At 66.7% G+C, this 54,432-nt stretch carries 53 protein-coding genes and 1 tRNA gene (2 of these 54 only partly in view); 30 read left to right on the top strand and 24 right to left on the bottom strand.

Going from position 1 to position 54,432, the window contains the following annotated elements:
* The 3 genes in view from ACJ7C5_RS03980 to ACJ7C5_RS03970 are tightly spaced (at most 14 nt apart) and all read right to left on the bottom strand, a layout consistent with a single transcriptional unit that may run on beyond the window.
* On the bottom strand, window positions 1–1,259 hold the start of the coding sequence (locus ACJ7C5_RS03980; protein WP_412703113.1) for a TonB-dependent receptor plug domain-containing protein. It extends 1,528 nt beyond the left edge of the window; 1,259 of the gene's 2,787 nt are visible here — the first part of the coding sequence; its start codon is at window positions 1,257–1,259; its stop codon lies off the left edge, out of view.
* Between the two features lie 14 nt (window positions 1,260–1,273).
* Window positions 1,274–2,242 (bottom strand): FecR family protein, encoded by a 969-nt coding sequence (locus ACJ7C5_RS03975; protein WP_412703112.1) that lies wholly within the window; start codon window positions 2,240–2,242, stop codon window positions 1,274–1,276.
* Complete coding sequence (locus ACJ7C5_RS03970; RefSeq protein WP_080354881.1) at window positions 2,239–2,766, bottom strand: RNA polymerase sigma factor; 528 nt, start codon at window positions 2,764–2,766, stop codon at window positions 2,239–2,241. Before ACJ7C5_RS03970 ends, ACJ7C5_RS03975 begins: the two co-directional genes overlap by 4 nt.
* Before the next feature lie 238 nt (window positions 2,767–3,004).
* On the opposite strand from ACJ7C5_RS03970, the gene ACJ7C5_RS03965 reads away from it, so the two are divergent.
* The 4 genes from ACJ7C5_RS03965 (at window position 3,005) to ACJ7C5_RS03950 (ending at window position 7,735) form a co-directional block, all read left to right on the top strand.
* Window positions 3,005–5,878 carry an autotransporter outer membrane beta-barrel domain-containing protein gene (locus tag ACJ7C5_RS03965; RefSeq protein ID WP_412703111.1) on the top strand — a complete coding sequence of 958 codons (2,874 nt, stop codon included), beginning with the start codon at window positions 3,005–3,007 and terminating at the stop codon, window positions 5,876–5,878.
* 98 nt (window positions 5,879–5,976) lie between these two features.
* Window positions 5,977–6,981 carry a 2-hydroxyacid dehydrogenase gene (locus ACJ7C5_RS03960; protein WP_412703110.1) on the top strand — a complete coding sequence of 335 codons (1,005 nt, stop codon included), beginning with the start codon at window positions 5,977–5,979 and terminating at the stop codon, window positions 6,979–6,981.
* 50 nt (window positions 6,982–7,031) lie between these two features.
* Window positions 7,032–7,107, top strand: a tRNA-Thr gene (locus ACJ7C5_RS03955).
* A 193-nt stretch (window positions 7,108–7,300) separates the two neighbouring features.
* On the top strand, window positions 7,301–7,735 hold the full coding sequence (locus ACJ7C5_RS03950; protein ID WP_412703109.1) for a putative periplasmic lipoprotein: 435 nt from the start codon (window positions 7,301–7,303) through the stop codon (window positions 7,733–7,735).
* A gap of 118 nt (window positions 7,736–7,853) precedes the next feature.
* Here the strand turns inward: ACJ7C5_RS03950 and ACJ7C5_RS03945 are convergent, their stop codons facing one another.
* Together ACJ7C5_RS03945 and ACJ7C5_RS03940 are read right to left on the bottom strand one after the other, a co-directional pair.
* Window positions 7,854–8,189, bottom strand: a complete 336-nt coding sequence (locus tag ACJ7C5_RS03945) for a hypothetical protein (RefSeq protein WP_094000278.1) — start codon at window positions 8,187–8,189, stop codon at window positions 7,854–7,856.
* A 13-nt stretch (window positions 8,190–8,202) separates the two neighbouring features.
* Window positions 8,203–8,838: a GyrI-like domain-containing protein gene (locus ACJ7C5_RS03940; RefSeq protein ID WP_412703108.1), complete on the bottom strand. Its 636-nt coding sequence runs from the start codon at window positions 8,836–8,838 to the stop codon at window positions 8,203–8,205.
* 352 nt (window positions 8,839–9,190) lie between these two features.
* Between ACJ7C5_RS03940 and cyoA the strand changes: the two genes are divergently transcribed.
* The 4 genes from cyoA to cyoD are packed head-to-tail and all read left to right on the top strand — an operon-like array spanning window position 9,191 to window position 13,222.
* Complete coding sequence (cyoA, locus tag ACJ7C5_RS03935) at window positions 9,191–10,246, top strand: ubiquinol oxidase subunit II (protein ID WP_100439258.1); 1,056 nt, start codon at window positions 9,191–9,193, stop codon at window positions 10,244–10,246.
* A gap of 2 nt (window positions 10,247–10,248) precedes the next feature.
* The gene (gene cyoB / locus ACJ7C5_RS03930) at window positions 10,249–12,246 is read left to right on the top strand and encodes a cytochrome o ubiquinol oxidase subunit I (RefSeq protein ID WP_412703107.1); all 1,998 of its coding nucleotides are present in this window, start codon (window positions 10,249–10,251) and stop codon (window positions 12,244–12,246) included.
* On the top strand, window positions 12,243–12,881 hold the full coding sequence (gene cyoC, locus ACJ7C5_RS03925; RefSeq protein WP_110711620.1) for a cytochrome o ubiquinol oxidase subunit III: 639 nt from the start codon (window positions 12,243–12,245) through the stop codon (window positions 12,879–12,881). Before cyoB ends, cyoC begins: the two co-directional genes overlap by 4 nt.
* Entirely contained in the window at window positions 12,881–13,222 is a 342-nt protein-coding gene (cyoD, locus tag ACJ7C5_RS03920) for a cytochrome o ubiquinol oxidase subunit IV (protein ID WP_014036396.1), read from the top strand. Before cyoC ends, cyoD begins: the two co-directional genes overlap by 1 nt.
* 188 nt (window positions 13,223–13,410) lie before the next feature.
* Here cyoD and ACJ7C5_RS03915 read toward each other — a convergent pair whose 3' ends face one another.
* Window positions 13,411–15,468 carry a putative bifunctional diguanylate cyclase/phosphodiesterase gene (locus tag ACJ7C5_RS03915; RefSeq protein ID WP_412703106.1) on the bottom strand — a complete coding sequence of 686 codons (2,058 nt, stop codon included), beginning with the start codon at window positions 15,466–15,468 and terminating at the stop codon, window positions 13,411–13,413.
* A gap of 149 nt (window positions 15,469–15,617) precedes the next feature.
* Here ACJ7C5_RS03915 and radA point away from each other — a divergent pair, with 149 nt between their 5' ends.
* The 4 genes from radA (at window position 15,618) to ACJ7C5_RS03895 (ending at window position 21,999) form a co-directional block, all read left to right on the top strand.
* Window positions 15,618–16,994 (top strand): DNA repair protein RadA, encoded by a 1,377-nt coding sequence (radA, locus tag ACJ7C5_RS03910; RefSeq protein ID WP_412703105.1) that lies wholly within the window; start codon window positions 15,618–15,620, stop codon window positions 16,992–16,994.
* A gap of 156 nt (window positions 16,995–17,150) precedes the next feature.
* Complete coding sequence (locus ACJ7C5_RS03905) at window positions 17,151–19,007, top strand: ATP-binding protein (RefSeq protein ID WP_412703104.1); 1,857 nt, start codon at window positions 17,151–17,153, stop codon at window positions 19,005–19,007.
* A gap of 48 nt (window positions 19,008–19,055) precedes the next feature.
* Window positions 19,056–21,362, top strand: a complete 2,307-nt coding sequence (locus ACJ7C5_RS03900) for a tetratricopeptide repeat protein (RefSeq protein ID WP_412703103.1) — start codon at window positions 19,056–19,058, stop codon at window positions 21,360–21,362.
* Between the two features lie 169 nt (window positions 21,363–21,531).
* Window positions 21,532–21,999 carry a hypothetical protein gene (locus tag ACJ7C5_RS03895; protein WP_075675020.1) on the top strand — a complete coding sequence of 156 codons (468 nt, stop codon included), beginning with the start codon at window positions 21,532–21,534 and terminating at the stop codon, window positions 21,997–21,999.
* A gap of 133 nt (window positions 22,000–22,132) precedes the next feature.
* On the opposite strand, the gene ACJ7C5_RS03890 is transcribed toward ACJ7C5_RS03895, so the two are convergent.
* Window positions 22,133–22,927, bottom strand: coding sequence for a cytochrome C assembly family protein (locus ACJ7C5_RS03890; protein WP_099552435.1), 795 nt, complete (start codon window positions 22,925–22,927; stop codon window positions 22,133–22,135).
* Between the two features lie 122 nt (window positions 22,928–23,049).
* Here ACJ7C5_RS03890 and ffh point away from each other — a divergent pair, with 122 nt between their 5' ends.
* The 10 genes from ffh to ACJ7C5_RS03840 all read left to right on the top strand — a co-directional run bounded on the left by ffh (window position 23,050) and on the right by ACJ7C5_RS03840 (window position 30,123).
* Window positions 23,050–24,426, top strand: a complete 1,377-nt coding sequence (gene ffh / locus ACJ7C5_RS03885) for a signal recognition particle protein (RefSeq protein WP_005408591.1) — start codon at window positions 23,050–23,052, stop codon at window positions 24,424–24,426.
* 145 nt (window positions 24,427–24,571) lie between these two features.
* On the top strand, window positions 24,572–25,648 hold the full coding sequence (locus ACJ7C5_RS03880; protein ID WP_094000270.1) for an NAD(P)H-dependent flavin oxidoreductase: 1,077 nt from the start codon (window positions 24,572–24,574) through the stop codon (window positions 25,646–25,648).
* Window positions 25,645–26,457 (top strand): aminotransferase class IV family protein, encoded by an 813-nt coding sequence (locus ACJ7C5_RS03875; RefSeq protein WP_412703102.1) that lies wholly within the window; start codon window positions 25,645–25,647, stop codon window positions 26,455–26,457. Before ACJ7C5_RS03880 ends, ACJ7C5_RS03875 begins: the two co-directional genes overlap by 4 nt.
* Before the next feature lie 99 nt (window positions 26,458–26,556).
* Entirely contained in the window at window positions 26,557–26,817 is a 261-nt protein-coding gene (gene rpsP, locus ACJ7C5_RS03870) for a 30S ribosomal protein S16 (protein WP_005415733.1), read from the top strand.
* A 44-nt stretch (window positions 26,818–26,861) separates the two neighbouring features.
* Window positions 26,862–27,374: a ribosome maturation factor RimM gene (gene rimM / locus ACJ7C5_RS03865; RefSeq protein WP_010483256.1), complete on the top strand. Its 513-nt coding sequence runs from the start codon at window positions 26,862–26,864 to the stop codon at window positions 27,372–27,374.
* An 8-nt stretch (window positions 27,375–27,382) separates the two neighbouring features.
* Window positions 27,383–28,141, top strand: coding sequence for a tRNA (guanosine(37)-N1)-methyltransferase TrmD (gene trmD, locus ACJ7C5_RS03860; RefSeq protein ID WP_088025178.1), 759 nt, complete (start codon window positions 27,383–27,385; stop codon window positions 28,139–28,141).
* Window positions 28,142–28,295: 154 nt separating this feature from the next.
* On the top strand, window positions 28,296–28,697 hold the full coding sequence (gene rplS / locus ACJ7C5_RS03855; protein ID WP_005408597.1) for a 50S ribosomal protein L19: 402 nt from the start codon (window positions 28,296–28,298) through the stop codon (window positions 28,695–28,697).
* Window positions 28,698–28,779: 82 nt separating this feature from the next.
* Window positions 28,780–29,160, top strand: a complete 381-nt coding sequence (locus ACJ7C5_RS03850) for a DUF6404 family protein (RefSeq protein WP_075675013.1) — start codon at window positions 28,780–28,782, stop codon at window positions 29,158–29,160.
* Between the two features lie 79 nt (window positions 29,161–29,239).
* The gene (locus ACJ7C5_RS03845) at window positions 29,240–29,674 is read left to right on the top strand and encodes a DUF1801 domain-containing protein (protein WP_412703101.1); all 435 of its coding nucleotides are present in this window, start codon (window positions 29,240–29,242) and stop codon (window positions 29,672–29,674) included.
* A gap of 38 nt (window positions 29,675–29,712) precedes the next feature.
* Window positions 29,713–30,123 carry a DUF1801 domain-containing protein gene (locus ACJ7C5_RS03840; protein WP_088025182.1) on the top strand — a complete coding sequence of 137 codons (411 nt, stop codon included), beginning with the start codon at window positions 29,713–29,715 and terminating at the stop codon, window positions 30,121–30,123.
* A gap of 188 nt (window positions 30,124–30,311) precedes the next feature.
* Here ACJ7C5_RS03840 and ACJ7C5_RS03835 read toward each other — a convergent pair whose 3' ends face one another.
* Complete coding sequence (locus tag ACJ7C5_RS03835; protein WP_412703100.1) at window positions 30,312–31,784, bottom strand: MATE family efflux transporter; 1,473 nt, start codon at window positions 31,782–31,784, stop codon at window positions 30,312–30,314.
* A gap of 62 nt (window positions 31,785–31,846) precedes the next feature.
* Here ACJ7C5_RS03835 and ACJ7C5_RS03830 point away from each other — a divergent pair, with 62 nt between their 5' ends.
* Both ACJ7C5_RS03830 and ACJ7C5_RS03825 read left to right on the top strand, forming a co-directional pair.
* Window positions 31,847–32,086 carry a hypothetical protein gene (locus ACJ7C5_RS03830; RefSeq protein ID WP_094000263.1) on the top strand — a complete coding sequence of 80 codons (240 nt, stop codon included), beginning with the start codon at window positions 31,847–31,849 and terminating at the stop codon, window positions 32,084–32,086.
* Between the two features lie 9 nt (window positions 32,087–32,095).
* Window positions 32,096–32,503: an RNA-binding S4 domain-containing protein gene (locus ACJ7C5_RS03825; protein ID WP_004149153.1), complete on the top strand. Its 408-nt coding sequence runs from the start codon at window positions 32,096–32,098 to the stop codon at window positions 32,501–32,503.
* A gap of 38 nt (window positions 32,504–32,541) precedes the next feature.
* Here the strand turns inward: ACJ7C5_RS03825 and ACJ7C5_RS03820 are convergent, their stop codons facing one another.
* From ACJ7C5_RS03820 to ACJ7C5_RS03805, 4 genes are all read right to left on the bottom strand, one after another.
* Window positions 32,542–33,144: a DUF937 domain-containing protein gene (locus ACJ7C5_RS03820; protein ID WP_412703099.1), complete on the bottom strand. Its 603-nt coding sequence runs from the start codon at window positions 33,142–33,144 to the stop codon at window positions 32,542–32,544.
* A 108-nt stretch (window positions 33,145–33,252) separates the two neighbouring features.
* Complete coding sequence (locus ACJ7C5_RS03815) at window positions 33,253–34,764, bottom strand: catalase (protein WP_217899746.1); 1,512 nt, start codon at window positions 34,762–34,764, stop codon at window positions 33,253–33,255.
* A gap of 327 nt (window positions 34,765–35,091) precedes the next feature.
* Window positions 35,092–37,683, bottom strand: coding sequence for a DNA mismatch repair protein MutS (mutS, locus tag ACJ7C5_RS03810; protein ID WP_412703098.1), 2,592 nt, complete (start codon window positions 37,681–37,683; stop codon window positions 35,092–35,094).
* Window positions 37,684–37,808: 125 nt separating this feature from the next.
* Window positions 37,809–38,201 carry a barstar family protein gene (locus ACJ7C5_RS03805; protein ID WP_094000260.1) on the bottom strand — a complete coding sequence of 131 codons (393 nt, stop codon included), beginning with the start codon at window positions 38,199–38,201 and terminating at the stop codon, window positions 37,809–37,811.
* 308 nt (window positions 38,202–38,509) lie between these two features.
* Between ACJ7C5_RS03805 and ACJ7C5_RS03800 the strand changes: the two genes are divergently transcribed.
* From ACJ7C5_RS03800 to ACJ7C5_RS03780, 5 genes are all read left to right on the top strand, one after another.
* Window positions 38,510–38,785, top strand: a complete 276-nt coding sequence (locus ACJ7C5_RS03800) for a DUF596 domain-containing protein (RefSeq protein WP_412703097.1) — start codon at window positions 38,510–38,512, stop codon at window positions 38,783–38,785.
* The gene (locus tag ACJ7C5_RS03795) at window positions 38,782–38,955 is read left to right on the top strand and encodes a hypothetical protein (protein ID WP_412703096.1); all 174 of its coding nucleotides are present in this window, start codon (window positions 38,782–38,784) and stop codon (window positions 38,953–38,955) included. Before ACJ7C5_RS03800 ends, ACJ7C5_RS03795 begins: the two co-directional genes overlap by 4 nt.
* The gene (locus tag ACJ7C5_RS03790; RefSeq protein ID WP_412703095.1) at window positions 38,952–39,515 is read left to right on the top strand and encodes a hypothetical protein; all 564 of its coding nucleotides are present in this window, start codon (window positions 38,952–38,954) and stop codon (window positions 39,513–39,515) included. Before ACJ7C5_RS03795 ends, ACJ7C5_RS03790 begins: the two co-directional genes overlap by 4 nt.
* 191 nt (window positions 39,516–39,706) lie before the next feature.
* The gene (locus ACJ7C5_RS03785; protein WP_412703094.1) at window positions 39,707–41,929 is read left to right on the top strand and encodes a methyl-accepting chemotaxis protein; all 2,223 of its coding nucleotides are present in this window, start codon (window positions 39,707–39,709) and stop codon (window positions 41,927–41,929) included.
* Window positions 41,930–42,101: 172 nt separating this feature from the next.
* A complete protein-coding gene (locus ACJ7C5_RS03780) occupies window positions 42,102–42,464 on the top strand; it encodes a glycine zipper 2TM domain-containing protein (RefSeq protein WP_012510448.1) in 363 nt (120 codons plus the stop codon).
* Window positions 42,465–42,583: 119 nt separating this feature from the next.
* On the opposite strand, the gene ACJ7C5_RS03775 is transcribed toward ACJ7C5_RS03780, so the two are convergent.
* The 5 genes from ACJ7C5_RS03775 to ACJ7C5_RS03755 form a co-directional block, all read right to left on the bottom strand.
* A complete protein-coding gene (locus ACJ7C5_RS03775) occupies window positions 42,584–43,711 on the bottom strand; it encodes an ABC transporter permease (protein WP_197585011.1) in 1,128 nt (375 codons plus the stop codon).
* Window positions 43,708–44,895 (bottom strand): ABC transporter permease, encoded by a 1,188-nt coding sequence (locus tag ACJ7C5_RS03770; protein WP_412703093.1) that lies wholly within the window; start codon window positions 44,893–44,895, stop codon window positions 43,708–43,710. The genes ACJ7C5_RS03775 and ACJ7C5_RS03770 overlap by 4 nt, the downstream gene beginning before the upstream one ends.
* Window positions 44,880–45,893 carry an HlyD family secretion protein gene (locus ACJ7C5_RS03765; RefSeq protein WP_014036426.1) on the bottom strand — a complete coding sequence of 338 codons (1,014 nt, stop codon included), beginning with the start codon at window positions 45,891–45,893 and terminating at the stop codon, window positions 44,880–44,882. Before ACJ7C5_RS03765 ends, ACJ7C5_RS03770 begins: the two co-directional genes overlap by 16 nt.
* Window positions 45,886–47,259, bottom strand: a complete 1,374-nt coding sequence (locus ACJ7C5_RS03760) for a TolC family protein (protein WP_412703092.1) — start codon at window positions 47,257–47,259, stop codon at window positions 45,886–45,888. Before ACJ7C5_RS03760 ends, ACJ7C5_RS03765 begins: the two co-directional genes overlap by 8 nt.
* A 105-nt stretch (window positions 47,260–47,364) precedes the next feature.
* Window positions 47,365–48,258 (bottom strand): LysR family transcriptional regulator ArgP, encoded by an 894-nt coding sequence (locus ACJ7C5_RS03755; RefSeq protein WP_071228490.1) that lies wholly within the window; start codon window positions 48,256–48,258, stop codon window positions 47,365–47,367.
* A 106-nt stretch (window positions 48,259–48,364) separates the two neighbouring features.
* On the opposite strand from ACJ7C5_RS03755, the gene ACJ7C5_RS03750 reads away from it, so the two are divergent.
* Window positions 48,365–48,979: a LysE/ArgO family amino acid transporter gene (locus ACJ7C5_RS03750; protein ID WP_412703091.1), complete on the top strand. Its 615-nt coding sequence runs from the start codon at window positions 48,365–48,367 to the stop codon at window positions 48,977–48,979.
* Here ACJ7C5_RS03750 and map read toward each other — a convergent pair.
* The 7 genes from map to ACJ7C5_RS03715 form a co-directional block, all read right to left on the bottom strand.
* Window positions 48,976–49,764: a type I methionyl aminopeptidase gene (gene map, locus ACJ7C5_RS03745; RefSeq protein WP_412703090.1), complete on the bottom strand. Its 789-nt coding sequence runs from the start codon at window positions 49,762–49,764 to the stop codon at window positions 48,976–48,978. The two genes, ACJ7C5_RS03750 and map, sit on opposite strands and share 4 nt — an antisense overlap.
* Before the next feature lie 4 nt (window positions 49,765–49,768).
* On the bottom strand, window positions 49,769–49,981 hold the full coding sequence (locus ACJ7C5_RS03740; protein ID WP_005415768.1) for a ParD-like family protein: 213 nt from the start codon (window positions 49,979–49,981) through the stop codon (window positions 49,769–49,771).
* A gap of 68 nt (window positions 49,982–50,049) precedes the next feature.
* Window positions 50,050–50,409, bottom strand: coding sequence for a bleomycin resistance protein (locus tag ACJ7C5_RS03735; RefSeq protein ID WP_071228487.1), 360 nt, complete (start codon window positions 50,407–50,409; stop codon window positions 50,050–50,052).
* 157 nt (window positions 50,410–50,566) lie between these two features.
* A complete protein-coding gene (locus ACJ7C5_RS03730; RefSeq protein ID WP_412703089.1) occupies window positions 50,567–51,451 on the bottom strand; it encodes an arginase family protein in 885 nt (294 codons plus the stop codon).
* Between the two features lie 3 nt (window positions 51,452–51,454).
* Window positions 51,455–52,519, bottom strand: a complete 1,065-nt coding sequence (locus tag ACJ7C5_RS03725; RefSeq protein WP_412703088.1) for a GNAT family N-acetyltransferase — start codon at window positions 52,517–52,519, stop codon at window positions 51,455–51,457.
* 28 nt (window positions 52,520–52,547) lie between these two features.
* Window positions 52,548–53,948, bottom strand: coding sequence for an aspartate aminotransferase family protein (locus ACJ7C5_RS03720; RefSeq protein ID WP_006425764.1), 1,401 nt, complete (start codon window positions 53,946–53,948; stop codon window positions 52,548–52,550).
* A gap of 65 nt (window positions 53,949–54,013) precedes the next feature.
* On the bottom strand, window positions 54,014–54,432 hold the 3' portion of the coding sequence (locus ACJ7C5_RS03715) for an MtnX-like HAD-IB family phosphatase (RefSeq protein WP_412703087.1). 298 nt of this gene lie beyond the right edge of the window; the window shows 419 of its 717 coding nt (coding positions 299–717); the start codon falls outside the window, past its right edge; it ends in the stop codon at window positions 54,014–54,016.

Below are 54,432 nucleotides of genomic sequence, written 5' to 3'. Positions count from 1 at the left end.
CGCTGGCGGTTGTGACTGGCCCGTGCCTCGACATAGGCATAGCGTCCCTCACCATGTTCATGCCGGTAGTGCAGGTAGGCCGACGCAGTATCCGAAGCAGGCTGCAGCGAACGCGGCCGCGCGCTGTCAAACCAGCAGCCATCCTCGCGCCGCTTCAGGGGCGGCTCGCAGCGCCGGGCAGGCACGTACCAGTTGCCGAAGATCGCGCCGATCGGATACAGCGAAGTTTCTGCATGCCAGTCACGCTGGTCACCGGCGACATGCTCGACACGGTGCAGATCGAGGCCGGCAAACCAGCGGTCCCCGTTGCCGCGCGCGCCGCCGGTGGCGGCCTGCAGGCGGTACTGGCCGGCATCACCGCGGCTGCTCAGGCCGGTCTGCAGCATGGCTTCGGGCCCATCGGCCTGGTCGCGCAGGATGATGTTGACCACGCCGGACATGGCATCGGCCCCATAGATGGCCGAGGCACCGCCGCGCACCAGTTCGATGCGGTCGACGAAGCTCAGCGGAATGCCGCCGAGGTCGGTGAGCCCGCCTTGTTCCAGCGATACCATCGGATAGCGGGGCAGGCGCCGGCCGTTGACCAGGAACAGGGTGGCACGCGGTCCCATGCCGTCGAAGCTGGTTGTGGCTGCAGCACCGACCGGCAGGTACTGCGAATCACCACTGCGTGCGCTGCTCATTGCGGGCAGGCCATTCATGCCGGGCAGATGCCGCAGCAGGTCGAACAGACTGCCGTAGCCACTGCGCAGGATGTCGGAGCGGTCGATCGTGGTGACCGGCAGCGTGGTCTGTACCGAGGTGCGTGGCAGGCGGCTGCCGGTGACGTGGATCGGTGCCAGTTCCACCTGGCGCGGCGATTCGGGGAGGCTGTGCAGAGGTGCCGGCGCCGCCACCGGGGCGGGTGCTGCAGCGATGGACGCGGTGCGGACACGGCGAACCACGAAACCACCAGACGGCGTGCGCAGGATGGTCACCGGCATGCCGGCAACCAGCTGTTTCAGGGCGCTGGCCGGATCGGTCTGGCCATGCGCGCCGTCGGTGTGAAGTCCTGACAGCTCACGGCCATCAAACATCAGGGCGATACCGCTCTGCCGCGCCCATTGCTGCAATGCCGACGGCAAGGGGCCGGCGCCGATGCGGTAATCGTGGGCGGCAGCGGACTCACCGGCCATGGCCGCAGGCACTGCCCCCAGCAGCAGCGCCACGCACAGCAGCGGCCGGAGCAGCCTCCACTGCAGCGCGCCCGGTCCTGCCATCACCGCAGACCTCCTCAGTACGTGCGGCGCAGTTCCAGCGCGCCATCCGGGCGCGTCTGGCCAGCGACGGACCAGCCCAGTTCCAGCGCGGACAGCAACTCCTGTGCATCGCCTGCGCGGAACGTGCCACTGACCGCCAGATCGGTGATCTCCGGATCAGCGATCACCAGCGGTGTACGGCCATAGCGGTTCATGCGTTCGACCACGATCGACAGCGGCGTGGCATCGAATACCAGTTGCCCATGCAGCCAGCCCTCGGCCGCCGCCGTGGACGACAGCGCCGGGCCGGGCTGGATGCGCCCGGACGGCAGTACCTGCAGTTGCTGGCCGGGTGCCAGCGTGTGCTGGGCCACACCGCTGCTGACCTCCACCGCACCTTCCAGCAGCGCGACTTCGACCAGACCATCCTGCAGGCGTTCGACCTGGAAGGTTGTGCCGATATCGCGGATCGTGCTGCTGCCGGCACGCAGCTGCAGCGCCTTGCGCGACGGCGCGACCTGCAGCTGCAGGCGGCCGCGTTCGAGGTCCAGCTCGCGATGGCGCCAGCCGAAGCGGGCATGCAGCGCGGTGCCGGCATCGAGCGTGACCACGCTGCCATCGGCCAGCGTCAGCTGTTGCGGCAGATGGCCGTCATTGGCATAGCGCTGGGGGGCGGGATTGCCATCCACGGCCACCATCCAGCCCATGCCGATGGCGAGGCAGACGCCGGCGGCGGTGGCGAGCGCAGGCAGCCAGCGGCGTCGGGGCGGTCGCGCCGCGCGTGCCGCTGCGGTGCGCAGCCAGGGATCAGCGGCCAGGCCCTTGCCCTGCTGGAACAGATTCTCGGCCTGCACCCAGGCTTTGACATGGGCAGGATCTTCAGCCAACCAGTCTTCGAACGACTCGCGCTCGGCCGGCGTGCAGTCCGGGGCTTCCAGCCGCGCCACCCAGGTGCTGGCACGCTCGAACAGCGAGGCGTCTTCCCTGTGCCGGTGGCTGTTCATTCCGCATCCCTGTCGTTGTGCAGTGGGTCTGGTCCCAACTCCTGGCGCAGGCCCTGCAGGGCACGGGCGATGTGTTTTTCCACGGTCTTGGCTGTAATTCCACAGTGCCGCGCGATCTGTGTATAGCTCATTCCGGTGATCCGGTTGAGCAGGTACACCTCGCGCGCGCGCTCGGGCAGTTTGAAAAGGGCCTGCCGCAGCAGGGAGAGCATCTGCCCGGACTCGGCCTGGCGCAATGGATCCGGTGACGAACTGGTGGGCTCGTCACTGCCATCGTGCTCGGCCAGTGACAGATGCGGTCGCGATTGCGGCGAGCGGCCGCGATCCGCCAGGCGGTTGCGGGCGATACGATACAGCAGCAGGCGCAGTTCGTCGGGGGCATGCGCACGATAGCGGATCAGCCGCTCCATGCAGTCCTGGGCGATGTCCTCTGCATCCTCCGGCCCGACGCCCCGCGTGCGCAGGAACGCGCACAGCGGCGCACGTTCTTCACGTACGAACGCGATGAAGGCGTCCGCAGGCACGGGCGGCTCCGGCGCGTGATGGATCAGGGGGGACGGGGCGGACAGGGCTGGCCTCGACGGACATTGGCGGATGCGTCATCGAGTTTTACGCGACGATGACCGGATGGGGAAGAGTGTGTAGTACTGCGCTTCCCATTGTGAATGTGTTCATGTTCATCGGCGGGGCATGCTGGGGGAGTTCGCGGTACTCCGACGTTTGACTCTGTACCCGCGTGTTGCGGGTGGAGAGAGAGAACGTATGAAGCATTCGAAGTTGAGCCTGGCCCTGGCCGGGCTGATCGGCGTTGGTGCCATCGCGGCAGCTGATGACGTCATGGCAATGAGTTATCACGTGCAGGGTGACCGCATCTTCCTCAGCGGCGGCGTCACCTATGCCGACGTTGTGTCGCTGCCGGCGTTGCTGGCCAAGGCGCAGGCCGAGGGCCGGCCGATCCGTGAGGTGGTGCTGCGCACGTCCAATGGTGGTGCGTTGATCGCCGGCGAGTGGCTGCAGGGCATCATCCGCACCTCCGGACTGAACACCATCGTGTCCGGCAATTGCATTTCATCCTGCTCGATCATGCAGTCGGGTGGCGTCGAGCGCTATCTGGCCGGCGACCTGCCGATCATCGACTCGGTGCAGATCCACGCGGCCAGCAACGGCGGCAAGGTGATCTACACGCCGTCGCCGCGCATGACCCAGATCTATACCGGCAACTATGGTGGTGGCATGGATGCCGGCCTGCTGCACAAGGCCATGTACGAGGTGGTGCAGCCGAACGGCCTGCTGGTGTTCCGCGATCCGGCTCGCGGCACGGGCCCTTCGGTCACCTTCGATCCCGATGGCAGCGGCAGCAAGCTGGAGTCGTTCCCCGGGCAGGACATCTACAGCAACAAGATCATCACCGCGAGTGGGTACCGCGATCCGGGCGATACGTTGAATGTGAGTGCGAACGTGAGCGGCGACATCAATCCCGGCTACCTGCGCACCGGTCGCCAGCTGCAGACCTTCGTCGACGATGATTTCGCGCGATGGAATACCAACTGGCAGTCCAGCTACATCAACCTGGCGCAGAGTATCTACAACGCCTCCAGTAATGGTCCGCAGGGAATCGGCGCGAATTCGGTACAGGACTACCAGAACGATCCCACCTACAAGGCCCTGCTGCTATCCAAGCTGCGCCTTGGCGACCTGGATGTATCCACGCTGGACAACTCCATGGGCGTGATCCGCGTGACCAACGGCGCCACCTGGCGGACCTCCGTGACCACCGGTGCCGACTTCATGCTGGTCGACAACGGCACCATCGCCCTGGAGGGCGGCGCCCTGCGTGCTTCGGAAGTGCGCGTGATGAGCGCCGGCATGCTGGTTGGCCACGGTGACGTGGCAGGTACCGCGATGGATCTCAGTGCACTGGCCAGCGGCACGCGCCCGTCCTGGCGCGAGGATGGCTTCAACCGCCTGCGTGTCTACGGCACGCTGATGCCGCGTGGTGGCGATCTGGTCACCCACGGCTACGTCAACATCATGCCGGGCGGCAAGGTGTTGTTCGACGTTACCGAAAGCGGCGGCGCTGGTAGTGGCCGCATCCGTGTGGGCAGCTTCTTCGACAGCAAGCAGACCGACGGCGCGCTGGTGATCTCAAAGGGCGCCTTCCTCGAACTGAACGTGGCGCAGGGCTACTACGGCCAGGATTTCCGTCGCGATCTCGTGCAGGGCCCGATCTACCAGGGCGGGTTCGAAGAGGCTGTGCGCCTGGGCGATACCGGCTACAGTGCCAGCATCACTGGCGGTGAGGTGTTCCGTCCGCGCCACAACTCGCTGCTGAGCTTCAACGTGAAGCAGACCGCCGATGGCCTGTGGCTGACCGCCAACCCCGGTTTTGACCAGCTGGGCCTGTTCGCCAACGGCACCTCGGGTGATGGCCTGGGCCGCGCGCTGGCCACGGCATCCGACCGCCAGGACAGCAGCCTGAAGTCGCTGCTGGGCGCGCTGCAGTTCGCCGACCGTGATGTGATCGCGCAGCAGGCCGGTGCCCTGCGCGGTGATGCGCACGCGAGCCTGCGCCTGGCCGACAACGCGTTGGTAGGCAGCATCGGCAACGTGGTGCAACAGCACCAGACGGCGATGCGCAGCGGCGGTGATGCCGACGGCCTGGCCTCGCAGGTGGCGCAGTCGGTCTCCTCCCAGCCGGGCATGCGCCACGGCAGCCTGTTCAACCAGCTGGCGATGCATCTGGTCGAGCCGGCGTCGGGAGGCGTTGCGGGCAGCGGTGATGCGGGACGCAGCCATGGCATCTGGGCGCGCGGTTTTGCCAGCCATGGCCGCATCGATGCTGACGGCGGCGTGGCCGGCCTGAGCCACAATGTCGGTGGCATCGTGATCGGTGCCGACACCCGCGTGGCCGATGACCGCGTCACCCTGGGCGTCAGCGTGGCGGCGGCCGATATGTCGACCAAGGGCAGCGACGGCTCCGATTTCAGCGGTGACGTGCGCGCGCTGGACGTGGGCGGCTATCTGGACGCGACCTATTCGCGAGGCTACCTGTCGGCAGCAGTGCGCTATACCGATCTGCGGCATGACACCCGCCGCAGTGTCAGCGGCATCGATGGCCTGCAGCAGCCATTGCGTGCGAAGTACAGCAACGATGCGATCTCCGCGCGTGTGGAACACGCGTTTTCGTTCACCACCGGCAAGGGTCTGGTGATCCAGCCGTTGCTGCCGGTGGTGGACTACGCGCGTACCTCAGCCACCCGCTTCAACGAAGGGCAGGGCGCAGGTGCACTGGTCGGCCGCAGCGGCAGCCTGGAGAGCATCCGCGTGGGCGCGGGCCTGCAGCTGTTCAAGACCTTCGAGGGTAACAACGGCGAGCGCATCACCCCGCGTGCCCGCGTGGTCTGGCAGAAGGAGCTGGGCGATTCGCAGGCGCGCTACAGCACCGGCTTCGCTGCGGCACCGGATCTGGTGTTCGGCGCCAGCAGCCAGGCGGTGGGCGAGCAGGTGCTGGCCTGGAACGTGGGCGTGACCAGCCGTGCCAGCGAGCGGCTGTCGATCATGGCCGACTACTTGGGCGAGCGCCGCGATGGGCAGATCCAGAACGGCGTGATGCTGGGCCTGGGCTACCGGTTCTAAGCGGCACGTGGCACCGGCGATGCCTGCATCGCCGGTGCCATCCCCAGAGGGTGCGTTGCTGCGGTATGGTCGGCGTGGCATTCCACCCAGGCCCGTCCATGCAGATCGCCGTCTTCAGCGCCCGCCCCTATGATCGTCGTTTCCTTGAGGAGGCCAACCAGCGCGATGCCGCTGGAAAGGGCTTCGCGTTCGTGTACTTCGATGCCGCGCTGGACGTGCATACCGCCGCGCTTGCGCAGGATTGCGCTGCCGTCTGCGTGTTCGTCAACGACCGTCTCGATGCGCCGGTACTGCACGCGCTGCATGCGCTGGGCGTGCGCGCCGTACTGCTGCGCTGCGCCGGCTTCAACAATGTGGACCTGGCCGCCGCAAAAGCGCTGGACCTGTTCGTCGCACGGGTGCCGGCCTATTCGCCGGAGGCGGTGGCCGAGCACGCGTTGGCGCTGGTGATGACCCTCAACCGCCAGACCCATCGTGCCTACAACCGCGTGCGCGAGGGCAACTTCATGCTCGATGGCCTGCTCGGACGCACCTTGTATGGGCGCACCGTCGGCATCGTTGGCACCGGCAAGATCGGGCTGGCTACCGCGCGCATCTTCAAGGGCATGGGCTGCACCGTGCTGGGGCACGACCCGTACCCGTCGCCGGCCTTCGCTGGCGTGGGCGACATGGTTGGACTGGACGAACTGCTGGCGCGCGCCGACATTGTCTCGCTGCATTGCCCGCTGACGCCCGATACCCAGCACCTGATCAATGACGCCTCGCTGGCGCGGATGAAGACCGGCGCGATGCTGGTCAACACCTCGCGCGGCGCACTGGTCGATACCCACGCGGTGATCCGCGCGCTGAAGTCGCGCCGGCTTGGCCATCTGGCCATCGACGTCTACGAACAGGAAAGCGCGCTGTTCTTCCAGGACCTGTCTGGCGAGATCATCGACGACGAGGCCTTCCAGCGCCTGATGACCTTCCCCAACGTACTGGTGACCGGCCACCAGGGCTTCTTCACCGTGGAGGCGCTGCAGGAGATCTCGGCGATCACGCTGGGGAACCTGCAGGATTTCGCCGAGGGGCGGGTGTGTGCGAACCGGGTGGAGGCGGGCTGAGCCGGGTGGATTGACCGCCGGGGCGCCCAGCCCGTAAAATCGCGGGCTCCGCCGGAATAGCTCAGTTGGTAGAGCGGCGCATTCGTAATGCGTAGGTCGCAGGTTCGACTCCTGTTTCCGGCACCAGTTGTATGAAAAGCCCCGGCCTTGGTCGGGGCTTTTTGTTTGGGCTGTGCTGGCGCGGCCCGGCCCTGGCGGAAGCGTCCGATGGAACTGCAGGCATGTACCGGCTCGGTCGGGGTCATTACCATTGCCGTCGTGGATTGCTTGCGGCGCTGGGCTGGACTGGGCAAGTCAGTTTCAATCAACAGGGGATGTCATGAAGAAGATCGTGGTGAGTCTGATTGCGTGCGTCGTTCTCGCCGGCTGTGCGACCCGTCAGATCAGCTCCGAACAGGCGCAGCCGGTGCCTGCCGAGCGGATTTTCGCCTTCAATGGGATGGAGGACAGTGCTTCCGGACAGGTAATCGTTACGCGCGACGTCGGCGTGGTTGGTGGGGCCTGCCCACTTGCACTGTATATCGACGGCACCCTGGCAGCCCATCTGCAGCGGGGCGAGTCTGTCTCGCTGTCTGTGCCTGCCGGGAATCGCATTGTCAGCGCAAGTTTCGCGGGTAAAGGGCTCTGTTCGTGGGGGGATGAATCGGCGCACAGGCGCGAAATTTCCCACGTGGTCACGGCGGGTGGCAGAACCAAGATCCGTCTCGCATTGACCCATGATGGTGTGATTCAAATCGGTCCGACCGCGTTCTAGACGCACTCCACGCAAGACGAGCAGTTACATCAACAGGAAGCCCTGGCCGTTGCCGGGGCTTTCTGTTTGTGCCCGAAGGGAAAGGTCGGTCGGCAAAGTCACCGAAGCAAACACAGCTTCATTGACGTCCAACGATCCCCGCACCCCGAGCCAGCCACCACGCGAGCTGCCGGAGATACCCACCTGCTGCTCCCGCCGATGCGCCGATCAGCAGGCGTGCAAGCACTCTGGTTCCGCGCGCGGCGCGCTCCCGCACCCAAGGCAGTACCGCCACCACCTGCGCACCCAGCAACAACACCAGCACGTCCAGCCCGAGCGCGTCCACCACCGGCAGCAACGGCGACAGCGCCGGATTGCAGGCCAGCACGATCACCAGCGCAGTACCCAGCACGGCCACCAGGCGGCGCCCGGCGGGCAGGGTGGTCCAGTGCAGCAGCCGGTTGATCAGGCGCATGGCGTTCCTTGTGTCACGTGCAGGAGTCCTCATCAGGCTCAATCGGCCGCACCGGCTGCCGCAGCACGGTTTTCAACCGTGCCGCGTCGGTCCTGCGCGGGTCGCTCAGGTAGATCTCATGATGGGGGCCGGCAAAGGTGTATCCCAGTGCGGGCATCAGTTCGTCATGCAGATGCGCCAGGGTGGGGCCTTCGTCGTCGTAGGCGCCCACGTGCAAGGTCTGCAGGCTGGGGCCCTCGGCAAGGATTTCATGGCGAAGGCTGGGCGGAGCCTCTCCCAGCTTGGTGCGCGCCTTGCCGATCGCGGCCTGCCACTGCGCAGGGCCGATGCCCTCGGGCGTGCGGATCATTACGGTCCAGGCCCACTCATCCTTCCGCCGCGCGACGAAGCTGGCCGGATCCTCGGCGCTCCACAGTGCTTCCAGCGGTGGCACCACGTAGTCCTGGCCCATGGCCTTCAGCGCGAACTTCAGTGCATAGCTCACCGAGTACAGCCACTGCACGGCCTGCAGGTAGGCGGGGGCGGTATTCGGATCACCGTGGCCGTCGACCATCACGTAGGGCAGGGCCGGTACGTCCACAGTCACGAACCGGCCCACCGGGGGCTGGTACAACGCGCGATCGCGCTTCCTGAAGTCGATCTTGTCCACGGGCCTTCCTCCTGCGCCGAGCATCCCATGCCAGGCACTCGCCAGCACGCCTGAACATGTTCAGATGACTTTGCCGAACGAGGGCGGACCGCCGGCCAGCACCAGATGCTAGGATGCCGCCCCCGGGCGTCCTGCCCGCCGCGCCTGCGCACTGCGACAACGTGTCGCAGCCTGAAACGGGCCTTTCCTGCGCCCGATCATTGTCAATGCCTTTCTTAAATGGTGGGTGACGGCCTAAAATTGAAAGGCTGACTCGACCCCACCTCCCTGCCTGTCTTCCGGACCGGTGGGACCGGCTTTGGCCGGAACAGGCAGGACGGGGAACGGCATTCCCTCGCAATTGGATCGACCGATGATTCCGTTGAAAACCCTTGGGCGCTGGTTGCGCCCGGGCCTGCTGCTGTCGTTGCTGGTGATGCTCACCGGTTGCGATGCGGTGGCCATCCTCAGTCCGAAGGGCCAGATCGGCCAGGATGAGAAGACCCTGCTGATCACGGCCACCGTGCTCATGCTGCTGGTCGTCATCCCGGTCATCATCATGACCCTGACCTTCGCGTGGAAGTATCGCGCCTCCAACACCAAGGCCCGTTACGAGCCGAAGTGGTCCCACTCGACGGCGATCGAGGTGGTGGTGTGGTCCATTCCCTGCATGATCGTGCTGGTACTGGCGGTCCTGACCTGGCGCTCGTCGCACGCACTGGACCCGTACAAGCCGCTGGATTCGGACGTCAAGCCGGTCACCATCGAGGCGATCTCGCTGGACTGGAAGTGGCTGTTCATCTATCCGGAAGAGAAGGTGGCGGTCGTCAACGAAATCAAGTTCCCGGTCAACACGCCGCTGAACTTCAAGATCACGTCCGATTCGGTGATGAATGCCTTCTTCATCCCGCACCTGGGCAGCATGATCTACTCGATGGCTGCGATGGAGACCAAGCTCCATCTGATCGCCAACGAGACCGGTGAATTCCCGGGCATGTCCTCGCACTACAGCGGCGCGGGCTTCGCCAAGATGCACTTCACCGCCTACTCGGTCACCGATGCCGAATACCGCCAGTGGCTGGACCAGGTCCGTGCCGGCGAGCAGACCCTGGACAAGGCTTCGTTCAAGGCGCTGGGTGAAGCACGCAACGCCGAGTGGTACCCGGTCACCTACTTCGGCAAGACCGAAGAAGGCCTGTTCGACTGGGTCATCGCCAAGCACATGGGTGACAACAAGCATTACGGCATGAAGCACGAGCACAAGGCCCCGGCCGACGGTGCTGCTGCTGAAGGCCACGACGCCCATGCAGGTCACGAGGGCCACGAAGGCCACGCCGACGCTGCTGCCGCTCCGGCCGAACACGCCGGACACACTGCTGACGAGCACGCCGCCGCCGGTCACGCCGGCCACGCGGGCTCGGGAGAATGAACATGTTGGGAAAACTCTCTCTTGAGTCGATCCCCCACGATCCGATCGTCCTGACGACGTTGATCGGCGCGGTTCTTGGTGGCCTGGGCGTCATGGCCCTGATCACCAAGTTCAAGCTGTGGGGCTATCTGTGGAAGGAGTGGTTCACCTCGGTGGACCACAAGAAGATCGGCGTGATGTACCTCATCGTCGCCTTCGTCATGCTGCTGCGTGGTTTCTCCGACGCCATCATGATGCGTACCCAGCAGGCGCTTGCCGTCGGCGGGTCCGAGGGTTACCTGCCGCCGCACCACTACGACCAGATCTTCACCGCCCACGGCGTGATCATGATCTTCTTCGTGGCGATGCCGCTGATCACCGGCCTGATGAACCTGGCCGTGCCGCTGCAGATCGGTGCGCGCGACGTCGCGTTCCCGTTCGTCAACTCGCTCAGCTTCTGGCTGTTCGTGTCCGGCGCGGTGCTGATCATGCTGTCGCTGTGGATCGGTGAGTTCGCTGCCACCGGCTGGCTGGCGTTCCCGCCACTGTCGGGCATCGAATACAGTCCAAGCGTAGGCATGGACTACTACATCTGGGGTCTACAGGTCGCAGGCCTGGGTACCACGCTGAGCGGTATCAACTTCTTCATCACCATCTTGAAGATGCGTACCCCCAGCATGAAGCTGATGCAGATGCCGGTGTTCACCTGGACCGCCCTGGTGACCAACGTGCTGATCGTCGCTGCCTTCCCGGTGCTGACCATCACCCTGGTGCTGCTGACCCTGGACCGTTACCTGGGTACGCACTTCTTCACCAATGACGGTGGCGGCAACGCCATGCTGTACATCAACCTGATCTGGATCTGGGGTCACCCGGAGGTGTACATCCTGGTCCTGCCGGCATTCGGTGTGTTCTCCGAAGTCATCGCGACCTTCTCGCGCAAGGCGCTGTTCGGCTACAAGGGCATGGTCTACGCCACCGCCTGCATCGGCGTGCTGTCGTTCATCGTGTGGCTGCACCACTTCTTCACCATGGGCTCGGGTGCCAACGTCAATGCCTTCTTCGGCATCACGACGATGATCATCTCGATCCCGACCGGCGTGAAGATCTTCAACTGGCTGTTCACCATGTTCCGCGGTCGCGTGCAGTTCACCACGCCCGTGCTGTGGACCATCGGCTTCATGGTCACCTTCACCATCGGCGGCATGACCGGCGTGATGCTGGCGATCCCGGCCATCGACTTCGTGCTGCACAACAGCCTGTTCCTGATCGCCCACTTCCACAACGTCATCATCGGCGGCGTGGTGTTCGGCATGTTCGCCGGCATCACCTACTGGTGGCCGAAGATGTTCGGCTTCCGCCTCAATGAGTTCTGGGGCAAGTGCGCGTTCTGGTGCTGGTTCATCGGCTTCTACGTGACCTTCATGCCGATGTACGTGCTGGGCTTCATGGGCATGACCCGTCGTCTGCAGAGCACCGTCAACCCGGCCTACGAGCCGCTGCTGCTGGTGGCTGCCGCAGGTGCCTTCATCGTGGGTGCCGGCATCCTGTGCCAGATCATCCAGGTGGCCGTGTCGATCCGCGACCGCAAGAAGACCGCCGACCTGACCGGCGACCCGTGGGATGCCCGTACGCTGGAGTGGGAAACCTCTTCGCCGCCGGCCTTCTACAACTTCGGCACGCTGCCGGAAGTCACCGAGCTGGACGATTTCTGGGAGCGCAAGCAGCGTGGTGAAGCCTGGCCGAAGCCGGCCAAGTACACCGACATCCACATGCCGCGCAACACCGGCACGGGCGTTGTCATCGGTGCCTTCAGCCTGGTGTTCGGCTTCGCGATGATCTGGCACATCTGGTGGCTGGCCATCGTCGGCTTCGTCGGCATGATCGCCACGTTCATCTACCGCACCTTCGACCAGGACGTGGACTACTGGGTCCCGGCCGCGGAGGTTGAACGCATCGAGAACGAACACCGCAAGCACCTGGAAAACCAGGGCCTGGTGAAGTCGGAGCTGAAGGCATGAGCACCAATACCTCGACCCTGAGCCACGGGCACGCCGCGCATGCGGCGGCCCATGGCCATGACGACCACGAGCACCACGACACCGGCGGCAACACCGTCTTCGGTTTCTGGGTGTACCTGATGAGCGACTGCCTCATCTTCGCCTCGCTGTTCGCCACCTACGTGGTGCTGTCCGGCGGTACCGATGGTGGTCCCACCGCGAAGGACCTGTTCGAGCTTCCGTTCGTGGCGTGGGAAACCGCGCTGCTGCTGACCTCGTCGCTGACCTTCGGCCTGGGCATGATCGCCATGCACCGCAAGCAGATGGGCCAGATGTACCTGTGGCTGGGCATCACCTGGCTGCTGGGCTTCGGCTTCATGTGCATGGAAGTGTGGGAGTTCCAGCACCTGATCCATCAGGGCTACGGTCCGGACCGCAGTGCCTTCCTGTCGGCGTTCTTCGCCCTGGTCGGTACCCACGGTCTGCACGTCAGCGCCGGCCTGCTGTGGCTGCTGGTGATGTTCGTGCAGCTGAAGAAGTACGGCCTGACCCCGACCAACAAGACCCGCATGGCGTGCCTGAGCCTGTTCTGGCACTTCCTGGACCTGATCTGGATCGGCGTGTTCTCCGTCGTCTATCTCAATGGAGCGCTGTAATGGCACATGACAACCATGCACACGACCACGCCGCCGGCGGCGAGAGCCACGGCAGCGTCAAGTCCTACCTGATCGGCTTCGTGCTGGCGGTGGTGCTGACCGTCATCCCGTTCTGGATGGTGATGTCGGGCGACTTCTCGCGCACCGTCAACGGTGTGGTGATCGCGGTCACCGCGGTGCTGCAGATGCTGGTCCACCTGGTGTTCTTCCTGCACCTGGACCGCTCTTCGGAAAGCCGCTGGAACGTCAACGCTGCAGCCTTCACCGTCGTGGTGATCGGCATCATCGTGATCGGCACCCTGTGGGTCATGCACAACATGAACGTGCACATGATGCACTGACGTCCTCGCGACGTTGCCACGCAGAAAGGCCGCCCTCGGGCGGCCTTTTTGTTTGCCTGCGAATGGGTAGTGCCGGCCGCTGGCCGCCAGCCAGTAGATCCACGCCATGCGTGGATGGGAGCGTGCAGGATCCATCTGGGGTCAGAGCCCTGGCCTGCGGCAAGGGATCCGACCCCGAAACCGGGGCCTCACCCCACCCGGCGCAGGAACTCCTCGGCCTCCATCGGCCGGCCCAGGTGATACCCCTGCAACTGGTCGCAGCCCAGCTCGCTCAGGTATTCGCGCTGTGCCTGGGTCTCGACGCCCTCGGCCACCACCTGCAGCTGCAGGGTGCGGCCCAGCGCGATGATCGACGAGACGATGGCGGCATCCTCGTCGTTGCGTTCCAGGTCATGCACGAACGCACGGTCGATCTTCAGTTCGGTGGCCGGCATCCGCTTCAGGTACAGCAGGCTGGAGTAGCCGGTGCCGAAATCGTCGATGGCGATGTGCACGCCCATCGCGGTCAGGTCGTTGAGGATCGCCAGGCTGGCATCGACGTCCTTCATTGCCGTGGTCTCGGTGATCTCCAGGGTCAGCCGCGCGGGTTCGATCCGGTGCCGCTGCAGCACCTCGCGCACACTGTCCAGCAGCGCCGGCGAGGCGAACTGCAACGGCGACAGGTTCACCGCCATCGACCATTCCGCATGCCCGGCCTGGTGCCATGCACGCAGCTGCGCACAGGCGCGGTCCAATACCCAGTCACCGATCGGCAGGATCAGGCCGCTGCGTTCGGCGATGGGAATGAACACATCCGGCGCCAGCAGGCCCAGCTCCGGGTGCTGCCAGCGCAGCAGCGCTTCGGCGCCGGTGGCCGGTGCGCCGGCGGCCGGGAACTTGGGCTGGTAATGCAGGACCAGTTCATTGCGCGTCACGGCCTTGCGCAGGTCCTGCAGCAGGCGCAGCTGGCGGTTGGCGCTGAGCTGCATCGACGGGGTGAAGAACGTATAGCCGTTCCGGCCGGTTTCCTTGGTGTGGTACATCGCCGCGTCGGCGTGTGCCATCAGCTCGCGCTCGTTGCCGGCGTCATCTGGATACAGCGCGATGCCCAGGCTGGCGCTGACCTGCAGCTCGGCTGCATCCAGCAGGAACGGTTCGCCAGCTGCCGCGATGATCCGCTCGGCGACCACCACCGCATCGTCGGGAATATCGATGGCCAGCACGATCACGAACTCGTCGCCGCCGAGGCGGGCGAAGGTGTCCTGCGGCCGCAGCAGGCCGCCGATACGCTGCGCCACTGCCACCAGCAGGCGATCACCCAGCTGGTGCCCGTAGGCATCGTTGACCGCCTTGAAGCCGTCCAGGTCGCAGAACATCACCGCCACCGCATGGTGGCGCCGCCGCGCCTTCTCGATGGCCTGCTCGATACGGTCCTGCAGCAGCATGCGGTTGGGCAGCTGGGTCAGCGGGTCGTGCAGGGCGGCCTGGATCAGCTTGTTGTTGGCGTGTGCCAGTGAATCGGCCAGCAGCCCGGTGCGCACGCGCATCTGCCGGTCGAACAGCGAGGCCACCAGCGCGATGCCCAGGGTGGCCACGGTGGTGACGATCACCAGTACCGCCAGCCAGCGCGTGTCGATGCCGCCACTGCCGACGGCGCCACAGATACTGCCTTCGGGGAAGCGCGCGGCGGCCATGCCGGTGTAATGCATGCCGACGATGGCCAGGCCCATCACCAGCGAGGCCAATGCGCGCAGACGCAGGGTGTTGCGCTGCTCGGTACGCAGGCGGAAGGCGATCCACAGCGCTGCACCAGCGGCGCCGATGGCTACCGCGATGGAGACGGCAAACCAGCCCGGGTGGTAGTCGATGCCGGGCTGCATGCGCATCGCCGCCATGCCCAGGTAATGCATGGTGGCAATGCCCAGGCCCATCAGCACGGCGCCGGCCAGCAGCCGGCGCCAGGGCAGGCTGGGCCGCGACACCAGCCACAGCGCATAGGCCGAGGCGCCGATCGACACTGCCAGCGAGTACAGGGTGATGCCAAGGTCGTAACCCACCGGAATCGGCAGGTCGAAGGCCAGCATGCCGATGAAGTGCATCGACCAGATGCCCAGGCCCATGGCCGCCGCCCCCCCGGCCAGCCACCAGCGGGCCACGCGGCCTTCCGCCGTGGCCAGACGCCCGGCCATGTCCAGCGCCGTGTACGAAGCAAGAATGGCCACCAGCAGGGAGATGATGACCAGGCTCTGACTGTAACTGCCAGTCATGTTGAATCCAGTGGGGGAGGGAGGGGCGCCCGCAAGGCGCACGCCCGCGACCCCTATCGGCGCGGGTGGGCAGGACTTGAGCGGTCGCAGCACCTGCGACCCGGCTCGGCTATCCTGCCACGCCTGTTCCCGTTGCTGGAAATCATCCGATGGCAAAAGCCCGCACCGCCTACGTCTGCAATGAATGCGGCGCCGAATTCAGCAAGTGGCAGGGCCAGTGCACCGAGTGCAATGCCTGGAACTCGCTGTCGGAAATCGTGCTGGAGAGCGCGGCGGCGGCCAAGGCGCCGGCCTCGCGCCGGGCCGGCTGGGCCGGCAAGATCGACCGGCCGAAGATCACCGCCCTGAAGGACGTGGAGCAGACCGAGCATCGCCGGGTCTCGACCGGCATCGGCGAGTTCGATCGCGTGCTGGGCGGTGGCCTGGTCGAGGGCGCGGTGGTACTGGTCGGTGGTGACCCGGGCATCGGCAAGTCGACCCTGCTGCTGCAGGCGGTGGCGAAGATGGCGGCCGAGCTGCCGGTGCTGTACGTCACGGGCGAGGAGTCGCTGGCACAGGTGGCCGGCCGCGCGCATCGTCTGGAGCTGCCGCTGGATGGCGTCAATGCGCTGGCCGAGACCGGCGTCGAGTCGATCCTGCAGCATGCGTCCAAGGCCGGCCCGCGGCTGATCGTGGCCGACTCGGTGCAGACCCTGTGGACCGAGAGCCTGACCGCCGCGCCCGGCTCGGTCAGCCAGGTGCGCGAGAGCGCGGCGCGGCTGGTGCGTTTCGCCAAGGAGACCGGCACCGCCGTGTTCCTGGTCGGTCACGTGACCAAGGAGGGCGGCATCGCCGGCCCACGCGTGCTTGAGCACATGGTCGATGCGGTGTTGTACTTCGAGGGCGAGAGCGGCAGCCGCTTCCGCCTGCTGCGTGCGTTCAAGAACCGCTTCGGCGCGGTCAACGAACTGGGCGTGTTCGCGATGGGCGACAAGGGCCTGAAGGAGGTCTCCAACCCATCGGCGATCTTCCTTTCCGGCGGCAGCACCCATCAGCCGGGCAGCTGCGTGATGGTCACCCGCGAGGGTACCCGGCCGCTGCTGGTGGAAGTGCAGGCGCTGGTCGATGCGTCGCCGCTGTCGAACCCGCGCCGTGTCGCGGTCGGCCTGGAGCAGAACCGGCTGGCCATGCTGCTGGCGGTGCTGCATCGCCACGGCGGCGTGCTGGTCGGCGATCAGGACGTGTTCGTCAATGTGGTCGGTGGCATCCGCGTGCAGGAGACCGCTGCCGACCTGCCAGTGCTGCTGGCGGTGTTGTCCTCGCTGCAGGACCGGCCGCTGGCGGAGAAGACCATCGCCTTCGGCGAAGTAGGTCTGTCCGGCGAGATCCGCCCGGTGCCCAATGGCGAAGACCGCCTGCGCGAGGCCGCCACCCATGGTTTCAAGCGCGCCATCGTGCCCAAGGCCAACGCCCCCAAGGGCGGTTCGGTGAAAGGCATGGAAGTGATCGCGGTGGAGCGGCTGTCCGAGGCCATCGACGCGGCGTGATGCCTGCCGCGCGCCCGCCGGGCATGGCCCGGCGTTGCCTTCGCGCGTGCGGAATGCGGCGGTGTGCACGGTAACGGTCAGCTTCCCTGTGCTAGTTTTTCCCGCTCGACGAAGGCGCCCTCTGGCGTCTTTCCGTGCCCAGGAGTAAACGATTACATGCAGGACACCGCGCTCACCGCCCCCAACGCCGAAATCCGTCGCGCCGGGGTCGATCTCAATGGACTGATGACGGTGCTGGGCAAGCACCTGTATTCCACCCCGGTGGTGGCGCTGCGTGAGCTGGTGCAGAACGCGCACGACTCGATCATCCGCCGCCGCATCGAACAGCCCGGCATCGAAGTGCCTTCGCGCATCTCGGTGCAGGTCGATGCCGGCGCCGGCGTACTGCGCATCACCGATACCGGTGCTGGCCTGACCCGCCAGGAGATCCACGATTACCTGGCTACCGTCGGCGTCGGCTATACCCGTGGCCTGCGTCAGGGCGGCGAGGACGATGAGGGCCTGATCGGCATGTTCGGCCTCGGCTTCCTGTCGGCCTTCGTACTGGCGCGCCGGGTCAGTGTGCGTACCACCTCGTACCAGACGCCGGATCTTGGCCATCTGTACGTGTCCAGCAACGCCGAGCAGTACACCGTCAGCGAAATGCCGGCGCGCGCGGTCGGCACCGAGGTGGAGCTGGAGCTGCATCCGGACTTCCTGCCGCTGGCCAACGAAGCGCGCCTGCACGAGGTACTGGGCCGTTACTGCGCGCTGCTGTCCGAGCCGATCTTCATCGGTGCCGCGGCCGAGGCGCTCAACCCCGAGCCGCCGCCGTGGCGTGGGCAGGGTGATGTTGCCCTGCATCCGGTGCAGGCGCGCCGCCAGGCGCTGCAGTTCGCCGCGCGTTTCGAACATGATTTCGAGCCGATCGTCACCGTGCCGTTGCGTGCCGATGGCAACAGCGATGCCACCGGCCTGCTGTGGGTGCAGGACGGCGCCACCTACGGCACCAGCGACAACCGCAACCTGTCGGTGTTCGTGCGCGGCATGCTGCTGGACGACGATGCGCGCGACCTGCTGCCGCCGTGGGCGGGTTTCATCGGCGGGGTGATCGAATCCTCCCGGCTCACGCCTACTGCCAGCCGCGAAGACCTGCAGCGCGATGACCAGTACCGCGCCGTGCAGCATGCGCTGCTGGAGGCGCTGATTGATGGTCTGGCCGACGTCGCGCGGCAGCAGCCGGAAGCCTGGCGGCGGGTACTGACCCGCCACAACGAGGCGCTGCTGGGCGCGGCGCTGTGCGATGACCGCCTGTTCGAACTGCTGCTGGAGCATGTTCGCGTGCCGACCTCGCAGGGCGATCTGCCTGCCAGTGCGCTGCCCGCACGCGGTGCCGTGCACGTCATTCTCGACAACGGCGGCGGCTTCGAGGAAATGCTGTTCCGCGCGATGGGCGTGCCGGTCGCGCATGGCCATCGCTATGCCGTGGTGCCGTTCCTGCGGCGCTGGGCCCAGGCCAAGGGCCTGCGCCTGGTTGAACTGGGGACCGAACAGGGTAACCGTGCGCTGTTCCGCAGCGACGACAGCCTCGACGAGGCGCAGCTGGCATGGCTGCGCGAGCAGCTGGGCGATGGCGAGCAGTTGCTGCCGGCACGCTTCAGCCCCGAGTCGCTGCCGGTGGTGGTGGTGCCCGACCGCGAGGCCGAACTGAAGCAGCGCCTGGAAGACGACGAGAACGACAAGCGCGTGTCGATGGCCGCGCTGCGCCTGGCCCGGCAGTTCACCGCACGCATCGAATCGCGCGCACCCTCGCGGCTGTACCTCAACCTCGACAACCCGGCGGTGCAGGCGCTGTTGCGCGCCCAGCGCGAGGGGCATCCACAGGCCGAAGCCGCAGCACGCCTGCTGCGCTCACTGAAGATCATCGTTGCCGCACAGGGCCGTCCGTTGGCCCGCGCGACCGCCACACCGGGCCCGGATCTCAACGGCGCCTTTACCGATATCGCCGGTGCCCTGCAGCAGATGCTGCGCTGAGCACCGCATCCTCTCATCCAGCCTTCGCTAGACAGGAGTACTTACCCCATGGACATCTGGAACTGGGTCGAAAAACTGCAGGGCGACCTGCGACAGGCCGGCCAGGCGCAGAATGCGCACCTGCTGAACCGCCTCGCCGACGAGGTGAGCGAGCTGCGTGTCGACCGCGTCGACGCGCTGCTGCCCGAAGCGCGAGCGCTGGGCAAGGCGCTGGACAACCCGTGGGTCGATGTCTATGTCGGCCACTGGGCGCTGCGCAACCGCGTCGGCAATCGCGTCGAAGGCGAGAGCGCGCTGGGCGAAGCCGTGGCGCTGTTCGAGCGTGCGCATCGTGAGGACACGCTGGAGTGCCCGCAGTCGATCTGCGTGACCCAGGATCTGGCTGCCTGCTACGGCAACATCGATGGCCCGGGCTGGGTTCCCGAGCGCGTCGAGGTGTGTGATGAAACGCTGGCGCGAATCGACCCGAGCTGGGCCTGCTTCCAGTGCCTGAGCTGCGAGAAGGCCGATGCCCTGCTTGACGATGGCCGCGGCCAGGATGCGCTGGACTACCTGCAGGTGCAGTCGGATGCGATCGAGGCCTGTGGCAAGGAAGTGTTCGACAGCTTCCCGGAGATGCAGATCAAGATCCTGCTGGGCATGGGCCGCGCCGAAGAAGCGCTGGTGCTGATCGAGAAGCGCGAGGCCGAAGTGGCCGCGTCCGGCGAGTACGAGCCGGCCAACTGTACGGTGCCGCGCCGCCTGTCCAAGGCGTGGGCGCTGGCCCAGCTGGGCCGCGACGAAGAGGCCGTGCAGCAGCTGGTGCCGTGGAGCGAACTGACGCCTACCTATTGGCGGCTGTGGGCGAACACCGCCGCAGCGCTGTGCCGGCGCGATCCTGCACGCAATACGTGGGATCTGGGCACGCGCTTCAACACCATCATCGAACACTTTGCCGAGGTTGGCTCGCACCGCCTGCTGATCGAAGTCGCCGCGCTGAGCCTGGAGCTGGCCCTGCAGCGTGGCGCGCGCTGGGTGGCACTGCGCCAGCTGGAACTGGCGCGTACCCATCTGGCACAGCTGCGCCAGGACCGCGGTGCGGCAGCGCTGGTGGGCGGCCTGGCGGCACGCATCGATGCATTGCCGGATGTGGCGCCGCTGCCGGTACCAGCCGCTGAACTACTGGTTTGGCTGAACGAGCAGGGAGAGCAGAACCAGTCGCGCGATCCCGAACGTGAGGCGCAGTGGCTGCTGCAGGCACAGGCGCAGTTGCCAGATGACGAGGCGCTGGCCGAGATGGCTGCCTCCGCGCTGAGCGCCTGTGGTGCACAGACCGAAGCGCGCGCATTGCTGTGGCGCTTCGTGCGCGCACACACGCAGGATGATGGTCCGGCCGCCTACACGCTGATGCGCTGGCTGGCCGAGCAGGGTGACGACGACGGCCTGCGCCAGCTGGCCGACCTCTATCGCGGCAGCGTGCCGGTGTTCGCGCACTGGTGCGAGGTGCAGCGCGCCCGCCGCGTGTCGGACTGGCCAGCGCTGGAGCAGGCCGCGCAGGCGCTGCTGGCGGCATCGCCCGGTTCGCACGGTGCGCGCGGCACGCTGGCGCGGATGTACATGGAAACCGGCCGCTTCAGCGAGGCCCAGGCCTGCTATGCGCAGTTGGTGGAGCTGCTGGAAGAACCGAATGCCGCGCACTGGGACCACATGAGCGCGGCCAGCGCGGCACGCGACTGGGATGCGGTGCGCCGCTCGGCGGCCGCGATCGGCATGGAGCTGTCCAGCCAGGACGGCGTGGTCGAGGAGCCGTGGGGCTGGGTGATCATCCGCAGCGAAGAGAACGGCGAGCCGATGGAGTACTACGCGCGCCGCAGTGGCCCGGTCACCGCACGTATCGTCGAGAACGCACCGGCCAACCGCGCGCAGCAGGTGGGCGACTGGGTGGTGTTCGATGCTGCGCTGGTGCACCCGGCGCCGGAGGAAGAAGAGGCACGCGAGCATTTCATCCCGACCTATGCGCAGGTGCATGTGCTGGAGCGCGGCGGCTTCGCCCGCAGCTGGCTGATCGACGGTGCGCATCCCGGCGAGGAGGCGTGGAATGCCTTTGTCGCAGCGGCCGAGGCGCAGGGCTGGCAGGTGTGGTCGCACAGCCGTGCGGACTACACCGTAACCGATCCGGAAGAAGAGGAGGGCACGCTGCCGGGCCTGCTGTTCACCGTCGCCCAGCCGCAGGACCATGCACCGCTGGCACTGCACCGCTTCCTGCAGCAGGAAACCGCGAAGTGGCCGCATCCGCATTGCTGGCTGCGCCTGGCCGAGGCCTGCGACCAGGATCGCCAGCCGCACCTGGATGTGATCGAGCGTTACGGGTTGTAAGCCTGGTATCGGGTAGTGGCGGCCGCGGGGCGGCGGCGCCCGGGTATCCAGAGTTTGCGGCCCGCCGCCGGCACAAACCACAAAGTGGTGGCCCGGCGGCGGGCGCCCCCGGCGGCGGTTTGGGGGGGGGGGGCCGCCCCGCCCCCGGCACTACCTCAAGGAGAAATACATGCGAAAGACAGGGATGTTCGTGATCACCGGGCTGCTGCTGGCCGCCAACGTGCAGGCGGCGCCGGCCTGCCAGGAACCCGCCGCCGTGGCCCGCGCATTCTTCGAGGCGACGTCGGGTGACAACGGCTTTGTGCTGGACGCACCGCAGGCGCTGGTCAGCGACAGCTTTGGCAAAGCCCTGCGTGGCGAGCGCGCCTGCCAGGCGCGCGAGCAGGGCATCTGCAACATCGACTGGGATCCGTGGCTGGACGCGCAGGACGCTGACATCGAGGGCCCGGTGACCTATCAGTGGAAGGGGGCCACGGCTGATACCGGCATGGTCGAGATCCACTACGCAGTGGAGAAGCAGGCGTTCGTGTCGCGCGTGCCGATGGTCCGCCAGGGCAAGGGCTGCTGGCAGGCCGACGACCTGATCTCCAACAACGGCCGCTCGCTGCGCCGGATCCTGGCCCAGCCTGTCCCTTGACGGTGGGGGGGGCGGCTGCGGCATCCACGCATGGCGTGGCCCTGTTGCCGGCCAGCGGCCGGCACTACCAGATTGGGGAGCGACCGTTGGTTGGCAGTACCGGGGTGGGGGCCGACCGTTGGTCGGCACGCCTTTATCGCGTGTGCCCGAACACCAGTTCGATCACGAACTGGCTGCCGAAGAACGCCAGCAGCAGCAACAGCATCGCCGCCAGCGTCCAGTGCACCGCCTTCATGCCGCGCCAGCCGTAGCGGCGACGGCCGATCAGCAGCACGCCGAACACGATCCACGACAGCACGCTCAGCACGGTCTTGTGCACCAGCTTCTGTGCCAGCAGATCGTCGACGAACAGCACGCCGGTGACCAGGGTCAGGGTCAGCAGCGCGAAGCCGACGGTGATCACCCGGAACAGCAGTGATTCCAGGTCGGCCAGCGGCGGCAGCGCGCGCAGCCACGGCCGGAACTCGCGGCGGCGAAGGGCGCGTTCCTGCAGCCACAGCATGATCGCCAGCAGCGCGGCGATGCTCAGCGTAGCGTAGGCCAGCAGCGCCAGCCAGGCGTGGCTGGCCAGGCGCCAGCCCAGCACCTTGCTCGGTTCGTGGCCGTAGCCGTGGTAGGCCAGCAGCAGTACCGCGGCCAGCGGGAACACCACCACGCCCAGTGCCGACATGCGCCCGCGCGCGCCGACCAGCGAGGTCAGCCAGGCCATGCCCAGGCCGACCAGCGACAGCGCGGCGAAGAAGTGCATGTCCGGCCCGCCGTTGGTGCGCATCGCCACCATCACGTGGTAGCCGCCGTGCAGCAGCATCGCCGGCAGGGCGGGCCACAGCCAGGCGGGGGAGCCGGTGCTTTCATCGCGGCCAAGCGCACGCACCAGCAGGGCGCTGGCGGCCAGGTAGAGCAGGGCGGCGATGAGAACGATTAACATCGTTGCAGTTTCGCATACCCCCGTGATGCTGGCGACGGCCCCGTGGTCGCAGTCCGGGGATACAGCCGGACCCGTTATACTGTCTGCCTTATTGTCCCCCGCTTTCAGACAGGTTGCGCCGCATGTTCGAGTCACTGACCCAGCGCCTTTCCGGCACCATCGAGCGCCTGCGTGGCCGCGGCCGCCTGACCGAGGAGAACATCCGCGAGGCCACCCGTGAGGTCCGCATCGCGCTGCTCGAAGCCGACGTCGCGCTGCCGGTGGTGCAGGCCCTGATCGAGCGCATCAAGGTGCGTGCGGTCGGCCAGGAAGTGCTGAAGTCGCTGACCCCGGGCCAGGCCCTGATCAAGGTCGTGCGCGACGAGCTGACCGCGGTGATGGGCGCTGAAGCCAGCGACCTGAACCTCAATGTGCCCGCTCCGGCCATCATCCTGATGGCCGGCCTGCAGGGCGCCGGCAAGACCACCACGGTGGGCAAGCTGGCCAAGCACCTGAAGGAAAAGCGCAAGAAGAAGGTGATGGTGGTCTCGGCCGACGTCTACCGTCCGGCCGCGATCGAGCAGCTGAAGACCCTGGCCGAGCAGGTCGGCGTGCTGTTCTTCCCGTCCAGCGCCGACCAGAAGCCGGAAGCCATCGTCCGCGCCGCCATCGACGATGCACGCAAGTCGTTCGTCGACGTGCTGCTGGTCGATACCGCCGGCCGCCTGGCCATCGACGAAGCGATGATGGCCGAGATCAAGGCCCTGCACGCTGCCGTGAACCCGGCCGAAACCCTGTTCGTGGTCGACGCCATGACGGGCCAGGACGCGGCCAACACCGCCAAGGCCTTCGGTGACGCGCTGCCGCTGACCGGCGTGGTGCTGACCAAGACCGACGGTGACGCCCGTGGCGGTGCCGCGCTGAGCGTGCGCTACATCACCGGCAAGCCGATCAAGTTCGTCGGCGTCAGCGAAAAGCCGGAAGGCCTGGATGTGTTCCATCCGGACCGTATCGCCAGCCGCATCCTCGACATGGGCGACGTGCTGTCGCTGGTCGAGCAGGTTGAGCAGCAGGTCGACAAGGACAAGGCCGCCAAGCTGGCCGAGAAGGTCGCCAAGGGCAAGAAGTTCGACCTGAACGACATGCGCGACCAGCTTGAGCAGATGCAGAACATGGGCGGCATCGGCGGCCTGATGGACAAGCTGCCGGGCCTGGGCAACATCCCCGACCATCTGAAGCAGCAGGTCAGCCAGGGCAAGGAAGTGCCGCGCATGATCGCCATCATCAGCTCGATGACCAAGAAGGAACGGCGCAACCCGAACCTGCTCAACGGCTCGCGCCGCGCGCGCATTGCCAAGGGCTCGGGCGTGACCCCGGCCGACGTCAACAAGCTCATGAAGCAGTACATGCAGATGGAAAAGATGATGAGCAAGATGGCCGGCGGCGGCATGAAGGGCATGTTGCGCAGCATGAAGGGCATGATGGGCGCCATGGGCGGCCGCGGCATGCCGTTCCGTTGATGGCGGCCCCGTCCGCACTCTGATGTAGCGCCCGAGCCCATGCTCGGGCGACGGCCTAGAAGCGCCGCATCCAGCAGCCGAGCAGGCTCGACTCTACCCCCATCCTGCGCGCACCATGGGGGCCTGTCCGAAACGATGGGCCGTCATGCAGAGTTCCGCTGTATCTTCCCGCGTCGAGGCGTTCTGCCGGCGCTTCGGCGTTTCCGTTCCGATCCTGCTGGCACCGATGGCCGGCGCCTGCCCGGTGGCGTTGTCGGCTGTGCTGGCCAATGCCGGCAGCATGGGGGCAATGGGCGCGGTGCTGTCGTCGTCGTCCGATATCGGTCGCTGGATGGACGACTTCCGTGCGACCTCCACTGGCCCGGCGCAGGTGAACCTGTGGGTGCCGGACCCCGCACCGACCCGTGATGTCGCTGCCGAGGCCGCCAGCCGCGCCTTCCTCGCACAGTGGGGCCCGGACGTGCCGGCCAGCGCTGCCGACGCCACGCCCGCCGATTTCGAGGAACAGTTCGCCGCGCTGCTGGCGGCGCGCCCGGCGGTGGCCTCGACCATCATGGGCGTGCTGCTGCCGCGCCACGTGCAGCAGTTGAAGGACGCCGGCGTTGCCTGGATCGCCTGTGCGACCACCTTGTCCGAAGCGCGCGCGGCACAGGATGCCGGTGCCGACGCCGTGGTTGCGCAGGGCGTGGAAGCCGGTGGTCATCGCGGTTCCTTTGATCCGGCAATGGCCGAACGCCAGCTGGTCGGCTTGTTCGCGCTGCTGCCGCGCCTGGCTGACCACCTGCAGATTCCGGTGATCGCCGCCGGCGGCATCGCCGATGGTCGTGGCATCGCTGCCGCACTCACCTTGGGTGCCAGCGCCGTGCAGATCGGCACCGCCTTCCTGCGCACGCCCGAAGCGGCGATTGCTTCGGCGTGGGCTGATGGATTGGCGGCCAGCGAACCCGAAGATACCTGGCCGACCCGTGCCTTCAGCGGCCGCCTGGGTCGTGGTCTGGCGACACCCTATGTGCGCGCCGCCGCTGCAGAGGGCGCACCGGCGCCACGCCCGTACCCGGTGCAGCGCGGCCTGACCGCGCCGATGCGCAAGCAGGCCGTGCAGGAAAATCGTCTGGCGGCGATGCAGGCCTGGGCCGGGCAGTCGGCGTGGATGGCCCCGGCACAGCCGGCCGCCGACGTGTTGCGCGGCATGTGGGAACAGGCGCAGGCGCTGCTGCGATGACCGTGACCTGCAACGGCCAACCGACGCAGGTGGAGGATCTGCTACCTGCGCTGGTCAACTATGGCCACTTCACCTCGCTGCAGGTGCGCGGCCACGCCGTGCAGGGACTGGGCCTGCATCTGGCGCGGCTGTCGCAGGCCACGCACGAACTGTTCGGCAGCGAACTGGATACGACGCAGGTGCGGCGTTGGATGGTGCAGGCCCTGCAGCAGGCCGGGCTGGCCGATGCCTCGCTGCGGGTGACGGTGTTCTCGCGTCGTTTCGATTTCCGCAATCCGCTGGTTGCGGTGCCAGTGGACGTGCTGGTGGCGGTGTCCGCGCCGGTGGCGCTGGTCGCACCGAAGCGGGTGCGCAGCGTGGTGTGGCAGCGCGAGCTGCCGCAGATCAAGCACGTCGGTACGTTTGGACTGTTTGCCGAGCGTCGCGCGGCGATGGCGGAAGGATTCGACGATGTGCTGTTCGTGACCGCCGATGGCGACGTGAGCGAAGGCAGCACCTGGAACCTGGCCGTTCACGATGGTGAGCGGCTGCTCTGGCCGCAGGCACCGGCCCTGCGCGGTACCGCCGAGACGTTGTTGAAGCAGCATTGGCCGGGGGTACAGCTGACGCGGCCGTTGGCACTGGCTGAACTGGATAGCGTGAAGGCCGCTTTTGCCTGCAACGCCAGCGGCCTGTGGGCGCTGGAGGCCATCGACAGGCATGTCCTGCCCGGCTCGCAGGTACTGGCTGAACAGGGCAGGGCGGTGCTGGCGGGCGTGGCTTGGCAGGGACTGGGTTCAGATCCCTTTTGCGCCGCAAAAGGGATCTGAACCCGGGCGAGCGCCCCTGGGGTTGGCTCGGCCGGGCTCTGCCGCTATAATCGCCCGCTTACCTCGCCATCCTGGCGACTGGGCAATAGGAAAAACACCATGGTCAAGATTCGACTGACCCGCGGCGGCGCCAAGAAGCGTCCGTTCTACCACATCATCGTCACCGACGTGCGCAGCGCGCGCGACGGCCGCAACATCGAGCGCGTTGGCTTCTACAACCCGGTCGCCCAGGGCGCCGAGAAGCGCATCGAGCTGGACCTGGCCCGCGTTGACCATTGGGTCAAGAACGGCGCCCAGCCGACCGACAAGGTCCGCAACCTGATCAAGGAAGCGACCAAGTCCCAGGCCGCTGCGGCCTGATCCTGACGGGCCACGCTTCGGCGTGGCCCTCTTGGTTGAAGCAGATGAAAGATATCGAGCGCCGCATCCTGCTGGGCAGGGTTGTCGGCGCTTTTGGTGTGCGCGGCGAGATCAAGCTCGAGTCCTGGACCGAGCCACGTTCCGCCATTTTCCGTTACCAGCCGTGGATCGTGCGCAGCCCGTCCGGCGTGGAAACCACGATTGAAGGTGTGCGTGGCCGCGACAGCGGCAAGCACCTGGTCGCCCGTTTCCCCGGCGTCGAGGACCGCGACACCGTCGAAGCGATGCACGGCACCGAGATCTACGTGGCCCGCAGTGCATTGCCGCCGCCGAAGCCCGACGAGTACTACTGGGTGGACCTGGAAGGCCTGGACGTGAAGACCACCGAGGGCGTTGCCCTGGGCCAGGTCTCGCACCTGTTCAGCACCGGCGCCAACGACGTGGTGGTGGTCCGGGGTGACCGCGAGCGGATGATCCCGTTCGTGCAGCCGGACTTCGTCAAGTCGGTCGACTTCGAGGCCAACCTGGTCGTGGTCGACTGGGATCCCGAGTTCTGAGTGTGAACATGCGTTTCGACGTCATCACCCTGTTCCCCGAGTTCCTCGCCCAGTCCGCTGGACTGGGCGTGGTCGGGCGCGCGCAGGAGAAGGGGTTGTTCAGCCTGCATGGCTGGAACCCCCGTGATTACGCCGAAGGCAACTACCGCCGGGTGGACGACCGTCCGTTCGGCGGTGGCCCGGGCATGGTGATGCTGATCGAGCCGCTGCAGGCCTGCCTGCAGGCGATCCGTGATGCCGATCCGACCCCGGCGCGGGTGATCTACCTCAGCCCGCAGGGGGCGCCGTTGACCCAGGCCAAGGTGCGGGAACTGGCGGCACTGCCGCGCATGGTCCTGCTCTGCGGCCGCTACGAGGGCATCGACGAGCGTTTCCTGGAGGCCAACGTCGACGAGGAAATCTCCCTCGGCGACTACGTACTATCCGGTGGCGAGCTGGGCGCGGCGGTGATCATCGACGCCGTGGCCCGCCTGCAGGACGGTGCCCTGAACGACGCGGAATCGGCGGCGCAGGACAGCTTCGAGGGCGACCTCGGCCTGCTCGACTGCCCGCATTACAGCCAGCCGGCCCAGCATCCGCTGGGTGACGTGCCGGATGTGCTGCGCTCGGGCAACCACGCGGCCATCGCGGCCTGGCGCCGTCAGCAGTCGCTGGTCCGTACCGCCCAGCGGCGCCCGGACCTGCTGGATGAACAGGCGCTGGGCAAGGCCGACCGCAAGCTGCTGGAGCAGGGTCGTCAGGCCCAGAAACACAAGGCCAGCCCCTAGCGCAGGGCTGGCGTTATCGGCTATCATGGCCAATTCCCGTCGGCCCCGGCCGGCGTGCGCAGTACCCAAAACAAACGTGCAGCACAGTCCGGTGACTGCATGAGCCTACGTTGTCGATACGACACGCCCACCCGAACAAGAATCGGTGTAACCCATGAGCAAGCTGAACAAGTCCATCGTCGCGGAATTCGAATCCGCCCAGATCACCCGTGAACTGCCGAAGTTCAGCCAGGGCGACACCGTTGTCGTCAACGTGAAGGTGAAGGAAGGCAGCCGCGAGCGCGTGCAGGCCTACGAAGGCGTTGTCATCGCCACCAAGAACGCCGGCCTGAACTCCTCGTTCACCGTCCGCAAGATCTCGCACGGCTACGGCGTCGAGCGCGTGTTCCAGACCCACAGCGCCATCATCGACTCGGTCGAAGTGAAGCGTCGTGGTAAGGTCCGCGCCGGTAAGCTGTACTACCTGCGTGGCCTGGAAGGCAAGGCTGCCCGCATCAAGGAAGATCTGGCTGCCGCTGCTGCCGCCAAGGCTGCCCGTCTGGCCGAAAAGGCCTGATAAACAACTTCGGTTGTTGCCGCGACGGCCACCTTCGGGTGGCCGTTTGCGTTTCCGGCACCGCATCGGCCACGATCGGGTGATGAACGACATCAACCGGCACTATCCCGCTGTCATCCAGTCGGCGCTGCGCTTCCTCGACGGCAAGGGGCTGGCGCGCGTGCAGTCGGCGCCGCTGCTGCATCGTGTGCTGTGGCGCATGGGCATCGCGCTGCCACCGCCCATCCTGGCCGGCTTCGGCACCAATGCGCTGGTACAGGGCCTGCTGTTCGGGCTGTTCTGGACCGCGCTGATGTGGCTGATGCTGTGGCAGGGCAGCGAGCGCCCGCTGGCCCTGCTGCTGGCGGCCGGACTGTTGGCCGGTGCCCTGTTCGGTGTGGTGATGGCGGCGCTGATGCGCTCGCTGCGCCGCCACCGCAAGCTGCCGGACTGGCGGCAGTTCCGGGCGCGGCAGGCGGACTGATCCGATGGCGCACCGCGCCGTGACCGGCAGGTGCGAGCCGCGCTAGGCTGCGGTTTCATCCTGATGGACGTGCCGTGCGATGCCTGCCAAGCGAACCGCACCTTCCGCCGCGCCCACGCTGCTGTCCGGCGGCAATCCGCAGATTGCCAAGGGCGAGGGCGATGCCCCGGTGCAGGCCTATATCGCGGCGATGCCGGACTGGAAGCGGCCGATCGGAGTACAGCTGGATGCGCTGATCGTGCAGGCGGTGCCTGGCGTGCACAAGGCCGTGAAGTGGAATTCGCCGATGTATGCGGTGGCGCCGGGGGCAGGCTGGTTTCTCAGCTTCCATTGCTTCACCCGCTACATCAAGGTGGCGTTCTTCCGCGGTGCTGCATTGACGCCGGTGCCGCCCGAGCCTTCCCGGAGCGCCGATACGCGCTACCTGCACATTGCACAGGATGGGGTGCTGGATGAAGCACAGTTCCTCGACTGGGTGCGCCAAGCCGCGGCATTACCCGGCGAGCGCATGTAAGCGCACCGTTCCGATCCCCTTGCCAACGAGAGCCGCTGATGGCCACGCACGCACCGAACCCTGCCGATGCCGGAACGCCGGCCGCTGAACTGATCGATGCACGCATCGCCGAGCTGGGCGACTGGCGTGGCGAAGTGCTGGCACGCGTGCGTGCGTTGATCCATGAAGCGCTGCCGGACGTGCAGGAAACCTGGAAGTGGCGCGGTACACCGGTGTGGGAGCACAACGGCATCCTGTGCACCGGCGAAACCTACAAGCAGGCGGTGAAACTGACCTTCGCCAACGGTGCGGCGCTGGCGGACCCGAAGGGTCTGTTCAACGCCAGCCTGGAGGGCAACATGCGGCGCGCGATCGACATCCATGAGGGCGCGATGCCCAATGCCGCTGCATTGAAGGCGCTGCTGCGCGCGGCGGCGGCGTTCAACGCTGCGAAGAAGAAGAAGCGCTGACCGTCTTCTGTAGAGCCGAGCCCATGCTCGGCTGACAGGCCTGTGCGGACCAACGGTCCGCACCTACCACATTCAACGGCCTGTGCGGACCAACGGTCCGCACCTACCACATTCAACGGCCTGTGCGGACCAACGGTCCGCACCTACCACATTCAACGGCCTGTGCGGACCAACGGTCCGCACCCACCTCACCTTGGCGGGGCTGACTCCAGCGCGGCATCCGGGTCGGCCACCGGCGAGGGCGGGCAGGCGGGAATCTCCGAAGGCGTAGCCAGCTCTTCGGCGTGCGAGGGCTTGCCGATCATCTTCGCCTTGCGCCAGCCGCCCCAGCGGTAATACGCCAGCGACAGCAGCATCGACACCAGCGAGCTGACCGGGAAGCTCCACCAGATCGCGTCGGCGCCCCAGTACGGCTGCAGCAGTTCGGCGAATGGTACGCGCACGCCCCACAGTGAGCCGGCCAGGATCAGCAATGGCGGAATCACCGCGCCGGTGGAGCGCACCACGCCGGAGATCACGAAGCTGACGCCGAAGAACAGGAACGAGCCGATCACCACGTGGTTGAGGTGGCGGGCGATGTCCAGCGCCTGGCTGGCCGGTGGCAGGAACAGGGCCAGCAGCTGGCGATCGAACAGCACCAGCGGCAGGATCAGCGCGCCGGTCAGCAGGAAATTGAACAGCACGCCCTGGCGCGCGGTGCCACGCACGCGGTCCCAACGCTGCGCCCCGACGTTCTGCGCGGCCATCGACGAGCACGCCGCGCCGATCGCCATCGCAGGCATCTGCAGGTAGTTCCACAGCTGCAGGGCAGCGCCGTAACCGGCGCCGGTGTCGGTGCCGTACTGGTTGACCATGGTCATCAGCAGGATCACCGACAGCGAGATCAGCACCATCTGCAGGCCCATCGGCACGCCTTTGACCACCAGCGCCTTGAGGATGGTCATGTCGAGCTTGAACAGGCGCATGTCGGCGCGGCCCAGCCACAGGGTGTGGCGCTTGTGCCGCATGTACAGCAGCAGGCCGGCCAGCGACAGCGTCTGCGCGACCAGCGTGGCCCAGGCCGAGCCGGCGATACCCAGCGCGGGGAACGGCCCCATGCCGAAGATCAGGACCGGGTTCAGCACGATGTCCAGCGCCACCGACACCATCAGGAAGCGGAACGGCGTGCGCGAGTCACCGGCACCGCGCAGTGCGGCGGTAAGGAAGGCGAACGCGTACAGCGTGGGCATCGCCAGGAAGATGATCTGCAGGTAGGCCTCGGCCAATGGCAGCGAGGCGGCCGGCGTGCCCATCGCCGCCAGCAGCGGATGGGCCATGAACCAGCCGGCGATGGCGATGATCACCGACAGGCCGATGAAGAAGGTGGCACTGGTGCCGACCACGCGCCGTGCCTGCGCGATGTCGCGCGCGCCGATCGCCTGGCCGATCAGGATGGTCGAGGCCATGCCGAAGCCGAACACCGAGCCGATCAGGAAGAACATGATGTTGTTGGCGTTCGCGGTGGCGGTCAGTGCCGCCTCGCCGAGGAAGCGCCCGACCCAGACCGCATTCACCGAACCGTTCAGCGACTGCGCGATGTTGCCTGCCAGGATCGGCAGTGAAAACAGCAGAAGATTGCGGCCGATCGGGCCGGAGGTCAGGTCAAGCGGCGCTTTGGCCATGGAGTGGTGATCGAATCCCGGGAGGCGCACACTAGCACCAAGCCGGTTTGCAGGATGTGGCAATGCATCAACGACTGCAGGTGAAATGGAGCTTGGCGTTGGCCTTGATCGGCGCCGCACTGGCCGCATGTTCGACAGGTGACCGGCTGGGCGATACCCAGGTGCGGCCGACCGACCGCCCCGAGTGCCTGGTTGGCAGCCAGCGCCAGGACCTGTCCGCTGGTGTACCTACGTTGATCGGGGGCAGCGGCTGCCGTACCGACCCCGACCATCCGCGCCCTCTGAACAAGCCACCGGAGTAGTCCGTACCGATGCCTGAGCTTTCCCCGTTGTCGCCCAGTGTCCGCCTGGACATCTGGTTGTGGGCGGCCCGCTTCTTCAAGACCCGCAGCCTGGCCAAGCAGGCCATCGAGACCGGCAAGGTCAGCGTGGCCGGGCAGCGCCCGAAGTCCTCGCGCGCGGTGCGCGTGGGTGAGCAGCTGCAGGTGGATCGTGGCGAGGAGCATTTCGAGATCCAGGTGCTGGGCCTGAGCGACCAGCGCGGGCCGGCGCCAACGGCACAGCAGCTGTATGCCGAGAGCGAGGCCTCGAAGGCACGCCGTGCCGAGCAGCGTGCACTGCGCATCGCCGCACGCGATGGGTTCCAGCCGCCGGAGCACAAACCGGACAAGCGCGCACGGCGGTTGATCCGCGCGCTGGGCGATATCGACGCGTTGTAAGCAACAGGGCGCCGGACCGGGTCCGGCGCCCGCAAACCTCAGCGCTTGCCGCCCAGCAGGCTGCCGCCGATCTTCAGCAGATCGCCCACACCGAGCTGGCCGTCACCGTCCTGGTCCAGCAGGCTGCCGAGCAGGCCACCGGCAAGACCGCCCTGTTGCTGCACCTGCTGCTTCTCCTGGCCCAGGGCCTGGCTGAGCGAGCCGGCATCGGCCTGGCCGCCGCCCAGGCGCTGGGCCAGGAAGGCCATCACGATCGGGGCAAGAATCTGCAGCAGCTGGCTGGTGCGGCCGCTGTCGAGCTGGGTGGCCTGGGCCAGCCCAGTCTCCACCTTCTGCTGGCTGCCGCCGAAGATGTGGCCGAGGATGCCGGCGCCGTCGCTGGCGGCACTGCTGCCACCGCCGCCCAGCACCGAGCCGAGCACGCTGCCCAGGTCCAGGCCACTGTGGTTGCTCTGCAAGGCGCCGAGCAGGGCCTGCGCGCCCTGCGGCTGCGAGGCGTTGTTGCCCAGCGCGCCCATCAGCACCGGCAGCGCGGCACTGATCGCGCCGGAAGCCTGGGTATCGCTGATGCCGAGCTGCTGCGACACCTGCTGCAGCGGGGCGCCCTGCAATTTGGCGAGAAGTTCGTCGGTCAGGCTCATCTGCGGAATCCTTGATTGGGGTTGGGCGTGCAGAAGGTACGACGCGGACCGTTAAAACGGCGACGCCGCCTCACGGGGAGGCGGCGTGCCGTACACGGGGCAGGGCGATCAGAGCTCGATGTCTTCGGCGCCCGGGGTCGCGGTGGGGAAGTCCGCTTCCGGCTGCGCTGGCTTGAACGGATCCGACGGCTGGCTGGCCAGCGCCTTCAGCGCCGCGGCAATGCCGGCACCGTAGGCCGGGTCGGCCTTGCTGCAGTTGTCGATGTGGCGCTGCTTGATGAAGTCCGGCGCATCGCCCAGGGCACGGGCGGTGTTGGCGAACAGGCGGTCCTTCTGTGCCTGGTTGTAGCTGCGGAACAGCGCACCGGGCTGGCTGAAGTAGTCGGCGTCGTCCTCGCGGAAGTTCCAGAAGTCGGCGTCGCCGCGGATCTTCATCGGCGGCTCGCGGTACTCCGGCTGCTCCTGCCACTGGCCGTAGCTGTTCGGCTCGTAGTGCGGCAGCCCGCCGTAGTTGCCGTCCACGCGCATCGCACCATCGCGGTGGTTGCTGTGCACCGGGCAGCGCGCTGCGTTCACCGGAATCTGGTGGTGGTTCACGCCCAGGCGGTAGCGCTGCGCATCGGAATAGGCGAACAGGCGCGCCTGCAGCATCTTGTCCGGCGACGGGCCGATGCCCGGCACCAGGTTGCTCGGCGCGAACGCCGACTGCTCCACGTCCTGGTACCAGTTGACCGGGTTGCGGTTCAGTTCGAACTGGCCCACTTCGATCAGCGGGTAGTCGCTCTTCGGCCACACCTTGGTCAGGTCGAACGGATGCACGCGGTAGGTTTCCGCGTCCAGCTCCGGCATGACCTGGATGAACAGCTTCCACTTCGGGAAGTCGCCCTTCTCGATCGCGGCGAACAGGTCGCGGCCGTGGCTTTCGCGGTCATGGCCGACCAGGATCTGCGCCTGCGCGTCGGTCAGCGATTCGATGCCCTGCTGGCTGACGAAGTGGAACTTCACCCAGAAGCGCTCGCTGTCGGCGTTGGTGAAGCTGTAGGTGTGCGAGCCGAAACCGTGCATGTGGCGGAAGCTGCGCGGAATGCCGCGGTCGCTCATCACCACGGTCACCTGCAGCAGGGCTTCGGGCAGCAGGGTCCAGAAGTCCCAGTTGTTGCGCGCGCTGCGCAGGTTGGTATGCGGGTCGCGCTTGACCGCCTTGTTGAGGTCGGCGAACTTGCGTGGGTCGCGCAGGAAGAACACCGGCGTGTTGTTGCCGACCAGGTCCCAGTTGCCCTCTTCGGTGTAGAACTTCAGCGCGAAGCCGCGGATGTCGCGCTCGGCGTCGGCGGCGCCACGCTCGCCGGCCACCGTGGTGAAGCGGGCGAACATCTCGGTCTGCTTGCCGACTTTCTCGAACAGCTTGGCGCGGGTGTACTTGCTGATGTCGTGGGTGACGGTGAAGGTGCCGAACGCGCCCGAGCCCTTGGCATGCATGCGGCGCTCGGGAATGATCTCGCGGTTGAGGTTGGCCAGCTTTTCCAGCAGCCAGACGTCTTCCATCAGCAGCGGGCCACGCGGGCCGGCGGTCTTGCTGTTCTGGTTGTCCACCACCGGTGCGCCGAAGGCCGTGGTCATCGGCGTGACCGGATCATCGCCGTGCTTCTGCTTCGGCGTGGTGCTCAGCTCGCGCTGCTGCTGGGCGCCTTCCTCGGGCGACGGTGCGCTGTGATACGGGCACTTGGCGTTGTTGTTGTCGGACTGGCTCATCGGCTGGCTCCTGGTGGCGGTGAAGACGTGGGAGAAACATCTTCACTCGACTTTAGCTATGGCCAGATGAAATGAATAATCGAATGATCCATTCAGGTTGATAGATTCTGTCAATTGAAACGCAGAATCGGATTTGCACAATCTTTCAACAGGCCTCCCGCAAGGCGAGCGGGAGGCCATGGGCGTGCGCTGCGGCTACAACAGTGCCTTCAACCGGTACAGGGCTTCCAGTGCCTGCTTCGGCGTCAGTTCGTCCGGGTCGATCGCCGCCAGCGCGTCCTGCGCCTTGCTCGACGGTGCCGCGAACAGGCCGAACTGCTGCGGTGCGTCCAACGCCTGCGGCGCCAACTCGGCGGCATGGCTTTCACCACCGCGCTGTTCCAGCTCGGCCAGGCGACGCCGTGCCTGTGCCACGGTGGCGCGCGGCAGGCCGGCCAGTGCCGCCACCTGCAGGCCGAAGCTGCGGTTGGCAGGGCCGTCCTTCACTGCGTGCATGAACACCAGCGCTTCACCGTGCTCGACGGCATCCAGATGCACGTTGGCGATGCCGCTGCGGCCGCCCTCGTGCTGCTCGTCGGCCAGCGCGGTCAGCTCGAAGTAGTGGGTGGCGAACAGCGTGTAGCAGCGGTTCTGGTAGGCCAGGTGGCGGGCCACTGCGTCGGCCAGCGCGAGGCCATCGTAGGTGGACGTGCCGCGGCCGATCTCATCCATCAGCACCAGTGAATGCGCGGTGGCGTGATGCAGGATGTAGCTGGTCTCGGCCATCTCGACCATGAAGGTCGACTGCCCGCGGGCGAGGTCGTCACCGGCGCCGATGCGGGTGAGGATGCGGTCGATCGGGCCGATCAGCGCACGGCTGGCCGGCACGAAGCTTCCGATGTGGGCCAGCAGCACGATCAGCGCGTTCTGCCGCATGTAGGTCGACTTACCACCCATGTTCGGGCCGGTGATGACCAGCATGCGACGGTCCGGATGCAGGTCCAGATCATTGGGTTCGAACGGCTGCTCGCGTACCGCCTCGACCACCGGATGGCGGCCACGCTCGATCTTCAGGCAGGGCTCGGCCTGCAGCTCCGGACGCGCCCAGTCCAGCGCCTGCGCGCGTTCGGCGAAGGCCGCCAGCACATCCAGTTCGCTCAGTGCAGCGGCACACTGCTTCAGCGGTTCCAGCTGCGCGCCGAGGGTATCCAGCAGTTGCTCGTACAGGTACTTCTCGCGCGACAGCGAACGGTCGCGCGCGGACAGCACCTTGTCCTCGAACGCCTTCAGTTCTTCGGTGATGTAGCGCTCGGCATTGGTCAGCGTCTGGCGGCGGGTGTAGTGCACCGGCGCGCGGTCGGACTGGCCCTTGCTGATCTCGATGTAGTAGCCGTGTACGCGGTTGTAGCCCACCTTCAGGGTGGGAATGCCGCTGCTCTCACGCTCGCGCAGTTCCAGGTCGACCAGGAACTGGTCGGCATGGGTGGACAGGCGGCGCAGCTCGTCCAGCTCTTCATCGAAGCCATCGGCCAGCACGCCGCCATCGCTCAGCTTCAGCGGCGGCATTTCGGCGATGGCGCTGGCCAGCAGCTGCGCGCACTCATCGTGTTCGCCCAGCGCGGTATGCAGGGCCTGCAGGCGCGGCGAATCCAGCGGCGCGAGCACCTCGCGCACGGCTGGCAGCAGGCCCAGGCCATCGCGCAGGGTGGAGAAATCGCGTGGCCGCGCCGAACGCAGCGCGACACGGGTGAGAATGCGTTCCAGGTCACCGAGGCGGCGGAACTGTTCGCGGATGTCGGCGTCGCTGCCGCGATCGATCAGGGTTTCCACCGCGTGGTGGCGCTGCACCAGCACCTCGCGCAGGCGCAGCGGGCGGTGCAGCCAGCGCCGCAGCAGGCGGCCGCCCATCGGCGTGACGGTGCTGTCGAGCACGCCCAGAAGTGTGTTGCGGGTATCGCCGTCAACACGCGTATCCAGTTCCAGGTGGCGGCGGGTGGCAGCATTCATCGCGATCGCCTCGCCAGCGGTTTCCATCGCGATCGAGGTCAGGTGCGGCAGCCGCTGCTTCTGGGTTTCCTCGACATAGCCGAGCAGGGCGCCGGCGGCAGCGGTGGCGCGCGGTTTGTCATCGATGCCGAAGCCGCTCAGGTCATGCAGCTTGAAGAAGTTCAGCAGCTGACGGCGGCCGCTGTCGGCGTCGAACAGCCACGGCGCACGGCGGCGCACGCCGGTGCGCTGGCGCAGGAAGTCGGGCCAGTTCTCTTCGTCGGGCACCAGCAGCTCGGCCGGCTCCAGACGGGCCAGTTCGGCTTCCAGCGCGTCGTCGGTTTCAACTTCATTGACCAGGAAGCGGCCACCGGCCAGGTCGGCCCAGGCCAGGCCGTAGCCCTGCTTGCTGCGCGAGAGCGCCATCAGCAGGGTGTCGCGGCGCTCGTCCAGCAGCGCTTCGTCGGTGATCGTGCCGGGGGTGACGATGCGCACCACCTTGCGTTCGACCAGGCCCTTGGCCAGCGCCGGGTCGCCGATCTGCTCGCAGATCGCCACCGATTCGCCCAGCGCCACCAGCCGTGCCAGGTAGCCTTCGTAGGCATGCACCGGCACGCCGGCCATCGGAATCGGTGCGCCGCCGGAGCTGCCACGCTGGGTCAGGGTGATGTCGAGCAGGCGCGCGGCCTTGCGCGCGTCGTCGTAGAACAGCTCGTAGAAGTCGCCCATGCGGAAGAACAGCAGCAGGTCCGGATAGTCGGACTTGGCTGCGAAGAACTGCTTCATCAGCGGGGTGTGTTCGGCGGACTTGTCTTTGGACATGGGACTCGTGGATCAGGGCGTCCGGCCGCGCCGGAGGGCGGCGGCAGCGGAGCTGGTGCAGGGCCGTCCATGGTAACTGCTGGGGCGCAGGGCTGCCGCCACTGGTGTACGGCACAGCAACGGGGTCAGGCCGGGACCAGGGTGATCTGCCGGTGGCCGCCGAAGATCTCCATGACGATCTCGAAGTAGGTCGGGCCTTCGCCCCGTTGCAGCGCCTCCAGTTGGCGGGCAATGGCCTGCGTATTGAAGCTGCCCGGTGTGTCCAGCTTGGCCTGCAGCCATTGGCGGGTGGTCTCCACGCCCAGGGCCGCGCGGCTGTGGGCGATATCGCGCCAGATCAGTGTGGCCTGCGGATGGCCGGCCAACGCGCCATAGCCGCCATGCAACAGGTCGTCCAGCGCATCCAGGCTCGGTCCGAGCTGCCAGTCCTCGCCGGCCATGAACACGCGGTTGATCTCCGCGTACAGGCTGGCAATGTCATCGATGGCGCTCCCTTCGATCTGCAGGGTGATGGTCATGTACGGACTGTAGCGTTGTTCCGGGCGCGGATGAGGGTCCGGTGGCGCGCGCTTTGCGGAGCACATCCGGGCAACCCATACTGCGCGCCGTATGGCTGTGTTTGGCGCCTGCACCAGGAGTCACGCCGGTCCCAGGGGGAGTGCATTGAACCTCAGGAATGATGCGTTCCATCGCACCAGCCGCACGTTGGGCCCCCGGCGATTGCAGGCCACACCGCCATGGAGATGCATTCCAGATGATGTCTGACGCCGCCCGCAATACGCTCCGCTACTCCTACGGGTACTCCATGGGGGTACTTTGGAGAAACATGAATATGGAACTGGAAGGGCGTGGCATGACCTTCGAGCAGCAGACGGAGGATTTCTTCTCGATGCTGGAGATATTGATGATGGAAGGCAGGCTGAAGCTTGCCTCCAATGGTGTCTTCGCCGTGGGGAGGACCGCGGAGCAGCTGGACGTTCTGCGCCGCGCGTGGCCAGCCAGAAGAGACCAGGCGGATCTCGATGAGGAGGGAATCTGGTTCCTTTCAGATGCGCCGTTTGGACTGGTCTGGATGTCGCCTGAAGGAGAAGCATGGACATGAAACTCCTGATGGGCGCTTCCAGACCGCAGGGTGCCCATTCGATCGCACTGGCGCACTTGATCGTGATTTCGCGCGAAGGGGCCATGCCGGACGGTGCGGGCATCCTGAGGGGAATCTGCCATCAGGCTGCTTGGCGCAGCCGCTCAATGGTGTACGGGGGCTGGCAATGAGCCGGAAGTACGCGATCGCTTTGCACTTCCCGGTCGTATTGCCACAGCGCGACGTGTGGATCCGTGCAGCATGGGGCGACGTTCCCGTCTCCTACTTTCAGGGCGATGAGGATCTCAACAACAGCAGCTTTCTCGATCTGAAGGTCAACAAGTGGGAGATCGGCAGCGATGAGTGGGCGGGAATGATCGAGCCCTTCATCAGGATAGAGATTCTTCGAGCCCACGCACTCGTGGAGCACCTGGGCGAAACCGAATATCGCCCACCTGTGGATGCCGCCCAGCAGACGCTCGTTGTTCTGGAATTGGACGAGGGTGGTAGTGAACTGGACGAATGTTTGTTGAAACGTCTTGTATCCATCCTGGCTGACGGCAACAGGTTGTATTGCTGTAACGATGGCTTCGAGTTGGCGGGTGGGAAAGTTGCTCAGGCTTTCCCGACACTGAAGGAGGTTCAGCTGAAACTTCAGCAGAAAGGCCGATCCGCCGATGGTGGAAATCCGACTCCAGCGGGGCGTATCACTGCTGGAAGTGAAAAGCTCTGGTTGCGTCCAAATCCGTGATGGCGGCGTGATGTTGGTCCGTGTGTGAAGGAAATCGATATTTCATTCGGGTATAGCGCTTTCTGGCTCGGTTCGATTTCACGCCTGTCTGCACAGTTTCATTGTTTTGGATCGATAGAATAATAGTGGCCTATAAAGTTTCCCTTGCCTGCGCCGCAACCGATCGTACGGCCATGATCAAGGGAATTGAGATGCTCGCATTACGCAACCTCCGAGTGGGATCCCGGCTGGGTGCCGGGTTTGGTTTGCTGCTGCTGTTCATCGTGGCCATCGTCGGCCTGGTGCTGTATGGAAATCACCTGAAGTCCGCCCAGTTCGAGAAAGTGGTGGACGTCAACATGGTGAAGATGCGGCTGTTGAACGACATGCTGGATACCAACAATGCGGTGTTGATGCATCGGCGTCTGATGGTGATCAAGCGTGGCGAGGATTTCGACAAGGATTATCAGAAGGCGCAGGAGCTGTCGCAGACCTACGATGGTATCTGGGCCAAATACATCAAGATTCCGCGTGACGCCACCGGCGATGCCCTGGTTGCGAAAATCGACGCGGCACGCAAGGCGACCGATGCCTCCACCCAGCATCTGCACGAGCGCATGAAGGCGGGTGATTTCGATGGTGCGGCCAAGGAACTGCTCGCCGAGCACGGGCTGGCAACCGCGTGGAACGAGGCCATCTCGACATTGCTGCGGCATCAGGAAGCGCTGACTGCACGTAGTCGGGAAGAGTACCGATCGACCGAATCCTGGACCGGCACGTTGTCGATCGTGTTCGGCGTGATGAGCCTGATACTGGGTTCACTGGCGGCGTGGGCCATCACCCGCAGCCTGACTCGTCCGCTGGAAGGTGCGGTGAAGCTGGCCGATGGCATCGCCAACGGGCGGCTGGACAGCAGCATCGACGCCTCCGGCAATGATGAGGTCACCCAGTTGCTCCGGTCGATGCAGCGCATGCAGGCACAGCTGCAGGCGGTGATGGCGGCGCAGGGTGAGCTGGCGCGCCAGCACGATGCGGGCAGCCTCAGCTACCGCATGGACGAGAGCGCGTTCCCCGGCGACTACGGGCGCATGGTGCATGAGACCAATGCGCTGGTTGGATCGCACGTGCTGGTACAGAACCGGCTGATCGAGGTGATGAAGCACTACGCACGTGGCGATCTGTCGGTGGACATGGACCCGCTGCCCGGCGAGAAGGCGGCGATCACCCAGGCGATGGACGAAACCAAGTCCAGCCTGTCGGCGATCAACAGCGAGATCCGCCGGCTGGCGACGGCAGCGGCGGCGGGCGATTTCAGCCTGCGCGGCGATGAAGACCGCTTCGCCTATGATTTCCGCGACATGGTGGCCGGGCTCAATCGCCTGATGCAGACCACCGACGAGAACCTGGTGCAGGTCTCGACCCTGCTGCAGGCGATCTCGCGCGGTGACCTCACCGTACGCATGCAGGGGGACTTCCACGGCGTGTTCGCCCGCATGCGCGATGACTGCAACGCCACCGTCGATCAGCTCAAGCAGATTGTCGGCCGAATCCAGTCCAGCGCGTCCAGCATCAACCTGGCCGCAGGCGAGATTGCCTCGGGCAACACTGACCTGTCGCGGCGTACTGAACAGCAGGCGGCAAACCTGGAAGAAACCGCCGCGTCGATGGAGGAACTGACGTCCACGGTGAAGCAGAACGCCGAGCATGCGCGACAAGCCAACCAGCTCGCCATCGGTGCGCATGGTGTCGCCTCGCAGGGCGGTGAGGTGGTCGGCCAGGTGGTCACCACGATGTCGGCCATCGAGGCCTCGTCGAAGAAGATCGCCGAGATCATCTCGGTCATCGATGGGATCGCCTTCCAGACCAACATCCTGGCGTTGAACGCCGCGGTGGAAGCTGCGCGTGCTGGCGAGCAGGGCAGGGGCTTTGCAGTGGTGGCCAGCGAAGTGCGTACGCTGGCGCAACGCTCGGCAGGCGCGGCCAAGGAGATCAAGGGCCTGATCGAGGATTCGGTCGGCAAGGTTGCCGACGGCTCGGCGCTGGTCCGCCAGGCGGGCACCACGATGGGCGAGATCGTAGCCTCGGTGCAGCGCGTGACCGACATCATGGCCGATATCTCCGCCGCATCGCAGGAGCAGAGCTCGGGTATCGAACAGGTGAACCAGGCGGTGGTGCAGATGGACGAGACCACGCAGCAGAATGCGGCGCTGGTGGAAGAGGCCAGTGCGGCGGCACGCTCGATGGAAGAGCAGGCCAACCTGCTGGCCGAGGCGGTTTCGGTGTTCCGCACGGGTGCGGCGACGGCAGCGGCGGTGGTCCGCCCTGCATTGGCAGCGGTAGCTGCGACGGTCACCCCGGTGCGTCGGCCCGCTGCGCTTTCACCCCGCATCGAACCGACACTGGCGGCCAACGCCGGGGGCTGGGAAGAGTTCTAGCAAGGCAGCACGCCGGCAGGGAGACGGCGCCCATCGCGACGGCTGGTCGCGATGGGCGCGGATTTTCTTCCTGAACGCGCGATGGCCGATGAAGTGGCGGACACGCACATTTCACTTCCGGTTGCCAACCGCCAGAGGACACTTGGGCCATACCGGAACTCAGGAGATGGCCATGAAGACCTCGACCCGATTGCTTGTGCTGGGCACCCTGCTGGCGGCTTCGTCGGTGGCCGGAGCGCAGACCTATGGGCCGCGCGATGAGGGACGCAAGTTCAACGACGGCAGCCGCGTGGTCTGCAAGAACGTGGAAGTGCAGCGCAACTCGCGCGATCCGAACCGTATCACGGGTACCGCTACCGGCGCAGTGATCGGTGGCCTGCTCGGCAACCAGGTCGGCGGCGGCAACGGCAAGAAGCTCGCTACCGTGGCCGGTGCTGTTGCCGGTGGTGCGGCGGGCCGACAGATCCAGGGCAACAGCCAGCAGAAGAATGGTGATCGCGTGGTCGAACGCCGCTGCGAGCGCGTCTACCGCTGATTGCTCGACCCGTTACCCCTTCCACACTGCAGTACTCGGACGCCGGCCCCACGCCGGCGTTCGTTGTTATGGGAAAAGGGGACGGAGGGTATTAAGTCGCAATCCCCCAAAGCGGCTGCTTACGACTTAATCCCCTCCGTCCCCTTTTTTGCGAGGAGGCGCCAGGCGGCGAGGGCACCGTAGAGCAGCAGCAGGGCGCTGAGGGTGATCAGTTCATGGCTGACTTCGGCCAGGCTGGCATCCATCTGGTTCAGGCGCACCATCAGGTTGATGCCCGAGGTGGTCGGCAGCAGCTGCGCCAGCCAGACCAGCGGTTGCGGCGTCATCACCGCCGGCCACGACAGGTTGGCCAGGAAGAACAGCGGGATCGAGGTGGCGATGATGTACTGGAAAGCACGCTCGCGGGTGCGGAAGAAGCTGCCGACGAACAGGCCGAACGCCACCGTGGCGGCGATGAACAGGGTGCCGCCCAGCAGCTGGCCCAGCGGGTTGCCGCCGCGCGGATAGTCCTGCACCCAGGCGGTGAAACCGGCGTAGTAGAACAGGCCGAACAGTCCGATCAGGCCGAAGCCCAATGCCATGCCCGCCAAAGTCGGCAGGTCGAAGCGCAGGCGCCGGCCGAGTGCGAGGCGGCGGCCGCCGAGCAGGACGCCGATGCCCATCAGCAGCGTCTGGTGCACGATCAGCTCGGCCACGCCGGGCACGATGGCGCTGCCATAGCCTTCCTGGGTGTTGTACAGCGGGCGCTGCACCAGAGTGACCGGTGGTGCCTGCGGCGCGCCCATGAAGGCGGCCTGGCCGACCACCGCCTCACGCCCGAATGCGCCCAGTGCATCGGCCACGCTGCCCAGCACCCAGCTGGCACGGCCCAGGTAGGCGCCGTTGCCTAGCAGCACCAGCTTGGCCGGGTGGCCGCGCAGGATGTCGCGTTCCAGGTTGGCCGGGATCAGCACGATGCCTTCGGCGTGGCCGGCTTCCAGCTGCCGGCGGGCACTGTCGATGTCCGCCGGTTGCCCGACCACGCGCGCAACACGGAGTGCATCGAGCTTGCGCAGCAGCTCGCGGCTGGTCGCGCTGTGGTCTTCATCCACCACCAGCACCGGCAGGTTGCCGGCCACCTGGTGACGGTATGCGGCCGGGTAGAAGAACGAATACAGGATCACCGCGCCGACCATCACCACGATAGCGTAGCGGTCGCACAGCACGGCCATCAGGGTCTGCCGCAGGCTGCGCCACAGTGCGCTCATGCATCGGCTCCTGCCGGTTGTGCGGCTTCGGGCGTGCGCGCGAAGGCAATCAGGCGCAGGCCGCCGATACCACCGGCGACCACCGACATCAGCAGCAATGTCGCCAGCGGCCACACCGAAACCAGCAGCGGCGAACCGATGAACTGCTGCTGGGTCTGCAGCTTGATGTAGGCGCTGAGCGGCAGCAGCTGGTGCCAGATGCGGGTGAACAACGGGCCGTCCAGCACCGGGAAGGTCGCGCTGGAGAACGCCAGCGCGGTGCCGATGCTGAGGCCGACCGCGGACAGTGCGGTGCCCATGTCGCGGGTGACGCCGACGAAGAACAGCGCGTAGGCGGCGGTAGCCAGATAGAACAAGGGTTGTGCGAGCAGCAGCAGGAGCACGCTGCCCGCCACGCCATCGCCGCGCAGCCAGGCGAGGTAGCCGATGCCGAGTGCGCCATACAGCGAGAACAGCAGGATGTATGGTGCGACCTTGCCGGCGATCGCAGACCACGGCGTGCGGCCCAGCCAGGTGCGCAGGGTGCCGTCGCGGATCTCGCGGCCCAGGCTGCCGGCCACGGCAAGCGCCAGTACCAGCGACAGCACCGCCGGGAAGATCAGCGGCAGCAGGAACAGCTCGTAGCTGCGCGCAGGGTTGTACAGGATGTCCGACTGCACTGCGATCGGTGCCGCACGCAGTTTGCCCGGGCCGACCTGCAGTCCGATGCGCTCGCGCAGCAGGCGTGCGTTCCAGGCCGAGACCGCGTCGCCGATGTCGCGCGCCGCGGACTGGCCGGTGGTCATGTAGGTGGCGTTGTAATAGGCGAACACCGTGCCCTGGCGCCCGCGCAGCGCCTGTCGGGTAACGTCGCGCGGCACCAGCACGATGGCGAACACGTCCAGGCTGCGCAGCTGCGAACGTGCGTCTTCCAGGTCCACCGGCTGGCTGGCGACGCGCACGCCGGGGCTGGCGTCGAGCATGCGAAGCAGCAGGCGGCTGTCACTGCTGTGGTCGAGGTCGACCACGGCGATCGGGATGTCGCGCATCACCGAGGGCGTGAACATCCAGGCCATCACCACCAGCATCAGCAGCGGCAGCAGGGTGACCAGCAGCAGATCGGCGCGGTTGCCGCGCAGCGACCACAGTTCGCGCCGCCAGCTGGCGGCGAAGCCGCCGCGGCCAGGGCTCAGTGCTGGGGCCATGCGAACAGCACGCTCATGCCGGGGCGGAAGCCCTCGATGCGGCGTACCGGGCGCACCCGCACCTCGAAGCTGCGGACGTCGTAGCCGGACGACTGGCGGGTGGTACGCCAGGTTGCATAGTCGCCGGCCGGGTTGATGAAGTAGACCTCGAATTCGCCGTCCAGTCCGAGTGCCGGCACGCTGCCCTGCAGTTTGCTGCCGACCTTCAGGCCCTGCATCTGCGATTCGCGCAGGTTCATCGCCACCCACATGCGGTCGATGTCGACCAGGGTAAACACCGGGTAGCCGGCCGGCACCAGTTCGCCCGGGTCGGCCATGCGCTTGTTGATCTCGCCGGCCACTGGCGCGCGCCCTTCCACTTCGACACGCGCGGCGTTGACTTCGGCCACTGCGCCCTGCGCCTGCTGCACCTGGCCCTGCGCGGCACGCTTGTCCTGCTCGCGTGCGCCGGCCAACGCCATGTCGTACTGCGCGCGGGCGGCACGTGCCAGTTCGCGCGAACTGGTGGCCTGGGCATGCGCTTCATCGCGCTTCTGCCGGGTCATCACCCCTTCGTTGAACAGGTTCTGCACGCGCTGGTAGGTGGCTTCGGCCAGCGTCGCACCGGCTTCGGCCCGCTTCCAGTTCGCTTCAGCGGCGCGGATGTCTTCGCTGCGCGCGCCTTCGTCGGCCTTGTCGGCCACCGCCTGTGCGGCGGCCAATGCACCGTGCGCCTGCTGTTCCTTGGCGGCCACTTCCGGGCTGTCGAGCAGGAACAGCACCTGCCCGGGCTGCACGCGGTCACCCTCGCGCACCTTCAGCTCGGCCACGCGCGCGGTGATCTTGGCGGCCACGTTGATGGTGTCCGCATCGGCCATGCCCTGGATCTGGTCGGCGGGGCTGCGCCAGGCCAGCCACAGGCCCAGCACCACCACGACCAGCAGCACCACTATCAGGATCGGTCCCAACCGGCGCTTGCCCGGGGGCGTCGTCGCATCGTCGTGCAGCACATCACTCATGGTCGATCACCTCGTCCGCACGCCGCCGGAACTCTTCGAAACGGTCCATCTGTCCACTGACCTCCAGCAACTGTGCCAGCGCAATATCGTATTGGTAGGCGGCCTGTGCGCGCTCGACACGGGCGCCGCCCAGGCCGAGCCGCGCGTCGATCACATCCAGCGAAGTCGCCTGGCCTTCGCGGAACGCCAGCTCCTGCAGGCGCAAGTTTTCCTGTGCCTGGGCGATGCTGCTGTCGAGCAGCACGTACTGCTGGCGCGCGGTTTCCAGCTCGTTCCAGGCCTTGCGCACGCCCAGCGCGACCTGGTTCTCGGCCTCGCGCAGGCCCGCTTCGGCCTGGTCCTGCTGCGCACGCGCGGCGCTGATCTGCGTCGGCCGCGAGTTCGGCGACAGGAAGGTGTACTTCAGGCCGATGCCGAACGCCCAGTCCGGATCGGTCAGCATCTCATCGCGGCGGCGGAAGTCGTACTGGCCGAAGGCGAAGATCTGCGGCTTCAGCTTGGCCTGCTGCACGCGCACGCCCTGTTCGGCCTGCGCCACCATCGCCCGCAGGCGTGCGATCTGCGGCTGGCGTGCCTGCGCGGTGCGCTCGAAACTGGCCACCGGTTCCAGTGGTACGCGCTGCACGAACAGCGGCGACACCGGCTGTACCTCGCCACCACTGCGCAGCAGCGTGGCCAGCGCGGCCTTCAGCGTGGCCAGGTCGTTCACCGTCTTCTGGTATTCGCGCTCGGCCTTGTCACGGGCCACGGTGGCCTGCAGGCGCTGCGCGCGGGTGGCGAAGCCCTCGCGTTCCAGCTTCTCGGCGTCGGACAGGTGGCGGTTGAGGCCATCGCGTACGTCGCGGCGCACATCCACCGCCTGCTCGGCCAGGCGCTGGCCGAAATAGGCCTGGGCCAGCTGCACGGTCAGCGATTGGCGTTGTGCTTCGCGCTCGGCACTGGCCTGTTCGTGCGCGGCGCTGGCCGCACGTTGCGCGGCCGGAATCACACCGCCGGTGTACAGCGGCAGCACCGCGGTCACCACCGGGCGGGTACGCCAGTCGCGTTCGGTGAACGACAGGGGCGAGTCGATGCCAAAGGCCTCGGCCACCGGCGCCAGCGAGCCCAGCGGCAGGGTGAGGGTCTTCTGGAACTGCAGGCGGCGTACCTCGCCGGTGATCTCCGGCAGGCGCAGCAGGCGCGTGGCTTCCTGCAGGTCCTGCTTGTTGCGTACGGCGGCATCGGAGGCGGCCAGTGCGTCGGAGACCTGCTCCAGCCGCTGCCGTGCCTGTTCCCAGTCCAATGCGGGTGCATCGGTGAGGCTCTGCGCCGCTGCAGCCAGTGGCAGGCAGGCTGCCAGCGCCAGCGCGGCCTTCGCGCCGTGCATCCTTGTACGTCGGCCGATCACGCCCATGCCGTCCCAATGGTGAAGAAGTGCGCAAACGGTAGTGCGCGCGGCGTGAAGCCCGGGTCTGCGGTCATCGGTTTGTCCTCAACGAAGGGTGCCGCTGGCCGCAGTGCGCAGCGCCTGGGTGATGTGCTGCAGCGTGCTTGAGCGTACGGCGGCATGCTGCCAGTACAACGGCACATCGAGCCAGCGGCGGGGTTCCAGTACCACCACGCGGCCGGCGCGCACGGCGGGCGCGACCAGGGTTTCCGGGGCCATGCCCCAGCCGAGTCCGCACGCGGCGGCTTCGACGAAACCGGTGGAGGAGGGCAGGTAGTGTAGCGGCGGCTGCAGTCGCGCGCGGGTCAGGCGCCGCACGAAGCGCCACTGCAGTTCATCCTTGCGGTTGAACACCAGCATCGGCGCGCGCGCCAGGGCCGCGGCCTGCATGCCATCGCTGAAGTACTGGCGGGCGAAGCCGGGCGAGGCGATGGCGTGGTAGCGCATCGCGCCGAGCGGGTGCACATTGCAACCCTTCACCGGCTGGCTTTCGGCAGTGACTGCGCCGAGCACGCTGCCATCGCGCAGCAGCTGCAGGGTATGGTCCTGGTCGTCCATGCGCAGGTCGAACAGGTAGCCATGGCGCTGGTGCAGGTCGGCGATGGCCGGCACGAACCAGGTATCGAGCGAGTCGTCGTTGACCGCCAGCGGGATCGGCGTGCGTGCGGCATCGCTGCCGCGTTCGGGCAGCAGTTCGGCCAATGCCTCGGCCTCCAGCGCCTGCATCGGCCGGACCCGGCGCAGCAGCGCTTCGCCTGCGGCGGTGGGGCGGCACGGTGCCTGACGTACCACCAGTACCTGGCCGAGCCTGTCCTCCAGCGCCTTGATCCGTTGCGACAGGGCCGACGGGCTGATCGACAGGCGGCGTGCTGCGGCCTCGAAGCTGCCTTCTTCCAGCACCGCAGCAAACGCGGCCAGTTGCGGATGTACCAGATCCATGCCGGTGCCTCTTCAGTTTTCCTGCACAGGATAAAGAAAAATCAGTTTGTCTAAACAGGGGCGGCGGCCGCACCCTGCGCGTCCCCTCGCTGCCTGGTCTGTCCTGATGTGGATCGCCGCTACCGCCGCCGGCCTGTTCGCAGGTGCCGGCCTGATCATCGCCATCGGTGCGCAGAACGCCTTTGTGCTGCGCCAGGGACTGCAGCAGCGCCATGTGGGGAGGGTAGTGCTGGCCTGCGCCGGCGCGGACATAGCGCTGATCCTGGCCGGCGTTGGCGGCATGGGCGCGCTGGTGCTGCAGTGGCCGCTACTGCTGCAGGTGTTGCGCTTCGGTGGCGCGGCCTTCCTGCTCTGGTATGGCCTGCAGGCGGGGCTGCGCGCATGGCGTGGTGGCAGTGCGCTGGCCGCTGCCGAGGCGCAGGGCGGCAGCGGACGGCAGGTACTGCTGACCTGCCTGGCCTTCACCCTGCTCAACCCGCATGTCTATCTGGATACCGTGGTGCTGTTGGGCAGCCTGTCCACGCGTTACCCGGGCGAACTGCGCTGGGCCTTCGCCGCCGGTGCGTGCGCGGCCAGCGTGGCCTGGTTCTGCACGCTGGGCTATGGCGCGCGCCTGTTGCAGCCGGTGTTCCGCAGGCCGGGTGCCTGGCGTGTGCTGGACGCAGGCGTGGCGGTCTTCATGTTCTGCCTCGCCACGCTGCTGCTGTTGCGTCCGCTCTAGGCCGCATCCACCGCGCACAACGGCGTCTCGCCGGGGCGCAGGGTCAGTACGCGCACGCCAGTGCGCGTGACCGCCACGGTGTGTTCGAACTGCGCCGACAGCTTGCCGTCGCGGGTGTACACCGGCCATTCGTCCGGCTGTTGGCGGATGGCCGGCTTGCCCTGGTTGAGCATCGGCTCGATGGTGAACACCATGCCTTCTTCCAGCGCCATGCCGGTGTTGGGATGGCCGTAGTGCAGGATCTGCGGTTCCTCGTGCATCTCCTGGCCGATGCCGTGGCCGCAGTACTCCTTCACCACGCTGTAGCCGTGGCTGCGCGCGTGGCGGGCGATGGCGTGGCCGATGTCACCCAGGCGCGCGCCGGGGCGGACCGCAGCGATGCCTTTCCACATCGCCTGGTAGGCGGTCTGCACCAGCCTGCGCGCGGCGTAGTCGACCTCGCCCACCAGGTAGGTGGTGCTGGAGTCGGCGATGTAGCCGTTCTTCTCCAGGGTGATGTCGAGGTTGACGATCTGGCCGTTGCGCAGCACGTCGGTGGTGCTGGGAACGCCGTGGCAGATCACGTTGTCGATCGAGGTATTGAGCACGTACGGGAAGCCGTACTGGCCCTTGCTGGCAGGCCTCGCCTGCAGTTCATCGACGATCATGCGTTCGACGAAATCGTTGATCTCCATCGTGCTGCGGCCCTGCAGCGGCAGCTGGTCGAGTGCGGCGAACACCTGCGCCAGCAGGCGGCCCGATTCGGCCATCAGCGCGATCTCATCGGGGCGCTTGATGATCGCCATCGGCTCAGACCTGTCCCGGTGCCAGCAGCGGCGGCTGCACGCCGGCTGCCCGCAGTTCGCTGGCGACGATGTCCTGGAAGCTCAGCGTGGGGTTCATCTCGCACAGCATGCCGACCCGGATCCAGAAGTTGGCCTGGGCGTTGATCGAGCGGCTGGAGACGGTGCAGGCACGACGCAGCTGGTCGTGCAGGGTGTCATCGATGTTGACGATGCCCATGGGCGGTCCTGGAGGAGTGGATATACGAAGCGTATATGTTTCGTATATCCAGCTCAAGCCCGCCCGGTTCAGCTGGCGTCGGTGGCGAAGCGCAGGCGGTTGCCGTCGGGGTCGCGGAGCAGCATCTCGCGGCTGCCCCATTCGGTGTCATGCGGCGGCTGTTCGATGGGGACACCTGCGGCACTGAAGGCGCGGTGCAGGGCGTCGACATCCTCGACGATGAAGTACACCGCGCCGCCGACTTCGCAGTCGCCGCTGTGTTCGGTGAGGAAGATCGTCTGGCCGTCACGGGTGAGCTGGGCGAACAGCGGGAAACCGGGTTCGAAGCGATGTTCCCAGTCGACCACGAAGCCCAGCCCCTGCACGTAGAACGGCAGGGTGGTGTCGGCATGGCGCATGCGCAGTTGCGGGATGACGGTCTGGGGCATGGCGGTGGCTCCTGGGGTAGACGTCCAGTGTAGTGCCGGCCGCTGACCGGCATCCTCGTGAGCCCGGGAACAATGAGGTTGCCGGCCAGCGGCCGGCACTACCGACGCTGCCTGGGTCTGGTAGTTGCCAACCTTGGTTGGCATTGCCGGCCAGCGGTCAACCGGCCATCGGCACCGAAGCCATCGCCGCCAGCAGTTCGCGGTTCACCTGCTGGTGCCGTGCCTGCCAGACCGGCAGATTGTCGGCGCTGATGTCGGGCTGGCCATCCAGCGAGGACAGCCAGCGCTTGAAGCGGCTCTGGTAATTGGCCAGCGACACTTCGCCGGTGATGTCACTGCCGACCAGGCCGCCGGCGCGCAGCGCTTCGATCACCACCAGCGCGTGTTCCAGCTGGAAGCGGCCCTGGTCCCAGTTGCTTCGGGCGACGTCCTCTGCGAACACGTCCTTGTCGATCGACAGGTAGGTGGGTTGCGGTGACTTGGCCTGCTCGGCGGCGAACGCGGCCACCAGTGCCTCCGGGTGCTCGAAGCGTCGGAATGCACGGCCCATGCCGAGGCGGTGGCCCCAGCCCACGTCCACGTCCATGCACCAGTACGTCAACCGCCCGCCCATCAGCGGGCGCCAGTGGTTTTCCCAGGCGTGGCCAAGGCCGATGTCGCTGGAGGTGATGCCGAGCACATGGATGTGCGAGATCTGCGGCAGCTTGCTGGCCGCGTTCACCCATGAACCGCAGTGCATGCCGAACGGGAAACGCATGTTGTCCGGATGGTTGTCCAGCACCACCAGCTGGAACGGCGCCTGCACGCGCATGCGACGCAGCAGAGGCAGGCTGAGATGATGGAAATCGCCGCTGCCGAGCATCACCGTGCCGAGCTGGGCCGGCAGCGGGGCCAGCACTTCGGCGGCGAAACGGTCGAGGGTGGCATTGCTGCAGGCGAAGCGCAGTGGATCGTGCCATTGCGGCAGGGCCAGGGTCTGCGCCTGGGGCAGCGGCAGCACGCCACCGTCCAGGTCCAGGATCAACGGGGAGCGCAACGGCATCGTTCAACCGCCTCCATCAGCTTCGCCCTGCAGGTACGGGGCCAGCCTGCGCAGGGCGGCGCGCAGCAGTGGGGAGCGTGCATGGATCGCGTGCCGGGTGGAGGTGAACCTGGCGCCCAGTTCGGCCTTGATCCGCGAATCGGTCCAGCCGGCCACGTAGTGGCTCAGGCCGTGCTGCAGCGCGTACTCGAGGTTGTGCATCCAGCTGACCGCGTACAGGTTGTGCTCGCGCGACTGCGGATAGGCCAGGCCGATGTACTTGTCCACCAGCTTGCCGGCATGCACGTAGCACAGGTTCCAGCCGATCAGCTGGCCCTGGTGGTGGTACAGGAACATCCGTCCCTGGCCCTGGCTGTCGGCCAGCAGGTGCTGGAAATAGGGCAGGTCGAGCTGGTCGAAATGCACCGCGCTCTGCGCGTACACGCCCAGGTACAGCGCATACAGTTCGGCCTGCAGCTGCGGGTCGGCCAGGGCCGGATCACCGGTGGCGATGCAGTCGATCTGCAGGTCATCCCGCGAGCGCAGCTTGCGCCGGATGTTCTTGCGGCGCGAGGACGACAGGCGGCCGAGATAGCCGTCGAGCGAATCGAAATCGATGGCCACCCAGGCCAGCGGCATGCCTTCCAGTTCGACGAAGCCGCGTGCCAGCAATGCCTGCAGGAAGGCACCGCTGTGTGCGTTGGCGGCGTCGTCCAGCAGCGGCGAATCGATGGCCAGGTCCTTGACCACCAGTAGGCGCGTATCGCCGATCGCGTGACGCGTCACGTCCTCGGCCAATGCCTCTGGTGCGACGTGCGCGGGCAGCGGGGTGTACTCGGTGCTGGTGGCACCGACGAAGCGGGTTTTCCAGGTGATCCAGGGCCGCCACAGGCGCGACAGCGGCAGGCCAAGCAGCTTGCCGCGCAGGTCGTCATCCATCGTGGTGGTCAGGTCCAGCGGCGCACGGAAGGTCGGCAGGCCGCTGGGCAGGCGGCCTGCCTCGAATCCGAGCGGCGGGTGGGCCAGGAAGCCCTCCAGCAGCGCGGCCGGTTCCAGCGCAGTGCTGGACGCGCGTGACGTCATCTCCATCGGCACGGGAACCGGCAGCGCATCGACCTCAGCCCTTGGCCTTGGTCAGCGCCTGGTCGAGCAGGGTGATCGCCAGGTCGATCTCTTCGTAGCTGATGTCCAGCGACGGCGCGAAGGTGATCACGTTCTTGTACCAGCCACCCACGTCGAGCACGAGGCCCATGCGCTTGCCGTCGTGCAGCAGGTCACCGGCTAGGCCGATGTCGACCATGCGGTCCAGCAGCTCCTTGTTCGGGGTGTAGCCGTCGGTCTGGCAGATTTCCGCACGCAGGGCCAGGCCCAGGCCGTCGACGTCGCCGATTTCCGGGTGGCGCTTCTGCAGGCCACGCAGGCCGTCGAGGAAGTACGCGCCCTTTTCCGGCACGGTGCGCTCGTAATCCATTTCCTTGCCCAGCTTCAGCACTTCCAGGCCCAGGCGGGTGCCCAGCGGGTTGGAGTTGAAGGTGGAGTGGGTGGAGCCCGGCGGGAACACGGTCGGGTTGATCAGCTCTTCGCGCGCCCACAGGCCCGACAGCGGGTTCAGGCCGTTGGTCAGCGCCTTGCCGAACACCAGCACGTCCGGGGTCACGCCGAAGTGCTCGATCGACCACAGCTTGCCGGTGCGCCAGAAGCCCATCTGGATTTCATCGACCACCATCAGGATGCCGTACTTGTCCAGCACGCGCTTGAGGCCGGTGAAGAAGTTGCGCGGCGGGATGACGTAGCCGCCGGTGCCCTGGATCGGCTCGACGTAGAACGCGGCGTACTCGGCCTGGCCGACCTTGGGATCCCACACGCCGTTGTACTCGCTTTCGAACAGGCGCTCGAACTGCCACACGCAGTGGTCGGAGTACTCGTCCGGGGTCATGCCCTTCGGGCGACGGAAGGGGTACGGGAACGGAATGAACATCGCGCGCTCGCCGAAGTGGCCGTAGCGGCGGCGGTAGCGGTAGCTGGAGGTGATCGACGACGCACCCAGGGTGCGGCCGTGGTAGCCGCCTTCGAAGGCGAACATCAGGCTCTTGCCGCCGCGCGCGTTGCGCACGATCTTCAGCGAGTCCTCGATGGCCTGCGCGCCGCCGACGTTGAAGTGCACGCGGCCGTCGAGGCCGAACTTCTCGTGCATGTCCACGGCAATGGTCTTGGCCAGCTGCACGCGGGTCGGGTGCAGGTACTGGCTGGCGACCTGCGGCAGGGTGTCGATCTGGTCCTTCAGCGCGTCGTTCAGGCGCTTGTTGCTGTAGCCGAAGTTGCAGGCCGAGTACCACATCTGCAGGTCGAGGTAGGGCACGCCCGCACCGTCGAACATGTAGCTGCCTTCGCCGCGCTGGAAGATCTTCGGCGGGTCGACGTAGTGGACGGTATCGCCGAAGGAGCTGTAGCGGGCTTCGTCGGCCAGCAGCTGCGCGTCGGAGGCAGCGGCGTCGGCGTTCTTGTCAAAAATGTTCATGCAGTTCGGTTCCGTGAAGGACGTTCGAAAGGGGGCAACGGGGGAGCGGGACTGAAAGGGAGTGCTCAGGCGGTGGCCAGCAGCAGGGGCAGTGCAGTGGGCTGCGGGCTGGCGTCGACGCGACGTGGCTGCAGCAGGCTGCCATCGAGCAGGCGCGGCAACAGCGCGATGGCATCGTGGAAGGTATCGATCGCGGCATGTTCGATGCCGGCATGGGTGCAATGCGTGATCAGGCGACGCTTGGCAAACACGAAGTCGGCATCTTCGGACACGCAGAAATCCGAACTGCCGTCGCCGATCATCAGCACGCGCGGTGCTTCGTTGGCACGTGCCTGCGCAGCGCAGGTGCACTTGCAGGTGCCGCTGCGGCAACCTTCGGCTTGGTAGGGCGACTCCAGTTCCCAGTGGTCTTCGCACCAGCGCAGGTGGTTGGCCACCACCGGCAGCGGCGGCAGGCCATGGTTGGCGAGGATACGGTGGATCG

This window comes from Nocardiopsis yanglingensis (assembly GCF_045809185.1).
In the GTDB taxonomy this organism is placed as follows: domain Bacteria; phylum Pseudomonadota; class Gammaproteobacteria; order Xanthomonadales; family Xanthomonadaceae; genus Stenotrophomonas; species Stenotrophomonas yanglingensis.
Note: the sequence above shows the minus strand (reverse complement) of the source record. Positions and strands in the feature narration are given on the sequence as shown.

What these genes read in the sequence shown, in the direction of transcription:
- ACJ7C5_RS03975 (WP_412703112.1), bottom strand. Translation starts at nt 2,242, where the DNA reads ATGAACAGCCACCGGCACAGGGAAGACGCCTCGCTGTTCGAGCGTGCC.
- ACJ7C5_RS03965 (WP_412703111.1), top strand. Translation starts at nt 3,005, where the DNA reads ATGAAGCATTCGAAGTTGAGCCTGGCCCTGGCCGGGCTGATCGGCGTT.
- ACJ7C5_RS03960 (WP_412703110.1), top strand. Translation starts at nt 5,977, where the DNA reads ATGCAGATCGCCGTCTTCAGCGCCCGCCCCTATGATCGTCGTTTCCTT.
- ACJ7C5_RS03950 (WP_412703109.1), top strand. Translation starts at nt 7,301, where the DNA reads ATGAAGAAGATCGTGGTGAGTCTGATTGCGTGCGTCGTTCTCGCCGGC.
- ACJ7C5_RS03945 (WP_094000278.1), bottom strand. Translation starts at nt 8,189, where the DNA reads ATGCGCCTGATCAACCGGCTGCTGCACTGGACCACCCTGCCCGCCGGG.
- cyoA (WP_100439258.1), top strand. Translation starts at nt 9,191, where the DNA reads ATGATTCCGTTGAAAACCCTTGGGCGCTGGTTGCGCCCGGGCCTGCTG.
- cyoB (WP_412703107.1), top strand. Translation starts at nt 10,249, where the DNA reads ATGTTGGGAAAACTCTCTCTTGAGTCGATCCCCCACGATCCGATCGTC.
- cyoC (WP_110711620.1), top strand. Translation starts at nt 12,243, where the DNA reads ATGAGCACCAATACCTCGACCCTGAGCCACGGGCACGCCGCGCATGCG.
- cyoD (WP_014036396.1), top strand. Translation starts at nt 12,881, where the DNA reads ATGGCACATGACAACCATGCACACGACCACGCCGCCGGCGGCGAGAGC.
- ACJ7C5_RS03915 (WP_412703106.1), bottom strand. Translation starts at nt 15,468, where the DNA reads ATGACTGGCAGTTACAGTCAGAGCCTGGTCATCATCTCCCTGCTGGTG.
- radA (WP_412703105.1), top strand. Translation starts at nt 15,618, where the DNA reads ATGGCAAAAGCCCGCACCGCCTACGTCTGCAATGAATGCGGCGCCGAA.
- ACJ7C5_RS03905 (WP_412703104.1), top strand. Translation starts at nt 17,151, where the DNA reads ATGCAGGACACCGCGCTCACCGCCCCCAACGCCGAAATCCGTCGCGCC.
- ACJ7C5_RS03900 (WP_412703103.1), top strand. Translation starts at nt 19,056, where the DNA reads ATGGACATCTGGAACTGGGTCGAAAAACTGCAGGGCGACCTGCGACAG.
- ACJ7C5_RS03895 (WP_075675020.1), top strand. Translation starts at nt 21,532, where the DNA reads ATGCGAAAGACAGGGATGTTCGTGATCACCGGGCTGCTGCTGGCCGCC.
- ACJ7C5_RS03890 (WP_099552435.1), bottom strand. Translation starts at nt 22,927, where the DNA reads ATGTTAATCGTTCTCATCGCCGCCCTGCTCTACCTGGCCGCCAGCGCC.
- ffh (WP_005408591.1), top strand. Translation starts at nt 23,050, where the DNA reads ATGTTCGAGTCACTGACCCAGCGCCTTTCCGGCACCATCGAGCGCCTG.
- ACJ7C5_RS03880 (WP_094000270.1), top strand. Translation starts at nt 24,572, where the DNA reads ATGCAGAGTTCCGCTGTATCTTCCCGCGTCGAGGCGTTCTGCCGGCGC.
- ACJ7C5_RS03875 (WP_412703102.1), top strand. Translation starts at nt 25,645, where the DNA reads ATGACCGTGACCTGCAACGGCCAACCGACGCAGGTGGAGGATCTGCTA.
- rpsP (WP_005415733.1), top strand. Translation starts at nt 26,557, where the DNA reads ATGGTCAAGATTCGACTGACCCGCGGCGGCGCCAAGAAGCGTCCGTTC.
- rimM (WP_010483256.1), top strand. Translation starts at nt 26,862, where the DNA reads ATGAAAGATATCGAGCGCCGCATCCTGCTGGGCAGGGTTGTCGGCGCT.
- trmD (WP_088025178.1), top strand. Translation starts at nt 27,383, where the DNA reads ATGCGTTTCGACGTCATCACCCTGTTCCCCGAGTTCCTCGCCCAGTCC.
- rplS (WP_005408597.1), top strand. Translation starts at nt 28,296, where the DNA reads ATGAGCAAGCTGAACAAGTCCATCGTCGCGGAATTCGAATCCGCCCAG.
- ACJ7C5_RS03850 (WP_075675013.1), top strand. Translation starts at nt 28,780, where the DNA reads ATGAACGACATCAACCGGCACTATCCCGCTGTCATCCAGTCGGCGCTG.
- ACJ7C5_RS03845 (WP_412703101.1), top strand. Translation starts at nt 29,240, where the DNA reads ATGCCTGCCAAGCGAACCGCACCTTCCGCCGCGCCCACGCTGCTGTCC.
- ACJ7C5_RS03840 (WP_088025182.1), top strand. Translation starts at nt 29,713, where the DNA reads ATGGCCACGCACGCACCGAACCCTGCCGATGCCGGAACGCCGGCCGCT.
- ACJ7C5_RS03835 (WP_412703100.1), bottom strand. Translation starts at nt 31,784, where the DNA reads ATGGCCAAAGCGCCGCTTGACCTGACCTCCGGCCCGATCGGCCGCAAT.
- ACJ7C5_RS03830 (WP_094000263.1), top strand. Translation starts at nt 31,847, where the DNA reads ATGCATCAACGACTGCAGGTGAAATGGAGCTTGGCGTTGGCCTTGATC.
- ACJ7C5_RS03825 (WP_004149153.1), top strand. Translation starts at nt 32,096, where the DNA reads ATGCCTGAGCTTTCCCCGTTGTCGCCCAGTGTCCGCCTGGACATCTGG.
- ACJ7C5_RS03820 (WP_412703099.1), bottom strand. Translation starts at nt 33,144, where the DNA reads ATGAGCCTGACCGACGAACTTCTCGCCAAATTGCAGGGCGCCCCGCTG.
- ACJ7C5_RS03815 (WP_217899746.1), bottom strand. Translation starts at nt 34,764, where the DNA reads ATGACCACGGCCTTCGGCGCACCGGTGGTGGACAACCAGAACAGCAAG.
- mutS (WP_412703098.1), bottom strand. Translation starts at nt 37,683, where the DNA reads ATGTCCAAAGACAAGTCCGCCGAACACACCCCGCTGATGAAGCAGTTC.
- ACJ7C5_RS03805 (WP_094000260.1), bottom strand. Translation starts at nt 38,201, where the DNA reads ATGACCATCACCCTGCAGATCGAAGGGAGCGCCATCGATGACATTGCC.
- ACJ7C5_RS03800 (WP_412703097.1), top strand. Translation starts at nt 38,510, where the DNA reads ATGAATATGGAACTGGAAGGGCGTGGCATGACCTTCGAGCAGCAGACG.
- ACJ7C5_RS03795 (WP_412703096.1), top strand. Translation starts at nt 38,782, where the DNA reads ATGAAACTCCTGATGGGCGCTTCCAGACCGCAGGGTGCCCATTCGATC.
- ACJ7C5_RS03790 (WP_412703095.1), top strand. Translation starts at nt 38,952, where the DNA reads ATGAGCCGGAAGTACGCGATCGCTTTGCACTTCCCGGTCGTATTGCCA.
- ACJ7C5_RS03785 (WP_412703094.1), top strand. Translation starts at nt 39,707, where the DNA reads ATGCTCGCATTACGCAACCTCCGAGTGGGATCCCGGCTGGGTGCCGGG.
- ACJ7C5_RS03780 (WP_012510448.1), top strand. Translation starts at nt 42,102, where the DNA reads ATGAAGACCTCGACCCGATTGCTTGTGCTGGGCACCCTGCTGGCGGCT.
- ACJ7C5_RS03775 (WP_197585011.1), bottom strand. Translation starts at nt 43,711, where the DNA reads ATGAGCGCACTGTGGCGCAGCCTGCGGCAGACCCTGATGGCCGTGCTG.
- ACJ7C5_RS03770 (WP_412703093.1), bottom strand. Translation starts at nt 44,895, where the DNA reads ATGGCCCCAGCACTGAGCCCTGGCCGCGGCGGCTTCGCCGCCAGCTGG.
- ACJ7C5_RS03765 (WP_014036426.1), bottom strand. Translation starts at nt 45,893, where the DNA reads ATGAGTGATGTGCTGCACGACGATGCGACGACGCCCCCGGGCAAGCGC.
- ACJ7C5_RS03760 (WP_412703092.1), bottom strand. Translation starts at nt 47,259, where the DNA reads ATGCACGGCGCGAAGGCCGCGCTGGCGCTGGCAGCCTGCCTGCCACTG.
- ACJ7C5_RS03755 (WP_071228490.1), bottom strand. Translation starts at nt 48,258, where the DNA reads ATGGATCTGGTACATCCGCAACTGGCCGCGTTTGCTGCGGTGCTGGAA.
- ACJ7C5_RS03750 (WP_412703091.1), top strand. Translation starts at nt 48,365, where the DNA reads ATGTGGATCGCCGCTACCGCCGCCGGCCTGTTCGCAGGTGCCGGCCTG.
- map (WP_412703090.1), bottom strand. Translation starts at nt 49,764, where the DNA reads ATGGCGATCATCAAGCGCCCCGATGAGATCGCGCTGATGGCCGAATCG.
- ACJ7C5_RS03740 (WP_005415768.1), bottom strand. Translation starts at nt 49,981, where the DNA reads ATGGGCATCGTCAACATCGATGACACCCTGCACGACCAGCTGCGTCGT.
- ACJ7C5_RS03735 (WP_071228487.1), bottom strand. Translation starts at nt 50,409, where the DNA reads ATGCCCCAGACCGTCATCCCGCAACTGCGCATGCGCCATGCCGACACC.
- ACJ7C5_RS03730 (WP_412703089.1), bottom strand. Translation starts at nt 51,451, where the DNA reads ATGCCGTTGCGCTCCCCGTTGATCCTGGACCTGGACGGTGGCGTGCTG.
- ACJ7C5_RS03725 (WP_412703088.1), bottom strand. Translation starts at nt 52,519, where the DNA reads ATGGAGATGACGTCACGCGCGTCCAGCACTGCGCTGGAACCGGCCGCG.
- ACJ7C5_RS03720 (WP_006425764.1), bottom strand. Translation starts at nt 53,948, where the DNA reads ATGAACATTTTTGACAAGAACGCCGACGCCGCTGCCTCCGACGCGCAG.